The sequence below is a fragment of the Thermodesulfobacteriota bacterium genome (assembly GCA_034189135.1).
Classification (GTDB): domain Bacteria; phylum Desulfobacterota; class Desulfobacteria; order Desulfobacterales; family JAUWMJ01; genus JAUWMJ01.
In genome coordinates this window covers 1-48,686 of the sequence record JAXHVO010000080.1, presented here as the reverse complement: position 1 = coordinate 48,686, position 48,686 = coordinate 1, and the positions used below count along the sequence as shown (strand labels likewise).

At 42.0% G+C, this 48,686-nt stretch carries 49 protein-coding genes; 26 read left to right on the top strand and 23 right to left on the bottom strand.

The window, feature by feature from the left end; all coding sequences use genetic code 11:
• Nucleotides 1-178: 178 nt before the first annotated feature.
• The 8 genes from SWH54_11745 to pilQ all read left to right on the top strand — a co-directional run bounded on the left by SWH54_11745 (nucleotide 179) and on the right by pilQ (nucleotide 8,019).
• Nucleotides 179-520, top strand: a complete 342-nt coding sequence (locus SWH54_11745) for an MTH938/NDUFAF3 family protein (GenBank protein ID MDY6791928.1) — start codon at nucleotides 179-181, stop codon at nucleotides 518-520.
• Between the two features lie 61 nt (nucleotides 521-581).
• Nucleotides 582-1,196, top strand: a complete 615-nt coding sequence (locus SWH54_11740) for a hypothetical protein (GenBank protein MDY6791927.1) — start codon at nucleotides 582-584, stop codon at nucleotides 1,194-1,196.
• Between the two features lie 471 nt (nucleotides 1,197-1,667).
• On the top strand, nucleotides 1,668-1,865 hold the full coding sequence (locus SWH54_11735; protein MDY6791926.1) for a helix-turn-helix transcriptional regulator: 198 nt from the start codon (nucleotides 1,668-1,670) through the stop codon (nucleotides 1,863-1,865).
• A 9-nt stretch (nucleotides 1,866-1,874) separates the two neighbouring features.
• Complete coding sequence (pilM, locus tag SWH54_11730) at nucleotides 1,875-2,927, top strand: type IV pilus assembly protein PilM (protein ID MDY6791925.1); 1,053 nt, start codon at nucleotides 1,875-1,877, stop codon at nucleotides 2,925-2,927.
• Nucleotides 2,924-3,511 (top strand): PilN domain-containing protein, encoded by a 588-nt coding sequence (locus tag SWH54_11725; GenBank protein MDY6791924.1) that lies wholly within the window; start codon nucleotides 2,924-2,926, stop codon nucleotides 3,509-3,511. Before pilM ends, SWH54_11725 begins: the two co-directional genes overlap by 4 nt.
• The gene (locus tag SWH54_11720; protein MDY6791923.1) at nucleotides 3,508-4,176 is read left to right on the top strand and encodes a type 4a pilus biogenesis protein PilO; all 669 of its coding nucleotides are present in this window, start codon (nucleotides 3,508-3,510) and stop codon (nucleotides 4,174-4,176) included. The genes SWH54_11725 and SWH54_11720 overlap by 4 nt, the downstream gene beginning before the upstream one ends.
• Before the next feature lie 26 nt (nucleotides 4,177-4,202).
• Entirely contained in the window at nucleotides 4,203-5,087 is an 885-nt protein-coding gene (locus SWH54_11715) for a pilus assembly protein PilP (GenBank protein ID MDY6791922.1), read from the top strand.
• A gap of 4 nt (nucleotides 5,088-5,091) precedes the next feature.
• The gene (gene pilQ / locus SWH54_11710; protein MDY6791921.1) at nucleotides 5,092-8,019 is read left to right on the top strand and encodes a type IV pilus secretin PilQ; all 2,928 of its coding nucleotides are present in this window, start codon (nucleotides 5,092-5,094) and stop codon (nucleotides 8,017-8,019) included.
• A 68-nt stretch (nucleotides 8,020-8,087) separates the two neighbouring features.
• On the opposite strand, the gene SWH54_11705 is transcribed toward pilQ, so the two are convergent.
• Genes SWH54_11705 through serS form a run of 3 tightly spaced genes read right to left on the bottom strand, consistent with a single transcriptional unit; the run spans nucleotide 8,088 to nucleotide 11,729 of the window.
• Nucleotides 8,088-8,903 (bottom strand): tetratricopeptide repeat protein, encoded by an 816-nt coding sequence (locus SWH54_11705; protein ID MDY6791920.1) that lies wholly within the window; start codon nucleotides 8,901-8,903, stop codon nucleotides 8,088-8,090.
• Nucleotides 8,904-8,955: 52 nt separating this feature from the next.
• Complete coding sequence (thrC, locus tag SWH54_11700) at nucleotides 8,956-10,458, bottom strand: threonine synthase (GenBank protein MDY6791919.1); 1,503 nt, start codon at nucleotides 10,456-10,458, stop codon at nucleotides 8,956-8,958.
• On the bottom strand, nucleotides 10,455-11,729 hold the full coding sequence (gene serS, locus SWH54_11695) for a serine--tRNA ligase (GenBank protein MDY6791918.1): 1,275 nt from the start codon (nucleotides 11,727-11,729) through the stop codon (nucleotides 10,455-10,457). The genes thrC and serS overlap by 4 nt, the downstream gene beginning before the upstream one ends.
• Before the next feature lie 256 nt (nucleotides 11,730-11,985).
• Here serS and SWH54_11690 point away from each other — a divergent pair, with 256 nt between their 5' ends.
• Entirely contained in the window at nucleotides 11,986-12,573 is a 588-nt protein-coding gene (locus tag SWH54_11690) for a 5-formyltetrahydrofolate cyclo-ligase (protein MDY6791917.1), read from the top strand.
• A gap of 231 nt (nucleotides 12,574-12,804) precedes the next feature.
• Here SWH54_11690 and SWH54_11685 read toward each other — a convergent pair whose 3' ends face one another.
• Together SWH54_11685 and gltX are read right to left on the bottom strand one after the other, a co-directional pair.
• Nucleotides 12,805-13,803 carry an NAD-binding protein gene (locus SWH54_11685; protein ID MDY6791916.1) on the bottom strand — a complete coding sequence of 333 codons (999 nt, stop codon included), beginning with the start codon at nucleotides 13,801-13,803 and terminating at the stop codon, nucleotides 12,805-12,807.
• Between the two features lie 109 nt (nucleotides 13,804-13,912).
• On the bottom strand, nucleotides 13,913-15,319 hold the full coding sequence (gltX, locus tag SWH54_11680) for a glutamate--tRNA ligase (protein MDY6791915.1): 1,407 nt from the start codon (nucleotides 15,317-15,319) through the stop codon (nucleotides 13,913-13,915).
• A 470-nt stretch (nucleotides 15,320-15,789) separates the two neighbouring features.
• Between gltX and rpmF the strand changes: the two genes are divergently transcribed.
• From rpmF to SWH54_11600, 16 genes are all read left to right on the top strand, one after another.
• A complete protein-coding gene (gene rpmF / locus SWH54_11675) occupies nucleotides 15,790-15,969 on the top strand; it encodes a 50S ribosomal protein L32 (GenBank protein ID MDY6791914.1) in 180 nt (59 codons plus the stop codon).
• Between the two features lie 26 nt (nucleotides 15,970-15,995).
• The gene (locus tag SWH54_11670) at nucleotides 15,996-17,663 is read left to right on the top strand and encodes an acyl-CoA dehydrogenase family protein (GenBank protein ID MDY6791913.1); all 1,668 of its coding nucleotides are present in this window, start codon (nucleotides 15,996-15,998) and stop codon (nucleotides 17,661-17,663) included.
• A complete protein-coding gene (gene fabG / locus SWH54_11665) occupies nucleotides 17,663-18,427 on the top strand; it encodes a 3-oxoacyl-[acyl-carrier-protein] reductase (protein ID MDY6791912.1) in 765 nt (254 codons plus the stop codon). The genes SWH54_11670 and fabG overlap by 1 nt, the downstream gene beginning before the upstream one ends.
• Before the next feature lie 15 nt (nucleotides 18,428-18,442).
• Nucleotides 18,443-18,673, top strand: a complete 231-nt coding sequence (gene acpP, locus SWH54_11660) for an acyl carrier protein (GenBank protein ID MDY6791911.1) — start codon at nucleotides 18,443-18,445, stop codon at nucleotides 18,671-18,673.
• Nucleotides 18,674-18,877: 204 nt separating this feature from the next.
• Nucleotides 18,878-20,122 (top strand): beta-ketoacyl-ACP synthase II, encoded by a 1,245-nt coding sequence (gene fabF / locus SWH54_11655; protein MDY6791910.1) that lies wholly within the window; start codon nucleotides 18,878-18,880, stop codon nucleotides 20,120-20,122.
• Nucleotides 20,123-20,386: 264 nt separating this feature from the next.
• Nucleotides 20,387-20,839 (top strand): ribose 5-phosphate isomerase B, encoded by a 453-nt coding sequence (gene rpiB, locus SWH54_11650; GenBank protein MDY6791909.1) that lies wholly within the window; start codon nucleotides 20,387-20,389, stop codon nucleotides 20,837-20,839.
• Nucleotides 20,840-20,886: 47 nt separating this feature from the next.
• Complete coding sequence (glyA, locus tag SWH54_11645) at nucleotides 20,887-22,140, top strand: serine hydroxymethyltransferase (GenBank protein MDY6791908.1); 1,254 nt, start codon at nucleotides 20,887-20,889, stop codon at nucleotides 22,138-22,140.
• Nucleotides 22,141-22,184: 44 nt separating this feature from the next.
• Nucleotides 22,185-22,664 (top strand): cytidine/deoxycytidylate deaminase family protein, encoded by a 480-nt coding sequence (locus SWH54_11640; protein MDY6791907.1) that lies wholly within the window; start codon nucleotides 22,185-22,187, stop codon nucleotides 22,662-22,664.
• A complete protein-coding gene (nrdR, locus tag SWH54_11635) occupies nucleotides 22,661-23,116 on the top strand; it encodes a transcriptional regulator NrdR (GenBank protein ID MDY6791906.1) in 456 nt (151 codons plus the stop codon). Before SWH54_11640 ends, nrdR begins: the two co-directional genes overlap by 4 nt.
• Before the next feature lie 5 nt (nucleotides 23,117-23,121).
• The gene (ribD, locus tag SWH54_11630) at nucleotides 23,122-24,234 is read left to right on the top strand and encodes a bifunctional diaminohydroxyphosphoribosylaminopyrimidine deaminase/5-amino-6-(5-phosphoribosylamino)uracil reductase RibD (GenBank protein MDY6791905.1); all 1,113 of its coding nucleotides are present in this window, start codon (nucleotides 23,122-23,124) and stop codon (nucleotides 24,232-24,234) included.
• Nucleotides 24,216-24,881, top strand: coding sequence for a riboflavin synthase (locus tag SWH54_11625; protein ID MDY6791904.1), 666 nt, complete (start codon nucleotides 24,216-24,218; stop codon nucleotides 24,879-24,881). The genes ribD and SWH54_11625 overlap by 19 nt, the downstream gene beginning before the upstream one ends.
• Nucleotides 24,882-24,992: 111 nt before the next feature.
• Nucleotides 24,993-26,207, top strand: coding sequence for a bifunctional 3,4-dihydroxy-2-butanone-4-phosphate synthase/GTP cyclohydrolase II (locus SWH54_11620; protein MDY6791903.1), 1,215 nt, complete (start codon nucleotides 24,993-24,995; stop codon nucleotides 26,205-26,207).
• Between the two features lie 98 nt (nucleotides 26,208-26,305).
• Nucleotides 26,306-26,779, top strand: a complete 474-nt coding sequence (gene ribE, locus SWH54_11615; GenBank protein MDY6791902.1) for a 6,7-dimethyl-8-ribityllumazine synthase — start codon at nucleotides 26,306-26,308, stop codon at nucleotides 26,777-26,779.
• A gap of 2 nt (nucleotides 26,780-26,781) precedes the next feature.
• Entirely contained in the window at nucleotides 26,782-27,225 is a 444-nt protein-coding gene (gene nusB / locus SWH54_11610) for a transcription antitermination factor NusB (protein MDY6791901.1), read from the top strand.
• An 87-nt stretch (nucleotides 27,226-27,312) separates the two neighbouring features.
• Nucleotides 27,313-27,948, top strand: coding sequence for an MBL fold metallo-hydrolase (locus SWH54_11605; GenBank protein ID MDY6791900.1), 636 nt, complete (start codon nucleotides 27,313-27,315; stop codon nucleotides 27,946-27,948).
• Between the two features lie 102 nt (nucleotides 27,949-28,050).
• On the top strand, nucleotides 28,051-29,364 hold the full coding sequence (locus SWH54_11600; protein MDY6791899.1) for a YcaO-like family protein: 1,314 nt from the start codon (nucleotides 28,051-28,053) through the stop codon (nucleotides 29,362-29,364).
• 64 nt (nucleotides 29,365-29,428) lie between these two features.
• On the opposite strand, the gene SWH54_11595 is transcribed toward SWH54_11600, so the two are convergent.
• The 11 genes from SWH54_11595 to SWH54_11545 form a co-directional block, all read right to left on the bottom strand.
• Entirely contained in the window at nucleotides 29,429-30,361 is a 933-nt protein-coding gene (locus tag SWH54_11595) for a 4Fe-4S dicluster domain-containing protein (GenBank protein ID MDY6791898.1), read from the bottom strand.
• A gap of 134 nt (nucleotides 30,362-30,495) precedes the next feature.
• Nucleotides 30,496-31,338 (bottom strand): alpha/beta hydrolase, encoded by an 843-nt coding sequence (locus SWH54_11590; protein MDY6791897.1) that lies wholly within the window; start codon nucleotides 31,336-31,338, stop codon nucleotides 30,496-30,498.
• 117 nt (nucleotides 31,339-31,455) lie between these two features.
• The gene (locus SWH54_11585; protein ID MDY6791896.1) at nucleotides 31,456-32,283 is read right to left on the bottom strand and encodes an SPFH domain-containing protein; all 828 of its coding nucleotides are present in this window, start codon (nucleotides 32,281-32,283) and stop codon (nucleotides 31,456-31,458) included.
• Between the two features lie 160 nt (nucleotides 32,284-32,443).
• Nucleotides 32,444-32,758 carry a DUF6794 domain-containing protein gene (locus SWH54_11580; GenBank protein MDY6791895.1) on the bottom strand — a complete coding sequence of 105 codons (315 nt, stop codon included), beginning with the start codon at nucleotides 32,756-32,758 and terminating at the stop codon, nucleotides 32,444-32,446.
• Nucleotides 32,759-32,763: 5 nt separating this feature from the next.
• Nucleotides 32,764-34,071 carry a type II toxin-antitoxin system HipA family toxin gene (locus tag SWH54_11575; protein MDY6791894.1) on the bottom strand — a complete coding sequence of 436 codons (1,308 nt, stop codon included), beginning with the start codon at nucleotides 34,069-34,071 and terminating at the stop codon, nucleotides 32,764-32,766.
• Nucleotides 34,065-34,397, bottom strand: a complete 333-nt coding sequence (locus SWH54_11570) for a helix-turn-helix transcriptional regulator (GenBank protein MDY6791893.1) — start codon at nucleotides 34,395-34,397, stop codon at nucleotides 34,065-34,067. Before SWH54_11570 ends, SWH54_11575 begins: the two co-directional genes overlap by 7 nt.
• A 270-nt stretch (nucleotides 34,398-34,667) precedes the next feature.
• Nucleotides 34,668-34,880 (bottom strand): hypothetical protein, encoded by a 213-nt coding sequence (locus SWH54_11565; GenBank protein MDY6791892.1) that lies wholly within the window; start codon nucleotides 34,878-34,880, stop codon nucleotides 34,668-34,670.
• Between the two features lie 147 nt (nucleotides 34,881-35,027).
• Nucleotides 35,028-36,164 carry a response regulator gene (locus SWH54_11560; GenBank protein ID MDY6791891.1) on the bottom strand — a complete coding sequence of 379 codons (1,137 nt, stop codon included), beginning with the start codon at nucleotides 36,162-36,164 and terminating at the stop codon, nucleotides 35,028-35,030.
• Between the two features lie 20 nt (nucleotides 36,165-36,184).
• On the bottom strand, nucleotides 36,185-36,553 hold the full coding sequence (locus SWH54_11555; GenBank protein ID MDY6791890.1) for a response regulator: 369 nt from the start codon (nucleotides 36,551-36,553) through the stop codon (nucleotides 36,185-36,187).
• Nucleotides 36,553-38,598 carry an ATP-binding protein gene (locus SWH54_11550; protein MDY6791889.1) on the bottom strand — a complete coding sequence of 682 codons (2,046 nt, stop codon included), beginning with the start codon at nucleotides 38,596-38,598 and terminating at the stop codon, nucleotides 36,553-36,555. The genes SWH54_11555 and SWH54_11550 overlap by 1 nt, the downstream gene beginning before the upstream one ends.
• Nucleotides 38,599-38,676: 78 nt before the next feature.
• On the bottom strand, nucleotides 38,677-39,441 hold the full coding sequence (locus tag SWH54_11545) for a transporter substrate-binding domain-containing protein (protein ID MDY6791888.1): 765 nt from the start codon (nucleotides 39,439-39,441) through the stop codon (nucleotides 38,677-38,679).
• A gap of 572 nt (nucleotides 39,442-40,013) precedes the next feature.
• On the opposite strand from SWH54_11545, the gene SWH54_11540 reads away from it, so the two are divergent.
• A complete protein-coding gene (locus SWH54_11540; protein ID MDY6791887.1) occupies nucleotides 40,014-41,015 on the top strand; it encodes an alpha/beta fold hydrolase in 1,002 nt (333 codons plus the stop codon).
• A 135-nt stretch (nucleotides 41,016-41,150) separates the two neighbouring features.
• Here SWH54_11540 and SWH54_11535 read toward each other — a convergent pair whose 3' ends face one another.
• From SWH54_11535 to SWH54_11505, 7 genes are all read right to left on the bottom strand, one after another.
• Nucleotides 41,151-42,119: an SDR family oxidoreductase gene (locus tag SWH54_11535; GenBank protein ID MDY6791886.1), complete on the bottom strand. Its 969-nt coding sequence runs from the start codon at nucleotides 42,117-42,119 to the stop codon at nucleotides 41,151-41,153.
• Nucleotides 42,106-44,040: a hypothetical protein gene (locus SWH54_11530; GenBank protein ID MDY6791885.1), complete on the bottom strand. Its 1,935-nt coding sequence runs from the start codon at nucleotides 44,038-44,040 to the stop codon at nucleotides 42,106-42,108. Before SWH54_11530 ends, SWH54_11535 begins: the two co-directional genes overlap by 14 nt.
• Before the next feature lie 133 nt (nucleotides 44,041-44,173).
• Nucleotides 44,174-44,536: a hypothetical protein gene (locus tag SWH54_11525; GenBank protein MDY6791884.1), complete on the bottom strand. Its 363-nt coding sequence runs from the start codon at nucleotides 44,534-44,536 to the stop codon at nucleotides 44,174-44,176.
• Between the two features lie 105 nt (nucleotides 44,537-44,641).
• Nucleotides 44,642-44,998: a TfoX/Sxy family protein gene (locus SWH54_11520; GenBank protein MDY6791883.1), complete on the bottom strand. Its 357-nt coding sequence runs from the start codon at nucleotides 44,996-44,998 to the stop codon at nucleotides 44,642-44,644.
• Between the two features lie 149 nt (nucleotides 44,999-45,147).
• On the bottom strand, nucleotides 45,148-45,462 hold the full coding sequence (locus tag SWH54_11515; GenBank protein MDY6791882.1) for a PilZ domain-containing protein: 315 nt from the start codon (nucleotides 45,460-45,462) through the stop codon (nucleotides 45,148-45,150).
• A 502-nt stretch (nucleotides 45,463-45,964) separates the two neighbouring features.
• A complete protein-coding gene (locus SWH54_11510) occupies nucleotides 45,965-46,618 on the bottom strand; it encodes a hypothetical protein (GenBank protein ID MDY6791881.1) in 654 nt (217 codons plus the stop codon).
• Between the two features lie 111 nt (nucleotides 46,619-46,729).
• Complete coding sequence (locus SWH54_11505; protein ID MDY6791880.1) at nucleotides 46,730-47,968, bottom strand: hypothetical protein; 1,239 nt, start codon at nucleotides 47,966-47,968, stop codon at nucleotides 46,730-46,732.
• Nucleotides 47,969-48,686 lie beyond the last annotated feature (718 nt).

Genomic DNA, 48,686 nt, shown 5'->3' with positions numbered 1-48,686 from the left:
AGGTAGCCAAGATTTGATTTACTACTGGCTGCCATCATTTTGAACGGTAGTAATTTAATGAACGAACATAACCAACCGGCTGGCTCGTAAAACCATGACTTTTCGTTCAGGCACTAATTAACGCAAAAATTGAGTCAGCGCAAGCGGTCATTAAAAAATTTGTTAGAGGAAGACTGCAGTGATAGAATCTTTTGCATTTGGTTTTATGGTTATTAGCGGAACAAAATATAGTTCCGACCTTGTCATCTATCCTGACGGCCATGTGGAGGATTTATGGCGGCGCAAACAAGGCCACATGCTGTCATCCGATGATATAGATCGGCTGATTAAGTCTGAGCCGGAAATTATTGTGGCCGGCACCGGTGTCAGTGGATTGATGAAGCCTGAAAAGCGGCTCGAAAAACTGCTTAACCAAAAAGGCATAAAATTCATTTCACAACCTAACCAGAAAGCAATTCAAGTTTACAACAACCTTTGCTTAAACAACAGGGTGGGGGCATGTTTCCATCTTACATGCTGATTGCGATATCTGAAATGTTGAATAAAAAAGTCTGGTTAGTGAGTTGTCCAGGAGGAATATTATGGATTTTTTTTGGGAAATAGCTTTACAAACTATTGGTATTTTAGCATTGATTATTGGAATCCTTGGAACAGCTTTTTCGCTTCTACTGTTGATTTCTCCAAGTACCACTAAAAAAGTAAGCCATGTTTTTAACCGCTATATAGACGTGGATAAAAAAATCAGCTATCTTGACAAAGACATCCAGACCGAAAGCATCATTTATAAACATCATGTCGTTGCAGGAAGTTGCTTAATTATTGGAAGCGGGTTTATCCTCATTTTTTTAATGTTTAAGCTTGATGTCACCAATTTTGTTAATATTTTTTTTAACTCCCCCAAATATGCTACAATCAACGAAATTATTTCAAGTTCCATGGCTATGGTTGGAAAGATTGTGGGTGTTGCCGGGATTATTTTCGGATTTATTCTTTTATTGTTACCAGGAAAAATGAAAAAAATAGAAAGAAAAGTCAATACCTGGCTTTCCACCCAGCACATGATTAGCAAAATCAATGAAACCCACCACGACATTGACACATTTATTTACCAGCATGCACTGCTCTTCGGCTTAACAGGTTTAATAATTTCAATTTTTTTAACCGTTTTGGCTACTTTTAATATGCTTCATAACTAGCAGCGTCTAGACCAAAATCAATAAGAAAGTGTAAGCGTCCAAGGCACGTTGTTATTTTTAAAAAATCCTTATTTTATAGGGAATAAACTTTTTCCCATCCAGTGGGGTATACCGGTCATACATTCTTTCCCAATTGCTACTTTCTCATTTCAAGGTTCGCCCTGTAAACGGCTAAATATTGGGGTACCTAAACTTGGATTGTTTAAAGTTAAAACTAATTGGAGATAACTATTATAATTCGCTTATACAAGATGTAGTAATTTTATTTAAAAGCATCACAATATAGAGTAAATAAATATAATTATATATAAATAATACACAATTAACTTGACTTACTGATAAATATTTGGGATGATCACTATCACACTTGCAACGCGTTAAGTTGGAAAATTCTGAACATCGATTATTTTGTATCCTTAGTTTTAAAGATTAATCTGATTTTAATTAATTTTATTGCAGAAGATATTGCACATGGAGAAAAATCTGCTAAAAAAAACCAGAGAATCTCTCATGATGAGTAAGGCCGAACTTGCCAGAGAAGCCAAAGTTTCTCCGATTACTATAGCACGCATAGAAAATGGTTTGCCTTGCCGCATGGAAACAAAACGAAAGATCATTTTGGCTTTAGGGTTCGATCTTTCGGAAAAAAATAAAATATTTAACGATTAAGAGTCTCTCATGGCATTTGGGAAAAAAACATCACTGGTTGGCCTTGACATAGGTTCAAGGACAATCAAGGCCGCTGAAATTATTGAAACAAAAAGGGGACAGGTCCTTAAAAAATTTGGATTGACCGATATTGCCCCTGGATTAATTGAAGAAGGAACGATAAACGACCCTGAAGATGTGGCAGAATCTATCCGCCAGCTTTTCAAATCTTACAGCATCAAAAAACGCAATGTTGCCTTATCAATCGGAGGATATTCGGTCATTGTTAAAAAGATTAACGTGCAGACCATGGCTGAAGAACAGTTGCAGGAAAGCATTCAATTTGAAGCAGAACAGTATATACCTTTTGACATCAGTGATGTTAACCTTGATTTTCAGATACTGGGACCTAACGAAAATAACCCGAACCAAATGAATGTTTTTCTTGTTGCAGCAAAAAAAGAAATGGTAAACGATTATGTCAACCTGGTCAACCTGGCCGGTCTCAACCCCTGCATTGTAGATGTAGAAGCCTTTGCACTGCAGAATATTTTTGAAATTAATTATACCACAGAAGATGAAAACATCGCTTTAATTGATATCGGTGCAAGTAAGACATCGTTAAACATTCTTAAAGGATCTTCATCGGTATTTATGAGAGACGTTTCTCTGGGTTGCGGTCAAATCAACCAGAAGATCATTTCACTTATCAACTGTTCTTTTGAGGAAGCTGATGAGATTAAGCTCGGGGAGCAACCTGATAAAATTTCCGAGGAAGACATGAAAGAAATTACTTCAACCATCGTTTCCGACTGGTGCACAGAGATACGACGTGCCCTTGATTTTTTTTACTCGACTTACCCTGACGATCAGATCAAAAGAATTGTCCTCAGCGGAGGAGGAGGCAACATTGCAGAGTTTCGTGAACTTCTGGCTACAGAGGCGTCTGCTGCAGTTGAAACCATTAATCCTTTTGGAAAATTTTCAGTGGATGATAGCCTGGATCCGTTATTTATAAAAGAAATTGCACCTCAGGCAGCCATCTGCATGGGGCTTGCAATAAGAAAAGTTGATGACAAATGATACGAATTAATCTGCTGCCCTTTCGAGCAGCACGAAAAAAAGAGAACATACGTCGGCAGGTCTCTATTTTTTTTCTTTCCTTTTTTCTTGTCGCAATTGTTCTTGTTTATTATCATATTAATTTAGGCAGTAAAATTTCAAACCTCAAAGCAAAAATACAAACGACAAAAAAGGAAGTCGCTAAATATGATAAGATAAATAAGGAAATCGCGTTACTAAAAAATAAGCTTGAAATCCTGAAGAAAAAAACGAGTGTGATTGAAAGCCTTGAAAAAAACCGGTTTGAACCTGTTCGTCTTCTTGATACGATGAGCCTGAAGGTAATTGCCAAAAGGATGTGGTTCAAGAGATTTAAATCAAGAGATAAAACTATTGAAATTGATGGACTTGCTCTGGACAACAAAACGGTTGCTGATTTTATGACACGCCTTCAGGGCTCCGGACTTTTTAGTGCAGTGAAGTTGAAAACCATAAAAAAGACAAAAGTAAAAGATTCTGACCTGAAAAACTTTCAAATTTCCTGTACAAGGAAAGACTTGACCAAACAAAATAAAAAAGACACTAAGAAATCCAAAAAGAAATGAAAAAGCCTAATATTGATTTAAAAAAATCTTCCGAGCCTTTGTTTGAAAAGATCGAAAAATTGTCCAAGGTTCAAAGAATACTTATATGCAGCGGAATTTTTCTGGTCATTATAGGATCATTCGTCTATTTTTCCTATCTTCCAAAAATAAAAACCCAAAAAAACTTAAATAAACAAATTCGAAGACTTGAAAAAAAACTTACTATAGCCAGAAAAAATGCAAGGGATCTTAAAAAATATCAAAAAAAAATAAAAGAGGCAGAAAGTAAATTTAAAGAGGTTATGCTGTCTCTTCCGGAAAAAGAGGAAATCCCCTCTCTCATATCGGCAGTGTCTGCATCTGGTAAGGAATCAGGACTCGAATTTTTACTTTTTCAACCCAAAGGTGAAAACAGAAAAGATTTTTATGCTGAAATTCCCGTATCCATCCAGGTAGCGGGAAATTTCCACAATATTGTACATTTCTTTAACAAGGTTGCAAGGCTTTCCAGAATCGTAAACATAAGAGACATAGAAATAACTGTACCAAATGAAGCGGGCAAAGATAAATCGAAAAACCCAGCCACCAGCAAACTGAGTACTTCATGTACGGCTGTGACATACAAATTTGTTGAACCTGTTGCTAAAAAGAAAAAACCGGTGAAAAGAGGAAGAAGAAAAAAATAGATTATCCGCAGGAAAATTAATATATCATGTATAAACATTTTATGATAAGCAGTGTTGTCTTTTTAATCGGTCTATCGGTTCTTGTTGCAGGTCTTTTTTCAGGATGTGACGGCCGGTCAGAGCGACCTGCGAAACCTGAAATTGTTTACAAAAAAATAATTGCCAAATCAAAAGATGCTGCAAAAGCTGAAAAAACTGTACCCGTAAAAAGCACACCAAAGGTTTTAACAAAACACGATCTGGCAAAAAACCCTAAAGCGGATATTTCGCCGGCAAGAGATGTAAAGATAAGCAAAAGACCGGCAGTGCAGCCACAAAAACCGAAGATGACTTTAGAACCTAAATCGGACATTTCAAAGATAAAAATCACAAAAAAAGAGAAAAGACCTGTCCCATCATCTACCGGCAGTAATAAATTACCAATAAAAAAAGATGTTTTAAAGCCTAAGCCAGATACTGCAAAAGTAGTAGCTAAAGTATCAGATAAAACAGCAGTTGCAGCAACAAAGGGGTCGGATAAAATAATATCATCTTCCATAACCGATTCCGCTCCCAGTGCTTACATTGCCCGTGGGAAGATTGACCCTTTTGAGCCCTTGTTTAAAGAGACACCTGTTTTCAGGAAAAAAAAGAAAAAGCGTGTCCCTCGTACACCACTTGAAAAGCTCTCTTTAGGCCAGTTGAAACTTGTGGCAATAATTCGTGCACCAAGCGGTAATAAAGCACTTGTAGAAGAAATCTCGGGCAAAGGTTATGTTATAAAAAAAGGAACATACATCGGACTCAACTCGGGTAAAATAATAAAAATAGAAAAAGACAATATTATTATTGAAGAAGAGATTCAAAATATTCAAGGCAATATAGAAGTCCGCCAAAAAAAAATGAAACTTCAAAAGCCTTCCGGAGAATAACAGCATGATTCATTTAATCAAACGATTTTTAAGAAAAAAAGCTTTAATTGCCTCACTTTTATCAGCAGCATTGATATTTTCAGGATGTGCTTCCAACAAGGCTGATGTCGAAAAAGTAGATGACGCTGAAGTTTCCGTTGCCCCCACTCTTATCACCAACCTAATTACGGCAGAAGATTCGGAATTGGCTACTGTTACGGTCAGAGGCAATCGCTTTTTAACCTATACTTCAATTAAGCAGGATATTCCTCTGGGAATTCTCTTTTATTTTCACGAAACCGGTCTTGATGAAACAATTCAAAGCACTTATACACCGGAAAGTGACCTTATTTCATCAATCGAAACTTCGGAATTGGCTGACCAGGAAGGTACAACCAGAATTCTGATCTCTTTGAAAAAGGACACCCCCTATGATGTAACTCCTGATGATACCGGTATCAAAATATCTTTTTCAAAGACATCCGAAGCCCAGGCTTCTTCTGATTCGGCAGCAGCCAGTGAGACAGCTGAATTAGTTCAGGCAACAAAACCTGTCGATGCTATCGTTCCGGCTGCAAGCATTCTGAAATCGGTTTATGTATTAAAATATGAAGAAAAGATAAAAATTAACGTTAATGCAGATGGTGTGATTAAAAATTACAAATCTTTTACGATAAAGAGCCCTGCACGGATCGTTTTTGATATTTACAACATCAAAAGCCCCTTTAAAAAACAAAAGACCGTCCCGGCGAACAGCAAGTGGGTAAGCCGGGTTCGCCATTTTGGATATCCAGACAAAGTACGGGTTGTGCTAGATACAAAAAAGAAGTTTCTTTCCAGTTTCTCAGCATATCCGGTGGAAACCGGTCTTGAGATTCATGTAGGAAAAGATGAAATAGCCCCGGTCTTGGCAAGTTCTAAAAAGGTTATTACATCCGAAAAAGCTATTACTCCTGAAAAGAAAGCTCCTGTGCCGGAAGAAAAACCAATTGTCGTTGCTGAAAAAATGAAACCGGCCTATGCATATACCAAACCCGCGTGGGTCAATCGTATAGATTTTCTTGGCAAAGAAACCGGAAAATCGACTGTAATAATTGGAACCACCCATCCAGTGAACCACGAGCTTGTTGAAGTAACGGACAGATTACTTCGTATCAACCTGTTTAATACAAAACTACCAAAATATCGAAAACGTCCGCTTATCACCACACGGTTTGAAAGTGCGGTAGATCGAATAACTCCGTTCTTCAAGACTACCGTAAAAAACACCTCTATGGTTGCCATAGAACTGAGAGAAAGGGTTCCTTACACTCTTGAACAAAAAGAGGACCTTCTTTTAATCCATTTTGAAGCCTCTTCAATTCCGCCTAAACCATTTGAACAGGCTGACCTGCCATCGTGGAAAAAAGTTTTTGCCCAGATGGATATTAAAGATTCAGTCGCCGAAAAAATGCCAATTGCAAAAACACCCGATATGTCCCAGGAGAAAGAGTATGAAAAAGTGGAACGTGATAAACCCGGCGTGGTTTTATTCGACAAGAGCGATCAAGACCTTTATGATCTGAAACGCCAGCGAAGAATTGAAGCTCATTCCGGAAAACCACGAATTGTTGAAGCCTACTATGGAGAAACAGCAAAAAAGTATACCGGAGAAAAAATAGCGCTTGATTTTTATGACACCGATATAAAAAATGTATTTCGAATTTTAAAAGAAATAAGCGGACAAAACTTCGCTATTGACAAAGATGTTACCGGAAAAATTACGCTTTCATTTGACAAACCAGTACCATGGGATCAGGTTCTCGACCTTGTTCTTAAGATGAATAAACTGGGCAGAATCTATGAAGGAGATATTATAAGAATTGCCACACTTGAGACATTAAAAGAAGAAGAAGTAGAAAGAAAAGAAAAACTGAAAGCAAAGCAGGAAGCCAAAAAGCAGGAAGATTTAATAACCGCATTTTTACCCATCAGCTATACCAGTGCAAGTGAATTGGCGATAGCTCACCTTATAAAAAAAGGCACTGAAAAAATAATATCAAAGGGCACTAAAAGTCGTTTTAGAGGGTTTGAGAATACTGCAGTCACAGGCATAAGCATATTTAATCCCGACCGTGGAGTTGTTTCGACTGATGCGCGCCTTAATATGGTTATACTTACAGATGTGCCTGATTCGGTAAAGCGGGCTAAAGAAATCATTCAGAAACTGGACAAGGTAACTCCCCAGGTGATGATCGAAGCAAAAGTCGTTGAAATAAATACTGATTTTACAAATGAAATCGGTATTGATTGGTCTGCAGACATAGGGCCCTGGAATTCACCAGAGAGGATCAGCGGAAATCTGTCAGGTGATGTTGCAATGAATCTGCCTGTCGCAAGTGCAGGAACCATAGGTCTTGCTTTTACCAAGGTTAACGGAACTCCGTTTGTGCTAAATGCACAATTAACGGCTATGGAAACCCGTGGAAAAGGAAAAATAATCTCTTCTCCCAAAGTATTAACACTTGACGGAAAGACAGCTATGATAAAACATGGGTTTCAGTACCCCTACTTTGAAATATCTGATGGTGATATATCGGTTAGATTTAAAGATATCGTTCTATCGCTTGAAGTGACACCGATGGTCACTCCGGATGAGCGTGTTTTATTGCAGATACATGTGACCAAAGACGACGTCGGTGATTTCGTTTCCGGCTCAGGTTTTGATGTACCCTCAATCATTAAAAATGAAGCTGAAACGGAACTTTTAGTCAACGATCAGGATACGATAGTAATCGGTGGTATTGTTAAAACAAATAAAACCTCTTCAACTTCCGGCTGGCCAGGGTTGCAAAATATCCCCCTGCTTGGCTGGCTCTTTAAAAAAGAAGGAAAATCAGAAATAAGTGAGGAACTTCTTATATTTATCACACCTAAAATTGTTCAGCTTGAACAGCGCCATATGGTGGACTAAAAGGGAGGTTTATGGCAAAATTAATTGGCTTTGCTTTGAGGCTTAGCGGATTTTTTTTATAGCTTCTTTTATCTTTTTAAACTCTTGATTTCTTTTTCAGCTTCAACTGCCAAAGATGTTTCAGGGACAAGGTTAATTACTTTGTTGTAGGCGCTATAGGCCTTTCTGTATTTATGTTGTAATCGATAGGCACCCCCCAAATCAAAATATACTTTTGCAAATTTATATTTAGCTGTCAATCGGTAGTTCATGCTTAAATTAACATTTTCATTTGCAAATTTAGGCGTTTGTTTTACTATACTTTCAAGAGCTGCCACAGCCTCCGAAATTCTTCCCATGGCAATATATGTTTGGCCCAGACCGTGGAGAGCGTCGAAATAATTTGGCCTTTTCTCTATGGCAGCAAGAAAAAATTTTTCTGATAGCTTGTACTCTTTTTTTTCGTAATAGGCTCTTCCAAGATTATAAAGAGGATAATGAGGCGTTCCATAAAGAAGATTTTCAGCCACTTCTTTGTAGCAAGCTATCGCGCTATCCCAATCCTTTTTATCGAAATAGGCTGCTCCTAGATTATTTCTTGCCGGAGCATAATCGTGTTTTAGTTTCAGCGCTTTCTTAAAATGATTTATGGCAAGATCCGGCTTTCCCTTTAGTCTGTATGCTATTCCAAGGTAATTTTGAAGAAGATGATCATCAGGATAAATCTCTTCAGCTTTTAAAAGCTCTCTTAATGCATATGTATAGTTTTTATCTTTAAGGTATGCTTCACCAATTTTTCTGGAGGCTTCCGCCTGCTCTTTTCGCAGCTGGGCACCGCTGCATGACACCATAAAAAAGATAATCAAAAGTAAATATCCGGGCCAGATAGGCTGCTTTTTTTTCATCTTTTTTCACCTTTTTGAACCTTCATATTTTTCGTTTTCTGTTTTTTCCACGCTAAATCTTTTTCAGTTCCAATAAAGTTGCAATTTCATCAGATACGCTGTTTACAAACTGTTTAAGGTCCTTTCCGGTAAGCGGCATTCCGGAAGAAGGAACCTTTTTACTGTGTTTGGGGCGGATAAGTGCCGGAGAATTTTTGAACTCAGGATCGGGTTTAATTTTAAACTCTGCTGGAAAGCTGTTTTCAAAATACATCTGCTGGAAATTGGCAAATTTCAATGCATGTGCGGTTGAATCGAGAATGGCACTGTCATCGTCTTTAACAATCCCTCTATTTATGGCTTCAACAAGGCCGGCCAAAGATTCACCCCCGTGGGTACAAGCAATATGTCCATTCCTGTTTGCCAGAAGTTCCCAGTCCATTATGGCCTGCTCAGCTACCTCAACAAAAAAGACATTCTGTTTCCCGGCTGCTTGGTTGTACATATCTACAAGGCTTATGACCCTTGGCATGGAAACAGGGTTTCCGATCATTGCCGCCTGAGCCACACTTGGTTTGACTGTTATTGGAACAAATTTCCTTTTTTGAATATCCGGCTCCAGATAATAGCGATACACAGGGTTGGCATGGACAGATTGTACACCCACAATTTTTGGCAGCGCATTGATGATACCGGTTTGGAAAAACTTCAAGAATCCACTCATCACTGCGGTAATATTGCCCGCATTCCCAATGGGCACAACCAGGGCTTTGTTTTTCAGCTCATATTCAAAATTCTGTGCAACTTCATATGAATAGGATTCCTGCCCCAGAATCCTCCAGGCATTTTTTGAATTCAGTAAAGCCACGTTGTATTTTTCAGACAGGGCTTCCACGACCTTCATACAGTCATCAAACACACCGGGAATTTCAAATACGCTTGCACCGCTACCTAAGGGCTGAGAGAGTTGCTGAGGGGTCACCTTTTTATGGGGCAACAACACTGCTGATTTGACCTTAGGATTCATGTATCCTGCATATAATGCTGCAGCTGCAGAAGTATCACCAGTGGAAGCACATATTGCAAGCACGTTTGAAATAAAACCGTGCTTTATTAGAAAATTAATGTAACTGAAAGCACTGGCCATGCCGCGGTCTTTAAAAGATGCGCTGGGATTCTGTCCATCGTTTTTAAAATAAAACTGGATTCCGACCCTTTGCTGCAGAAACGCATTGGCTTCAATAACAGGGGTATGGGCCTCTCCCAGATAAATTACATCATCAATGGGGATCACCGGACCGATGAATTCATGATAACGATAGATGCCTTTTAGCGCAGGGATCGTAAGCATCTTGCGGTAATCGAAAATTTTGCGCCAGGTTTTCCCACCGACCTCTTTTAAGAGATTAAAATTTTTATCATAAATTAATAGTACCTGGCCACAGTCAGGACAGGTATATAAAAGCTTTTTTATGTCAAACTCTTTATTGCAGTTCAAACAGCGGTAGATCATCTCTCCTTTAACTTGAGGGATGACATAAGGCCGGATCTCTTCTGGAAAATTATTAAGTTTCACAACTTTATTCTCTCCATATTTCCCATATACGGTCTGAGTGCCTCTGGTAAAATCACCGAACCGTCCGGTTGCTGAAAATTTTCAAGAATGGCCGCAACGGTGCGGCCCACAGCAAGCCCTGATCCATTTAGTGTGTGAACAAGCTGTGTGCCCTTTTTCCCCTTTGTCTTAAAACGGATATTTGCACGTCTGGCCTGGAAATTTTCAAAATTGCTGCATGATGAAATTTCTCTATAAACTCCCTGGGCAGGCATCCAGACTTCAATATCATAGGTCTTGGCTGCAGAAAAACCCAGATCTCCTGTACAGAGGTTTACCACCTGGTAAGGGAGTTCAAGGCGCTGTAAAATTGATTCAGCGTTACTTAAAAGCTTTTCAAGCTCCTCATAGGATGTTTCCGGCAGGGTAAATTTAACCAGTTCAACCTTATTAAACTGATGCTGCCGTATCAGCCCCCTGGTATCTTTGCCATAAGATCCGGCCTCTGATCGAAAGCATGGTGTATAAGCAGTATATAACACTGGCAACATATTCTCATCCAGAATCTCGTTATGGTGAATATTGGTGACCGGAACTTCCGCTGTGGGTATCAAAAAATAATCCCATCCTTCCAGCTTAAAAAGATCTTCTTCAAATTTAGGTAATTGACCGGTGTGGGTCATGGATTTTCGATTCACCATAAAAGGGGGGAGGACTTCCTTATAACCATGTTCCTGGGTATGGATATCAAGCATAAAATTAATTAAAGCCCTTTCCAGTCTTGCTCCTGCCCCAAAATAAAGGGGGAAGCGCGCACCAGCCATCCTGGCTGCTCGGTCAAAATCAAGTATTCCTAATTTTTGGCCCAGGTCCCAATGAGCCTGTGGATCGAACCCAAATTCAGGTGGCTCGCCGATCTTTTTCACAACCGGATTTTCCAGGCTGTCCTTCCCAACCGGAACCGATGAATGGGGTATGTTCGGCAATCCAAGGAGAATCTTGGTTAATTTTTCTTCATATTCCGACAAAGATATATCCAGCTCTTTGATTCTGGCAGAAACTCCACGCATCTCAACGACAAGGCTTTCAGCATCTTCCCCGGCTTTTTTCATGGCCGCAATCCGGTCAGTCACCACATTGCGGTTATGTCTGAGCTTTTCAATTTCAACGAGAATCTCTCTGCGGCGTGCATCGCAATCTTTAAAGCTATCAATTTCAACGGTTTCACCTCTTGCTGAAAGTGCTTTTTGAACATCTGAAAAATTTTGCCTCACGAACTTGATTTCAAGCATAACAATCCCTATATTTTAGAATAATTTATTTTATAGCCTTGTGTCTTTATGATGGAAACATAAACTCCTTACACCAATTGGCAGTAATGGGCCCCTCACGCCAGGGAAGGGAAAATCAGAGGTTACTGAACAATCGTTCAATAAAAGTATGAAAAATACCACCGCAAGGCTGATTAGTCAATGATTATTGCAAGTTGACATTTATTATCAATTCTGTATACTAAGGACTGTGTAATACTTGTTTAGGAGATAATACATGGAAGAAACACTAAAAACCAAATCAGAAATTCGCAGCGACATTGCAGACATATATAATGTTTTATCCGATAATGAAATAAAACAAAAAACCAAAGAAATAGAAAACCGTCTTTTTAATTTTGCGAACTTTCTTGAATCAAAAATCGCCCTGCTTTATATCAATAACAACTGCGAAGTCATTTCGCTGGATATAATAAAAAGATGCTTTGAATTGTATAAAATTGTTGTTCTTCCTGCCCCAAACACAAATCATTACGAAATGAAGTTAATGAAAATTGACAACATTGACAGGGATTTAAAGCCAGGTACCCAAGGCATTTTAGAACCTGATTCCGATCGTTGCAAAACAGTGCCCATTGAATCCATTGACATTGCAATCGTTCCCGGAATTGCTTTTGACGAAAAAGGGGGAAGGATAGGTGCTGGCGACGGCTACTATGACAGGCTTATTCCAAAACTTCCAATTACCACCAGAAAGGTCGCTCTTTCTTTTGAAAGTCAGATCATTCAGCAGGTGCCGGTGGAATCCCATGACAGGCATGTGGATATTATCATTACGGAAAAAAGAATCATTTATAAAATATAATCGTTTGGCAAAAAAACCATTTTTACCGCTGACTTTGCAAAGGGTACAGAGAATCTTGTTTTATTCATTATTGATTTCTGTGATCTTGGTATGCGCTGATGAGGTTGGCAGCTTGACCTTCATGCCATTATGCTGTTGATCAATGCATTCAATTCAACTGCTAACCTAATTTCAATTCACCCCAATTTCTACATTCCTTAAAATTTAACACTGTAACCTACCGCCTATTTTTTATGGATTCAAGATGTGCTCCAGCTTCTGGAGATTTTTCTCTTCCCCCACCGCAATAACCGTATCTCCCATCTCTATGGTGGCTTCGAAAGAAGGATTAAAATGCATACTGTTATCCGGTTTTTTAATGGCAATAATTATCAGGTTAAATTTTTGCCTGATCCCCGTATCTTTTAACATGACATTGATCAGGTCGGATGAAGCACTGACCGGTATTTCTTCCATCTGGATGTCTTTCCGTTTATGGGCAAATGCAAGGGCCAAAAAACTGGTTACTGTGGGGCGGATAATACGATGCGCCATACTTGCAGCACCCATATCATATGGAGATTCAACCGTATTGGCTCCTGCAGCCCGTAATTTTGACTTGGATTCTTCCTGGCTTGCCCGGGCCATTATTAAAAGATCAGGGTCCAGCTGTCTGGCGGTAAGTACAAGAAAAACATTGTCAGCATCAGAGGCAAGCACGGCGACCAATCCTTTTGCCCGCTTGATACCGGCCCGTATCAAATTTTCCTCATCCGCAGCATCTCCGGAAATATAAAGCACGCCATCGGCATCCATCACAGGAATCAGTTCCGGGTTTTTCTCGATCACCACCAGGTCAAGGGGCTTTCTTTTGAGGTTTCTGCATAATACCCTGCCGATACGTCCATATCCGCATACAATGTAATGGTTTTTCATCCGGTCAATTTTCTTTTCCAATCTTCTTCTCCCCAATATAATTCTGATTCTTCCTTCCACCATGAACTGCACGACAGCAGCAGCAATATACAGTGAGAAACCCACTCCGGAAAAAACAAGCACAATAGTAAATATTCGCCCCGCTTTGCTGACCTGGTGTACCTCACTGTACCCAACCGTGGAAATCGTAATAATGGTCATATACAACGCATCAAGAACCCCCCAGTCCTCTATGATTATATATCCTACAGTTCCGAAAATGACGATGCACAGCGCCATTATAATCCCGGTAATTAGGTGTTTTGTGTTCTCCATAATACAATTTTATCAGGATATTAGGCCATTAATCAATATCATTTGCTATCGCTTTGCTTATTAATTCTAAACTTATGGGGGTATCGTTTCAAATCTGTACCTGTTTTTTTCAACCCTTCCTGTTCTCAATGAACTGAATGGCATCTTTTATTCTGGATAAGACTCTGTCTTTGCCTATAATTTCAATAATTTCAAAAATGCCTGGGCTGGCTGTTCTTCCGGTCAGTGCAACACGCACGGGCTGGGCAATTTTGCCAAGCTTAAGACCTGTTTTTTCCATCACCGCCTTAAATGAATTCTCCACATCCACTTCCTTGAGGTCATCCAGCGCTTCAAGCTGATCCAACAACAACCGGAGAGGCTCAAGCGAAGCGAGCTTTAAAGATTTTTTGGCGGCTTTTTCATCATACGATACGGCATCGGTGAAATAGAAACCGGCGTCATCAGCCATATCTTTCAAAGTTTTACTCCGGGCATTTAGGGTTTTAATAACGCTTTCCATAAAAGGCCCTTTATGGAAACTATAGCCTTTTTTATTTAAAAAGGGGGCCAGATAATTAATCAGTTTATCCGGAGGAGTAGCCTTTATATGATCCGCATTTAGCGCAAGAAGCTTTTCAGGATTAAAAATCCCCGCACTGCGGCCAATGTTCTCAAGGGAAAATTTATCTATGAGTTCATCCCTTGAAAAAAACTCCTGGTCTCCATACGACCAGCCCAGCCGAACCAGATAGTTGATAAAAGCATCCGGCAAATATCCCATGTCTCTGTAAGCGGTAACGGACATAGCACCATGACGTTTGCTCAGTCGTGTCCGATCGCTGCCCAATACCATGGGAACGTGGCCAAAAGTGGGCAAGGGGCTATTTAAAGCTTTATAAAGAAGGATTTGCTTGGGTGTATTCATCACATGATCGTCGCCCCGGAGCACCATATTTATTCCCATGGTAATATCATCCACAACCACTACAAAATTGTATGTAGGGCTACCGTCACTTCTGGCAATTATAAAATCATCCAGTTCTTCATTTTGGAAAACGATATTGCCTTTAACGACATCTTCAAGAACGGTGGTTCCTGAACTCGGAGTTTTAAATCGAATGACGGCATTATCGGTTTTGCCGAGATCTTTTTCACGGCAGGTACCGTCATATTTTGGCTTACCACCGACCTCCATCGCTTTTTTTCTCATGTCTTCAAGCTTTTCAGATGAACATGTGCAATAGTAAGCTGATCGTGAATCAAGGAGTTTTTGAATGTATTCGGTGTAAATATCAAACCGCCGGGATTGAAAAAAGGGACCTTCATCCCAGTCTATCCCCAGCCATTCAAGAGATTCAAAGATAGCATCTACCGATTTCTGCGTGGAGCGTGCTGTATCCGTATCTTCAATTCTCAAAACAAATTTACCTTTCATATGACGTGCGTACAGCCAGTTAAACAGAGCGGTTCTTGCCCCACCGATATGTAGGTATCCGGTTGGACTGGGGGGGAATCGAGTTATAATTTTTTCCATTTCACCTCTTCTTTTTAAAAAATAGTATGCTTGCCTTTAGCATTAAATTCAAAGATCTTTTTAAAACGGTAGGTTTCCAAGATTTCATCCTGCCGGGTTAAAATGACTTATTTATTACTTATTTTTAACTACAATAAGTAAACCTGGGGAAATTGGTAAAACCGCTGATTGAGTCTTTTTTTTGTAAAACTAATGTAATGCCACTATCTCGGAAATGATAAAAACAAAATATATATAAAGGTCTTGCAAGCAACTATATCATATAATATAGAATGGTTACATCATATTTGCCTGCTTGTTGAAGCTGGTTATAGGTAGCATATAAGCAAAAAGAACACAAGTCGGCAATACAAAAATATAGGAAATTCCTTGACAAGCTTCTCTATTTCAATTACTAAAGCCACTACTTCGTTAAAAAGTAGTGATTTGTATAGTATTATAAATATTTTTATGTAGTTAGGAGATTACTTATGGCTGTACCAAAACGAAAAACATCCAAGTCAAAACGGGACAAACGGCGAACCCATCAAAAAGTTGCTGGCCCTAATGTGGTGGAATGTCCTCAGTGCGGGGAGGCCACTCTTCCCCATCATGTATGCCCAAGTTGCGGCACATACAAAGGGCGCAGTGTGATCGAAACCGAAGAATAGCAATGGCCTAAAAAGGAAAGCTACAGATGTCTTCTTCCAATAACACCCAAACAGCTCTTATGGGTCTTGATCTTGAATCAAGGCAAATGGTCCTAGATACTGTCGGGCAGCTTAGAAAGCGGTTACTTACCAAAGAAAAAATTCTCGAGTTTGATAAAAAGGAAATATTTCCTGAAGAGGTAATCCGGGAGATGCTCGGTCCGGAAATCGGGTTGCAGCTTTTGATGATTCCGGAAGCTTATGGAGGAATGGGAGGCGGCACACGGGATTGTGTCGCAGTTACCCGTGAAATGTCCAAAATATGCTTGGGAATTACCACTGCTTTTTTTGCTATTCAACTGGGGGCTGACCCCTTACTGGTCGGTGGGACTGAAGAACAGAAGAAAAAGTGGCTTGGCGCCATTTCCCAGGGAAATTCGCTGGTCGCTTATGCGGTAACGGAGCCTGCCGCCGGAAGCGACGTGGCCGGGATAAAGACCAAGGCTGATCCTGTATTTAACGATTCCGGTGAAACCATCGGGTACAAAATAAACGGAACGAAGCAGTTTATCTCCACTGGAGGAGCTGCTGATTTCATTACACTTCTTGCAAGAACCCCGGAGGGACTTACCTTTTTTGTCATTGAGAAGGGTACCAAAGGTTTTTCTTCAGGAAAGAGTGAAGAAAAACATGGAATAAGGTCATCACAGACCTCCCCGCTTACTTTCGAGGATGTCTTTGTCCCCATTGAAAATCTTATCGGCGGTGTGCCGGGTAAAGGATTAAAACAGGCAAACAAGGTTTTTGGCTATACACGGCTTATGGTGGCTGCAATGGGCTTAGGTCCCGGAGAGGCAGCGCTGGACATTGTGATCCCCTATGCAAAGCAAAGGGTTGTCTCCGGTTCTGCATTATCGGAAAAGCAGGGTTATACCCATAAACTGATCGTGCCCAATGCGGTAAGGCTTGAAGCAGCGGCATCCTATGTTGAAGAAATTGCAACCAGGCTGGACACAGGAGAAAATGATCTGGATGTCGAAGGTTCCATTGCAAAATATTATGCGACTGAAGTTTCCAATAAAACCGCAGACGATGCCATGCAGGCACTGGGCGGATACGGGTATATTAACGAATTTGAGGTAGAAAAAATCAAAAGAGATGTAAAAATAGCCTGTATTTATGAAGGAACCAGTGAAATTCAGCAGAGTATTATCAGCATCTTCCGCTGGAGAAAGACCATAAAATCAAAGGGAGAGTTTTACAAACAAATCAGCCTGGAAATGGAAAAGCTGAACCAAGCTTCAAAAGATCTGGGATGCGGTTTTTATTCAACAGCTGCCGATGCCTTAAATGATACAATCAAGCTGGTGCATGAAAACAAAATGACCCGGAAACAATATATTATGTTTTGCCTGGCTGATATGATGACACATGTCGAGATCGGAGCAAGCCTGGCTCGTAGAGCGGGTATGGCGGAAAAAGCGGGCACGCGTGATACTGAAAAACTCAAAGCCATGTCAAGGATATTCGCCAATGAGGTTTCGCAACTGGTTGCACAAAATATTATTAAGATTGTTAGCGGATCAGGAATGTTTGAGGCCAACGCTGTTTCCGCCTTTTTGGAAAAAGTGTCTTATAAACAGCTGATTTCTAGCTATCAGGGAGTTATTGCAGACATGGATAAAGTGGCAGATATTTTATTTGAGAGGGAATGATGCAAAATTCTGACAAACGTACAGTGGTGGTGACAGGAGGATCTAGGGGTATTGGAAGAGCGATTTGCCTGTCACTTGCAGGAACGAATACACGTATTTATTTTAACTATTTTTCACCGGTTGATCCTGATGCTGAAAAAGCCGCGGCCGATGAAACCGAAAAGCTTGTTGCTGATGCAGGCGGATCGGCCATAGGCAAAAGCGTAAATGTGGCTTCAAAAGAAGAGGTGGTCGATTTTTTTAAAACCATCGTTGATGAAACAGGCCGGATCGATGTGCTGGTGAACAATGCGGGCATCACCAAAGACGGATTTCTGGTGCGCATGAAGGAAAGCGACTGGGATGCCGTTTTGGATATAAATCTAAAGGGTGCATTTCGCTGCATCAAGATTGCTGCAAAAGTCATGATGAAACAGCGCAGTGGACGCATTATTAACCTGGCCTCCATTGTCGGCGTGATTGGCAACCCGGGACAGGCCAATTATGTGGCTTCAAAAGCGGGAATCATCGGGCTTACTAAAACAGCCGCCAAAGAACTGGCATCCAGGGGTGTTACGGTCAATGCAATTGCACCGGGATTTATCGAAACGGATATGACCGCATCTCTTCCTGAGGATGTAAAAAAAGCAATGCTTGGTCAGATTCCGCTTGGGCGGGCCGGAAAACCTGAGGATATCTCATCCGTTATCGCTTTTTTAGCCTCGGAAAAAGCGTCCTATATTACAGGACAGATCATTCATGTCAGTGGTGGCATGTATATATGAAAGGAGGAAAGTTAGATGTCTGTTGAAGATAAAATGAAAAAAATTATTGCGGAAAAATTGAGTGTGGCTATTGAAGAAATTGTACCGGAAGCATCCTTTGTAGATGACCTGGGTGCAGATTCACTTGATCTTGTAGAACTGATTATGTCAATGGAAGAAGAATTCGATACGGATATTTCTGATGAAGATGCAGAAAAAATTGTAACCGTCAAAGATGCCATTGATTACATCAACGCACAGTCATAATAAAACCGATTTTATTGATCAATAGCGTTTGAACTGAAAGCTATGTTCAGACAACATCCTGATTTCCAATGACAAAATAACTAACCGGCTTGGAAGCGCTGGGAATACAGACTTTTTGTCATTAAAATAGGGGACCTCTTTTTTGTGGTTTGAAGTTAAAACTTCTGACGAAAACAGGAGGTCTCACCCCAATAAGGAGGTTTCTTGGGCAGGCGGGTTGTAATTACAGGAGTCGGACTTGTAACACCCCTGGGTATAGGGGTAGATGAAACGTGGGAGAATCTTTGCTCCGGCAAATCGGGAATTGGTGAGATCACCCGGTTTGATGCCACCAATTTTAAAACCAGAATAGCCGGCGAGGTAAAGGGCTTTAATCCTGAAGAATTTCTTCCCACCAAAGAGGCAAAACGTACCGAGCTCTTTATTTCCTATGCCATTGCGGCAACGCGTATGGCTATGGAAGATTCCGGGCTGAAGATTGACCATTCCAATTCAGACAGAGTGGGTGTGATTACCGGATGCGGCCTCGGGGGCCTTGGAATTATGGAACGGACCATTGTATCTGTTGATAAGAGAGGACCTAAAAGAGTCTCTCCCTTCTTTATACCCATGATGATAGGAAATATGGCTCCGGGAATGATATCCATCCATTTTGGGGCCAAAGGTCCCAATTCTTCCATTGCGACCGCATGTGCCGCAGGAGCTCACGCGGTCGGCGATTCATTCAAGATAATCCAAAGAGGTGCTGCAGATGCCATGATTACCGGTGGCGTTGAAGCGGTGGTGACTTCCACATGTATTGCCGGGTTTAATGCCATGAAAGCGCTGTCCACCCGCAATGATGAACCGGAAAAAGCATCGCGACCCTTTGATCGAGACCGTGACGGCTTTATTGTGGGCGAAGGAAGCGGTATCCTTATTCTTGAAGATCTGGGAAAAGCACTTGAGAGAGGGGCGCATATCTATGCGGAAATAATAGGATTCGGCATGACCGGGGATGGTTATCATATGACCTCGCCTTCTCCGGATGGTGATGGCATGATAAGGTGCATGCAAGCGGCCATTGATGACGCCAATATTTCGCCCGACGAGGTGGATTATATAAATGCACATGGCACTTCAACTCAACTTAACGACCTATATGAAACCAGGGCGGTCAAATCTGTTTTTAATGAAAAAGCCTATTCAATTCCCATAAGTTCTACCAAATCGATGACCGGTCACCTGCTTGGTGGTGCTGGTGGAATTGAAACGGTATTTACCGCTCTGACGGTTCATGAAGGGATGATCCCCCCGACTATCAACCATGACAATCCAGCCGAAGAATGCGATCTTGATTATGTACCAAATGTTGCCCGTAAAAAGAATGTTAAAATTGCCATGACAAATTCTTTCGGTTTTGGCGGGACAAACGCATCACTCATAGTTAAGGCGTACGATAATAAGTAGTTTTTTTTAGGAACCTTTTATTTTCCTTAAATCCCCTGAGATATTTTATAGCCATTTCTTTATACCTCGATCCACGATTATTAAATATCCGGCCAATTCGTTTCTGTTTATAAAAGAGTTTTTTACTTGCGGTTTTATAATTTATTCATATAATGTTGATGGCGTCGGCGGCGCTTCTTAGTATGAGTGTGTTTTGCCACACTTTTTGACTTATTTAAGACTGCTGTATTGCAATATAAACCCAAGCTGGAGATAAAATAAACAATGAATGATACCCATACACCGATCATTATAGGATGTGACCACGCTGCATATCCGTTAAAAGAAAGGGTCAAAGACTATCTTGTCGGCAAAGGAATAGACGTTGAAGATGTTGGCACTGACAGTGAAAAGTCGGTGGATTATCCTGATTTTGGCAAAAAAGTGGCTTCCATGGTTTCCCAGGGAAATTTCAACCGAGGCATACTCATGTGCGGAACAGGGATCGGTATGTCAATGGTTGCCAACAAATTTTCTCATGTCAGAGCGGCGTTGTGTACCGAGCCTTTTTCTGCCGAAATGAGCCGGCGTCATAATGATTCTAATATACTGGTCATGGGTGGACGCATGATTGGTGAGACGCTTGCTCTTGAAATCGTAAGGGTTTGGCTTGACACTCCATTTGATGGTGGAAGGCACCTGGCCAGAATAAATCAATTTGACACAATCGATTCCTGACTAATGATTTTGGGACCATTGATAATGCAACAACAAGAGGACTAGTTTTGCGGCTGAAATACGTTAAAACAATTGATCCAGATATTGCCGATTGTATTACCAAAGAATTTGAAAGACAAAAAGATACCCTGGAGCTCATTGCGGCTGAAAATATCACAAGCCCGGCAGTCATGGAAATCCAAGGAAGTATACTGACCAATAAGTATGCTGAAGGATACCCGGACAAACGTTACTACGGCGGGTGTGAATGGGTGGATGTTGCAGAAAAACTGGCCATCAACCGTGCCAAAAGGCTTTTTGGTGCAGAGTATGCAAATGTGCAGCCCCATTCAGGCTCACAGGCGAATATGGCCATCTATTTTTCATTTTTAAAACCAGGTGATACAGTACTGGGGATGAACCTGTCTCATGGGGGACATCTCACCCATGGAAGCCCGGTGAGCTTTTCAGGCAGATTGTTTCATTTCATTCCTTACGGGATAAAAAAAGAAACCGGGATTATTGATTATGAGGAAGTGGCCCGACTGGCCAAAAAGCATCAGCCGAAGATGATTGTGGCCGGCGCCAGTGCTTATCCGCGTATCATAGATTTTGAAAGATTTTCTCAAATTGCCGAGCAGGCAGGCGCATATTTAATGGTTGATATGGCACACATTGCCGGTTTGGTGGCTGCAGGCGTTCATCCTTCTCCAATACCTTTTGCCGATGTGATTTCCTCAACCACACACAAAACTTTAAGAGGGCCCAGGGGAGGGTTAATTTTAGCCCGGTCGGATTACAGTAAACGTATTAACAGCGAAATATTTCCCGGAATGCAGGGCGGACCGTTCATGCACGTGATTGCAGCTAAAGCGCTGACATTCAAGGAAGCTTCCAGCGAATCCTTTGTACTATATCAGAATGCTGTAGTAAACAATGCTAAGGCCCTGGCAGAATATCTGATGGAAAATGGCATCAACCTCGTTTCGGGTGGTACCGACAACCATATGATACTTATAGATTTGCGAAATCTGGGGATTACCGGCAAAGATGCTGCATCGGTGCTGGAGAAAGCAGGCATCACGGTTAATAAAAACTCAATCCCGTTTGAAAAATTAAGCCCGCATATTACCAGCGGTATTCGCATCGGCACCCCTGCCGTCACCACCAGGGGTATGAAAAAACTGGAAATGGAAATGATAGCCAGGCTGATCGTTGATATTCTAAAAAAACCCGATGACGATGGGTTGGTTAAAAAGGCCAGGGCAACAGTCAGTGAGCTTTGCAGGGGTTTTCCGCTTTATGAAGAGAATGATTTCTGAATGCCGTATTTTAATCTGTTTTTGCAGGAGGTTTTAACATCTAAATGCCCGGAAATGGTCATCGCCCCTCGTGGGAAGCATATTTTATGGATATTACAGCGCTTGTGGCAAAACGGTCCACATGCCTAAGACGAGCTGTCGGCGCCATTATCGTAAAAGATAAAAGGATTCTGTCCACCGGCTATAACGGAGCACCTAGTGGCATAAAACACTGCATTGACACAGGGTGCTTGCGGGAGCAGATGAACGTGGCCTCCGGGGAAAGGCATGAGTTGTGCCGGGGTATTCATGCAGAACAGAATGCCATTATTCAGGCCGCATTTCATGGTGTTTCCATAAAAGGTTCAACTCTTTTTTGTACAAACCTTCCGTGTTCAATCTGTGCTAAAATGATTATTAATGCCGGATTAAAAAAAATTTATTACAGTTCCGGGTATGCAGATTCCATGTCCGAAGAAATGCTGAAAGAAGCAGGCATTGAAGTGATTAAGCTTAACACCAGCAAGCAGGGGGAAAACACATGAAATGTCCGTTCTGTGGAGAAATTGACAACAAGGTTATAGATTCCCGGTTGAGCAAGGACAGCAATGTCATTCGCAGGCGCAGGGAATGCCTCGAATGCAGCAGAAGGTTTACTACTTATGAACATATAGAAGAAATCCCCATTATGATTATCAAGAAGGATGGTCGTCGAGAAGTTTTTTCTCGCGAAAAGATTCGTTCCGGCATTAAAAAAGCCTGTGAAAAAAGAAACATCAGCATGAATGTCATCGAAGATTTTATAGATGACCTGGAGCGTGACCTCAGGGAAACCGGGGAAAAAGAGATCCCTTCCACAAACCTTGGTGAAAAAATTATGATAAAACTGCATGAGATGGACGATGTGGCCTATGTCAGGTTTGCCTCTGTTTACCGGGAATTTAAGGATGTAAACGATTTTGTTTCAGAGCTTAAGGGCCTTTTAAGCAAGCAGTAATTGTAATGGATGATAACGCATTCATGAAAATGGCCTTAGACCTTGCGGTAAAGGGCAGGGGTTTTACTTCACCGAACCCCATGGTCGGTGCTGTGGTGGTTAATGACGGCATTGTGGTTGGATCGGGATATCATGAAGCTGTGGGGAAGGCCCATGCAGAAGTGAATGCCATAAATGCTGCGGGAAATCTGGCAAAAGGAGCCACTCTGTATGTCACCCTTGAACCCTGTAATCATCATGGTCGGACACCCCCCTGCACTGAAAAAATCAAAGCGGCTGGTATCAGCAGAGTCGTGGTGGCCATGAAAGATCCCAACCCCGATGTAGAAGGGGGCGGTATCGATTATTTAAAAAAACAAGGCATTGATATTTCTTCAGGCCTATATGAAGACAGGGCCAAAAGGCTGAACGAAGCTTTTATAAAATACGTCCAAACGAAACGTCCGTTCGTTATTATAAAATGTGCCGCCACATTGGATGGAAGAATTGCAACAAAAACAGGGGATTCGAAATGGGTATCCGGTGAGGAATCCAGAAGGTTTGTTCATAGACTCAGGCATGCTGCCGATGCAATTATGGTGGGAATCAATACCGTTAATAAAGATAATCCAAGATTAACCACCCGTTTGGAAGGCATGAAGGACTCAGACCCGATAAGGATCATCCTTGATACCCATCTTTCAATTTCCCAAGATGCCAAAATATTGCACCTTGATTCCGATTCTGATACGATCATGGTTACCGGAGCCTCTGCTTCAGAGGGTGGAAAGGCGGCCATAAAAAACAAAGGCGTTCGAATTCTTGAAGCTTCGGTGAAAAACGGGCTTATTGATCTTGATATTCTGATGGGGACCCTTGGGGAGTTAGGTATCACCAATCTTCTTATTGAAGGCGGAAGCCGGGTCATCGCTTCGTCTCTGGCAGCCCGGATTGTTGACAAAGTTATTTTTTTTTATGCTCCCAGAATTCTCGGTGGCGACGATGGTATCCCCATATGCAGTGGCACCGGTCCGAAGTTAATGAGCGAGTCAATTTCGCTAAAAGATATCAATGTCCGGCGATTCGGCGATGATGTCATGATCGAAGGGTATATTGATTCATGTTCACAGGTATTATAGAAGGTTCTGGAACCATTTCTGGAATAAAGCGGTCGGGTCAGACCAGACGTATGGCCATCAATGCCGATAAAGAGCTTGAAAGTACAAAAATTGGCGACAGCATTGCGGTAAATGGTGCATGCCTGACCGTAGTGTCTTTCAGCGGAACACGGTTTGAGGTGGATCTTTCTCCTGAAACGGTGGCAAAGACCACTCTGGGCCAAGCAAAAATCGGCGACAGGGTAAACCTTGAAAGAGCCCTGCGCATTTCCGACAGAATAGACGGACATCTTGTTTCAGGACATATCGATGCTATCGGAACAATAAAAAGCAGTAAGACCCAAGAAAATGCAATTGTGATTACCTTTAATGTCCCGGAGTCTGTTTCGTATTATATCATAAAAAAAGGGTCTGTGGCCGTAGACGGTATTAGTCTGACCGTAAATGAATGCGATCATGAAAGCTTTCAGGTGAGCATTATTCCGCATACGGCAAAGCTGACCACTCTTGCCTTTAAAAAAATATCGGATTCGGTTAATGTTGAAACAGACATGATCGGAAAATATGTTGAACGCTTTGTAACCCAAAGCAAGGTAAGCGGCAATGACCCAGACACTGAAAAATCATCCATTGACATGCAGCTTCTTGGCAAGACAGGGTTTATTTAAAATTTGGTAGTATGTTTAAAATCTCCCTTTTGCTTAACCTGCCGAAGCTGACAGAGGGGAAAAGGTTTTTTTTAGATTCATCAATATCAAACTATTCAGGAGATAAATAAAATGTCCATTATTGCAATAGAAGACGCCATTAAAGATATTCGAGCCGGTCGCATGGTCATTCTGGTGGATGATGAAGACCGTGAAAACGAAGGGGACTTTACCATGGCTGCTGAAGCGGTTACGCCTGAATCCATAAATTTCATGGCCAAATACGGACGCGGGCTGATCTGCCTTTCCATGACAGGAGAAAAGCTTGATTCCCTCGATCTTCCGCTAATGGTTGATAACAACACCTCCCAGTTTCAGACAGGGTTCACCATTTCCATTGAGGCCAGATGCGGTGTAACCACCGGAATATCCGCTGCAGATCGTGCCACCACCATCCACACCGCAATCAGAGATAACGCCAAACCCATTGACCTTGTCAGACCCGGGCATGTATTTCCACTGCGGGCAAGGGAAGGCGGAGTGATGGTACGATCCGGTCAGACGGAAGGTTCTGTTGATCTTGCAAGACTTGCCGGTTTAAAGCCTGCAGCTGTTATTTGTGAAATCATGAACGATGATGGGACCATGGCCCGGATGCCCTCTTTGGAAAAGGTCAGTAAAGAGCATGGTATCGGCATATGTACCATTGCAGATCTCATTGAATACCGCATGAGAACTGAATCTTTTGTTCACCGGGTTGTGGAAACAGTTGTTCCTACCAGCCATGCCGGCAAATTCAATGTGATTGTGTATGAAAATGATATGGAGGATATACAAAACATTGCCCTGGTCAAGGGTGAAATCGACCCTGAAAAACCGATCCTGGTGAGGGTTCACTCAGAATGCCTGACCGGAGATATTTTCGGATCTCTCAGATGCGACTGTGGGGATCAGCTGCACAAGGCCATGGAGATGATGGACAAGGAAGGTTCAGGAGTCCTCCTGTATATCCGGCAGGAAGGCAGAGGTATCGGCCTGGTTAACAAATTAAAAGCTTATGTATTGCAAGATCATGGGCTGGACACTGTTGAGGCAAACGAAGAACTCGGCTTTAAACCGGATTTAAGAAATTACGGTATCGGCGCACAGGTACTGGTTGATCTCGGAGTCAGAAAGATGAGACTCATAACCAACAACCCGAAAAAAATGATCGGCCTTCAGGGGTATGGACTCAGTATTGTCGAGCAGGTTCCGATAGAAATAAAGCCAAATAAATACAACAAAGGTTACCTTGAGTGCAAAAAACTTAAGATGGGGCACCTGCTTAATTTTGATGCAACGCCATAAGGCCTTTGGAAAAAGCCGGCGGGTGTTCGATTAACAATTAATCAACCAAAAGGTACAAATTGTTATTACTCATAAAATAATTGATAGGAGGAGATCAAATGCCAAATATTATGGAAGGCCAGCTTTTAGGGGAAGGCAGAAAATTCGCCCTTATTGTAAGCCGGTTTAACGATTTTATTTCAGACAAACTTATGGGTGGTGCTGTAGATGCCTTGCTTCGAAGCGGTGTCAATGACAAAGATATAGATATCGTAAAAGTACCAGGCTCCTTTGAAATACCTCTGGTGGCAAAAAAGATGGCAAAAAAGAAAAAGTATGATGCAGTCATATGCCTGGGTGCTGTCATTCGCGGCGCGACACCGCATTTTGAATATGTGAGCGCCGAAGTGTCAAAGGGGATCGCTGCAGTCAGCATGGAATCCGAAGTTCCGGTCATTTTTGGAATCATAACCACGGATACCATTGAACAGGCGATCGAACGTGCAGGAACAAAAGCAGGGAATAAAGGCTGGAGTTCAGCGATCTCTGCCCTGGAAATGGCAAACCTGGTTGAAGTTGTAGCAAAAGCATAATCATGGGAAATCGGCGACGTTCAAGAGAACTTGCCATGCAAGCTCTCTTTTTTATGGATGTAAACCGCAATACCTCCAATGAAATGATGGAACGTTTTTGTGATTGTTTCAACCCACCGGATAAAGCGCGATCCTTTTTTTTAGAACTGGTTAAAGGGGTTATAAGCACCCGTGATAAAATCGACTCGATTATTGAGCGGTTCTCTGAAAATTGGAGAATAAGCCGTATGTCTCCGGTAGACAGGAACATCATAAGGATTGCAGCCTATGAAATTATCTGCTGTGGAGATATCCCTTCAAAGGTATCTATAAACGAGGCGGTGGACATAGGGAAAAAATTCGGCACCGAAGAATCCGGTGCTTTTATTAATGGAATTATTGACAGCATTCGTATCGCACATGAAAAAGAGGCTTTTCAAATCGAAATAGATGAAGACATAAAATAGATTGAGCGTGTTAAATAAATGAGCGGGCAAACGTGACCTGCTTCCAAAGGAAAGGGAAAATACTAAAACATAACGTGGGAGGATAATTTGATAATCAAATCACTGACGCTGGGACCGATTCAGGCAAATTGTTTTATTTTGGGATGTGAAGAAACTTTACAGGCTGCTGTTATAGATCCTGGAGACGAAGTGGATCGAATTCTTATGTCTCTGGCGGAATCAAGCCTGAAATTAAAATATATAATTAATACGCATGGCCATTTTGATCATGTCGGCGGCAACAAGAGGCTGAAAGATGCAACTGGGGCTCAAATTCTGATACACCCCCTGGATGCACACATGCTTGACGAAATTTCAGCTCATGGATCTGCCTGGGGAATTCCGGTGGAAAATTCACCAAAGCCGGACAGAACTCTTGAAGATGGCGATACCGTTTCCTTCGGCAAAATTACATTGAAAGTGATTCATACGCCCGGTCATTCGCAGGGAGGGATATCTTTATATACCGACGGGCATGTTTTTGTCGGCGATACTCTTTTTGCCGGCTCAGTGGGTCGTACCGACCTGCCGGGCGGAAATTTTGAAACACTTAAATCCAATATACAAAACAAACTTTTTGTACTTGGAGATGATGTTAAGGTTTATCCCGGTCATATGGGAAATACGACCATAGGCCAGGAAAAGAAGTACAATCCGTTTGTCGGAGAAAAAAGCATATATTAATCCCTCATCTATAACCCCTGCTTGCAAAGGCGGGATCCTCAACAGGGAGAAGATATCTCCAGGAAACCAATGCATACCCTCACAAGAATTAAAGCAGCTTAAATGAAATTTACCAATTATGTCAGAAACAGTTACGGCAAGTGTGATATTCCGGCCAATACCATCCGTAAAATCAAAGACGGGTTTCGCAAACTGGATCTCGATGTTCAATACTCAGCCTTTCGAGTCTCGGACAGTATTTTTTGGGGGCAAATCTGGATTGATTCAATCCGCATTGTCTGTAATGGGAAAGGCATTACCCCACAGCTTGCTGAGGCCAGTGCCTATGCGGAACTGGCGGAACGCTTTAGTTCCGGATTGTTCTATCCGATTTTTGAAGAACGGGTGAGATTTAACATCCCGGCCCTTTACGATCAGGAAACCAGCAGTTTTCTTAACTTTGAATGGATGGAGGGGTATGTAAATGCCCACCAGGATGATCTTCAGCAAAAACATCTAAGAATAGAAGACCTATTGGCCAACGAAACCCATCTATCCGAGAAGGATATTGAGAATATCAAAAACAGCCAAATGGCAGGGCATTGGGTGGATGGCTTTTCAATCATTCGTGAAGAAACCATAAAAGTTCCCGTCAATTTTGTTACCTATATTCACGCATCCAACGGTATAGCTGCTGGCAACACCATAGAAGAAGCCATCATTCAGGCTTCGTGTGAAATATTTGAGCGCCATGCCCAAATACAAACCATTAAATATGAAAAAACAGCTCCCACCATTGGTCTGGATTCTATAAATAATGATGTCATAAGAGATATGATTGGATTCTATCAGCAAGAGAATGTTGAAATAATGATCAAGGATCTTTCTCTTGACGGACTGTTGCCCTGCATCGGAGTACTGTTTATCAACCACAACCTGTCCCCCGGCCGTCTGGAACATAAAATACTGATACCCGGCGTATCTTTCAACATGGATGAAGGGCTCACGCGCTGTTTTACTGAAAGCATGCAGGGCCGGGAAACTCTGTCGATTCCGCGGCCTCAACTGGATAAACCACTTGTCCACAAATCCCGGGTCAATAATTTTTACCTGCTGATGAAATGCTCAATTTCTCCAAAAGATATCTCGTTTCTTGAGCAGGGTGAAGTAAACGCCTACAAAAACACTAAAATCAAGGATGTTTTAGGCGAAATTGAGGAAATTAAGAAAATATGTAAACGGTTCAATACCGATTGCATCATTTTGAATTACACCCATCCGATATTGAAATTTCCGGCAGTCAGAGTCATTATCCCGCGGGTTTCCGACTTTTTACCCTTCCTAAATCAAGACATTCTCGTAGCTGAAGAAACAAAACCGGATTCCACCTGGCGTGGTACAAGATATAGAAACATAATGCAGAGTTTTTTCGTCTAATGATTGTGTGCTTTTATGTGGTTTCTGTATAAGGGTTCTGGTGCCACCGCCTTGATAGTCGGTTTCATCTTCTTCGTATATATTCTTTACCGCCAAAATCTATTTTAAAAGTATCATCGAGTATACCTTCCGGACATACCGTTGTGCATGTCAAACAGAAAATACATTCGGTGGAAAGGACCCTTTCACCGTTATTTACGTATGTCATGATATTGATATCCATCGGACACGCCTTGCTGCACGCGCCACACTGTGTGCATTTCTCTTTGTCTCCCTTGATTTTAATGAAGGCAAATCTGGATGTAATTTTGAGTATGGCGGTAATTGGGCAAAGGTATTTACAAAAAGCCCTATTATCTTTAAGCGTTAAGGCCAGAACGATTGCAGCTGTAAAATAAAATGCATTGCCGCCAACAAGCCACACCAGCTCTGCTTGACCCATTGGGATGGAGCGGTATTGAAAAACAAACCACAACACCGCAACCAATACAAAACTCAAAGCAAAATGGACATACCTCAATACCTCCCATTTTGCTGCAATTCGACCCGCCTTGTTCCTCTTATAAGGAAGAAAATCGAGAACCATGGCAGTCCAACACGCCCAACCGCAGAAGCCTCTTCCAAATAAAACCGGCCCCAGGATCTTAGCGACCAGATAATGAATCACCGAGCCTGCAAAAAATCCGGATAGCAAATAAAAGAAGAAACCCTCCAATTGCATGTTCTCCATTTTGATTATCCCCAGAAAACCGAGCATATAGATACCGATAAGCAACTGGGCCAAGCGTCTGCCTGAAGGTTTCTTTTTTTTGGGAAGTACTACATATAGGCCAATTCCAATACCAACCGCAGTTCCAATATAACCGAAATTGAACAGATAAAATATGTTTCCCTTGGTTTGCCATAAAATAATGGCGATGGCCCAAAATGAGAGAAGAAGGATGATTGGGGCTCTGAGATTTTTTAACTCATACACATTTTGTTTCGTCGTTTTCATAATATAACCACAGGTTAGTATAGTGCTGCGTGGAGAGAGCATAAGCGGTGGATGGTCGGAAAGCAAAACCAACTTCGGGTTGAGAAACTCAAATTTTTCACCCGCACGTCCGCTTGCTTCATGGATAGTGCGCTTCAGGTTGCATCAACATGAGCGTCTATCCAATCTTTGACAGCATTCAACACGTGCTCATGTTCCGGTTCATTGAATACTTCATGGTAAAAACCATCATAAATTTTTATGGCTTTATCCCTTGAACTTATTGAATCATAAAGCAATCGGGCACCACTCGGATCAACCAATTTGTCATCCCCACCCTGCACAATCATCATCGGCAGTCTTATCTTGGTGGCTTGCTCCGTTAGACGCTGCATGGTTCTGAGCAGTTCTGCGCCAAGCCGTGCGGTGGCTTTTCCGGTATACACCAACGGGTCATCGACATAGGCAGCCACCACTGCCGGATCCCGGCTGACACCTTCTGCCTCCAATTGAATCAGTCCAGCCTTGGGCGTGAGAGTCGAAAGCATCTTTCCGACAAAAATAACCACTGCCGAAATATTGTCAGGCACTTTGATGCTCGGCCCTGAAAGAACAGCTCCCGATAATTCATCCTGATACTCCAGTAAGTATGCGGCACTAATCAACCCACCCATACTATGCCCGATTAAAAATATCGGTTTTTCCGGCTGCCATTCCCGAATCATGTCAAAATAGCTCTTAAGCGTTTTGGTGTAGTCCCGGAACCGTTTCACGTAAGCTCTCTTGCCGTCTGATTTTCCATGCCCAATGTGATCCATCGTATATACCGCATAACCCGATGGAACCATATGGTTAACCACATTCATATATCGCCCACTGTGCTCTGCCAATCCATGAACAACTATAAGTATGGCTTTGGGTTCACCTTCAGGCAGCCAATATTGATAATAAATATTGGTATCCCGAACACCTTTGAATTTTCCATCCTGATGTTTCATTTACATCTCCTCATGTTCTATAGAAAAACTATGTTCATTAGTCAGTGCTTTGGCCCTGTTTTGTTCACATCCCCCAAATGAAACCGCTCGACTCCATCGTCGGGATCGCTCTGTGTCTTATTTTGCAGTGTAAACAATAGGAATTCCGTTCGATCCGACAGGGATATAAACCGTTGTGTGATTGGGAGAACCCGCCATTTTTTCTTGCGCCATGATGGCCTCATGTTGCAGGTAGTTGGTGGTTAGGGTCGCATTAATAATTTTTTGGGCTTCTGCGATCCCTTTGGCCTCCTCAATTTTTATTTCAGCATCCTTTTGGGCGATCTGTTTTTGGACCGCTTTCTCTTCTAGTAACTGTTGTGCCGCCAATTTTTTCTCCACCGCCTGAGCCACCACACCTGGATAATCTACATTGCCGACCACCAGGCTTACCAATTCAAATGGTGTATTTTTGACATGCTGTAAAAGTTGTTCTCTTACTTCGTTGGATATGATATCGCGTTTCGTCTTAATGTCACGGCTGGTATAATGCTGAACAGAATCACGGATGAATGTTCTGAAGGGTTCCTGAATAAATCGTATGTACCACTTTTCGGCTCCATATTTCTGAACCACTTCCTTTACTGAATTTTCCTTTATTGACAATACGGCATGGAAATGAAAAGTGACATTTAAGTCATCCTTGGCCAGAATCTTAAGATCTTCGTTATAAGTAAAGGGCCTCATATCAATATTCAGAACCCTGTTCCGCCATAACGATACACCATAGTTTCCAGGGCCCTTTATTACCCCCCGAAAGCCACCCTTGCCAAATATCCGCGGGTCTTCAAAAACGAATCCCTCATTTCCTGCGGGTGTGTGCGGATTGGTGCATGCCGCCAGCATAGAGATAATAAAAAGCAATGAAACGACGATGATTGATACTAACATTGTTTTTTTTAGCATTGCATTTCTCCTTATCATTTATGAAACAATATTAACCTACCCTATTTTTGCAGCGATCATTCGGCCGCATAATAACTTCTCCCTATTTGGTAATTTAACTTTACCGGTCACATGGTTCGTCTCCATACGGTATATGCGTATCCGCTATTCTTATTTCCCCTCATTTGACGATCTTTAATCGATGGGTCATTTTCAAATGCTTCCATAATTTTCGAATAATCACTGCCGGGGCTTGATCCCAGTGCAAGTGTTTATCCATAGCCTCTTGCCGGCACGATTCCAGAAGCTTATCATTTCTGGGATAAAGCAAGCGATTCCTGATATACAGTCCAAATGAAAAATAGAGCTTATCCAGATCGCTTTCCTGCATTTTGGCAAGCGCTGCTTTGTCTTTAAGGCTCAATTTTTGAATCAAAAAATTCACCGCTTCATCAACCGTTTGGGGTGGGTCTATGCTTTCAGGTGGACTGCTCATTTTATTCATCGTAACAGCCGGTGGGCTCTGCCTATTGATTTAATTTGTGAAGGCTCAACCCCTGCATTGTTAGCAAAGTCTGACCAGTTTGCCACCACCTCTACAATTTCATCAATCATATGAAGCCTGGATTTAATATTTATTTCTTTGCCAATCTGCAGGAGATCGTCTTTGATAAAGTCGTCTCTTTTTCCATTTATCGACATTTGATGCCTGCCGGTCCAGTCACCGGTCGGGTTATAGGCGCAAATGACATCAAAAGCCGGCGATAGATGCCACTGGCCGCTTTGGTCCATTAAAAAGGCAATATTTTTGGTGTGGTCATCCTGGTTGCGGGCCACCACGTTAAAAATCATCCGCCTAAACTGCTGTTCGGCATCTCGATAAGGAAGCCTTAATTCACGCATGACTTGAAACGCCTGTTCATATGAATAGGCTCCGGGTTCATGAAAGCCGAAATGGGCAATTGCGCAAAGCGATTGCAGGTGCAATTTGCCCCTGTTTCCCAAGCGGTCGAATCGCTTGGTCATAAAGTGAGCGCGTCCATTTTCTTCAAAGAGACGACATTCGGTCATCTCAATGCCTGCGGCTGTCGCCATTTGAAAATACGCATATTCGATGCGCCCGTACCCGGCAGGATCGCCCAGTGCATTGTCCTTTATACCGTCAAATTTTAATACCCAATAGCTGAAACCATCCGGTGCATCAACCTGGCCGGAGCGAACCTCTTTTGTTTCGTCGTTAAAGGCAATCACTGCCTTGGGTCGACTTCCTCCTGCAGAGGTTCCGACGCGGATAATATCCAAAATGGCATCAGCAGGGTCATGCCCAAATTTTGTTTTTAGTCGAGAACGTTCATCGGTAATTGTTTGAACGATTTTTACCAGCTCGCTGACTTCAACAGGGACTGACTGCTCAGTCGATTTACTGATTATCGGCGCAAACTCTAATGCGCCCATGGCCCGTTTACCCGTATAACAAAGGCGTTCAACCGGGCTGAAACTGTCAGGGGTTCGTCCCTGACGTGCAAACCATGCATCGATAATACTGTTGCCGAAGCTGTCCGGCAACGCATCCGCAAGCATTCCGGGAAGTCCCCTGAAGGAGTTTTTGGGAAGTGCAGGGAAGGTAAATTTTACCGTTTGCCTTAGAGCCTCATTGATTGGCATTTTTAAAGGGGATATGTCCAGGCCTTTTTCAACAAATTTTCTGTCATACTCAAAAGTGGCAAATTCCTTTTCGGGATCCCACGAAACTGCCCCCACCAACATTCCCCACAGTTTTACGTACACAGTCTGAACTTTGTCTACCAAACAGATTTTCCTTTCTTGTTTTCCATAACTTGCCGCGACGCCCGACGGCGTTCCTTTCCTCTCATTTTCGCCAACTGCAGGGGGCTGATACCCGGGTCGGGAAGAAATGAATTCAACTCATCCAGTTCATCCAAAGCCCGCAGAATTCCCACAAGTGTCAGAATTCCGCATGGAGACCCTTGTTCTATATCGCTCACGGTGGTGCGATTTATGCCGGCCATATCCGCCAGTTTTTGTTGGGACAAGTTTTTTTCAAGCCGCCTGCGTTTTAGACGACGACCGATTTCCTTCAAAATTGCTCTATCACTCATGCCATATATACTCATATTGTTGTCTCCAGCCATCATTAATATAAATAATATCTTTTTATGATGGTTATTATCATCATTATACACTTAACTTTTATAATGTCAAATTAAATGTTATAACGTCGGTTATTTCCATCATTAATGCTTTTTTTGCTATTAATGATGACTTTAGCCATCATATTAAATATATAATAAGAACATTGGAGAGTTGTAGAAAATCAACCAGATTTTTTCAGGTCACCTCAAAAAAATCGTACCGCAGTAATCACTTCTTTGCCAGTTGATTGGTCAGATAGTGACTGGTGACCCTTGAACGTCCTGGCTCACTCTTTTTTCAAGTTCGATGATTCTTTTTCTTATTTCATGCGGAATAAATGCCTTTTTATTGTTTTGATCATCGAATGTGAGCAACTCTCCTTCTCCTACTGCAGCTATTTTTTTGAGCTTGTGACTGATGACCACGTACTTCATTATAAAACGATCTTTTTCTATGGCATCCACTTTCGCCCGGCGGTGACAAGATCCGGATAGGTGAACGGAATTTTATACCTGCATTGAGTGAAAGCCAGTATGGGGCCAATACCGATTTTATTTATGATTTAATGAATATAGGCGGGATATGTGCAGCGACTAGCAGACGACTTTAGATCAGTCTTTTAGCTTTAAAACATTGAAAGCTACCGTTGGCCAGCCGAATCCCTTCAACTGAAGATCTCCAATAGACTCGACATCGACTACATCCTCTATCTTGCTGAGTGTTTTCTGGTCTGTCAAGATCTGGCCTCCCTTGGCTTCCGAGGAAAGACGAGAGGCGAGGATAGTCACATTGCCCACTGCTGCATAGTCCATCCGCCCCTCAAAACCGATGGTGCCCAGGGTCGCATATCCGCTAGCCATACCTACCCCCAAATCAAGGTCATAGCCTTTTTTAAGCCATCCGTTGCGCAGGTCTCTCACTCTGGCTTGAATATCCATAGCCATACGCACCGCTTTTTCAGTATGGTCTTTGCGAGGAATCGGGTCATTGAAAAAGACCATGATTCCGTCTCCGGCAAAGTGCTCTAATGTTCCTTCAAACTGAAAGATCAACCTGCCCATTTCAGCATGATAGCTCCTCAGGAAGCCAATAACCTCCTCCGGCTCGGCATAGTCGGAGAAGGCCGTGAATCCGCGTAAATCCAAAAATACGACAGTTACCTCACGCCGGTGACTCTCAAGGAGTTCCTCGCCTCCAGAGGAAGTGATAACCTCCACAAGCTGGGGGGAAAGAAAACGCTTTAACCGCCCGACACGTTCCACTTCGGCGAGTTGCTCTACAACTCGATGTTCCAGCGTTTGGTTCCATTTTGCAAGTTGGGTCGATTGTTCTTCCAATCGAGTCGTTTGCTCCCGAACCGTATCGTGAAGATCCTTAATACGCAACATAGACCTGACCCTGGCAACCAGCGCAGTATGATCTACGGGCTTGGATAGATATTCATTTGCACCTGCCTCGAGACCGGCGACCACATCTTTCGAATCTACTTTTGCAGTAACCATGATGATCGGTATGAAGGGCAAATCGATGTCTGCTTTTATGTGTCGGCAGACTTCAATACCGTCCATCTTGGGCATCATAATATCAAGCAGGATAAGGTCAGGTTGTGTTTCTCTGGCTAAGGTCAGCCCAGCTTCGCCATCGGTAGCTGTGATGACTTTGTAGTCGTTGGCTGTAAGGCGAGTCTGAAGAATGTCCAAGCTTGCGGGATTATCCTCTACTATTAGAATCAGTGGTGGTTTTCTCACTGCTTCTCCTCCATAAATTGTCATAGCAGATATTCGCGGATTTTTACCAGGAGCTTACGTGGACTGAACGGCTTCGAAACATAATCATCGCAGCCAGCCTCAAAAGCCTTTACATCATCTCCGCTCAATGCATAGGAGGTAACCATGATGATCGGGACTTTTTGGAGACTCGGGTTGGCCTTAATCCTTCCCGTGGCCTCGTAGCCGTCCATACCTGGTAATTGCACGTCCATCAGGATCAGGTCAGGGCAATAGGTCTCAGCCGCGGTTACCCCCTCTTCACCAGTAAGCGCCTCGATTACCTCATAGCCGCCGCTCGTGAGGAGGTCACGCATGATACGCCGGTTATCTTCGTTGTCTTCGATCACCAAAATCGTCTTTTTCATCATTAATCCCTTTGCTTTTCAACCCGAACCGGCAGAGTGAATCGGAAAGTCGAGCCCTTTCCTAGAGTGGATTCCACCCAGATTCGTCCCCCGTGCATTTCGATAATTCTCTTTGCAATCGAAAGCCCGAGTCCTGTCCCACCCTTTTTGCGGGTACTGGAACTATCAGCCTGTTGAAACTCTTCAAAGATTCTCTTCTGTTCGGCTTCTGAAAGCCCTGGACCTGTATCGGAAACTGAAACCAAAATTTTTTCGTCTGAAACAGTCATCTCCACACTCACTTTACCCTGTTCGGTGAATTTGATTGCGTTCCCGAGTAAGTTCAAAAGCACCTGGGCAAGACGTTGTTCATCTCCCTTGCCAGTGGTCAAGTCCTTGGGGACAATCATTTTCAGCTCCAGTTTCTTTTCCGCCGCCAACGCTTCAATCGAAGTAAAGACCGTTTGAACCACCTCCGCCATCGAATATTCACTGAGGGAAAGGCTGAGCCGTCCCGCTTCTATCTTGGAAAGATCAAGGACATCATTGATCAGGTTGAGGAGATGACTTCCGTTTTTTTCCAAGCGCCCAAGGACCTCCTGAATCTTCTCAGGCACTTCACCATAAATCTTGTCAAGAATCAATTCCGTATATCCCAGAATGGCGTTCAGGGGGGTTCTGAGTTCATGGCTCATATTAGCGAGAAATTCGGATTTGTGTTTGTTGACGATCTCAAGCTCACGCCCTTTTTCCTCAAGCTCACGGAAAAGGCGCGCATTCTGTATTGCCAGCGCAGACTGGGTAGCGAAAGTCTGGAGAAGGTCCACAACCTGCTGGGGAAACTCGCCAGCCATCTTGCGCCGGACGATCAGTCCGCCGATAAGCCGATCTTCGCGCAGGATTGGCACTGCGAGCAATGCCCGGAATCCTTCACGTACGATGATGTCGCGAAGTGGGTAGGCTGCCTCTTGCAAAATGTCCGGGACTTGCACGGCTTCACGCTTTATCCCCGCTCGCCCCACTGCAGTTTCGCCCAGTTTGCCCCCAGCCCCCCGGAGCGCATGGATCAGTTCCTCACTCATCCGATGTGTTGCACGGAGTTGAAACTGCTCGGTTTTCTCATCGAATTCATAGATCGCTCCAGATTCCGTCCCTGAAAGCTCGACAGCGTGGACGACTATGGTAAAGAGAACTTTTTGGAGATCAAGAGTTGAGCTGACCGCCTGGCTGACTTTCCCCAAGGCTTTTAGTTCCTCCACTGACCTGGCCAGCTCCTTAGTGCGTACTTCAACCTTTTGCTCCAAGGTTCGGCTGTACTCCTCCAGTTTCTCTTTGCTTTTACGGTCCTCTGCAAACAGCTGTTTTATCGATTCCCGCGTGACTTCCAAATGTTTTGCCAGCATTCCAATCTCGTCACTGCTGGTTTTATCAATAAAGGTGTCTAAATCACCATTCGCGATCAAAGAAGCCGATTCTTGCAATTTTACTAAAGGGCGAGAAATATATTTTTTTGTTATGACAATGGATGTGAGCCAAATGGCCGCAATAATGAGAATTAACAGGGCAGTAGTACCCCAAACCTGAAAAAGCACTAGTTTTTTCAAGTTGCTGCGCGACATCACGATTAGAATGGTGCTGATCATTTTTTCTTTGAAGTAAATATCAGATGTTTTGGATATAAATTCAGAGCTGTTTAACCATGTCGGGGGTTTCCCCGGTTCAAGTTTTTTAAGCTGTAAACCCGGGCGAAGTTTCTCAGTGATTACCTGATCTTCCCACCATATTTTTGTATACACAATTGATTCATCCAAAAATAAAGCCTCAACAAAATCATTGACAACAGTGTAGTCCAGATTCCATAGAGGCGTTGATAGGCTGTTCTCCGCAAACATGATGGCGTTGTCTAAACGCGTTTCCATTTCGCTTTCGATCCTGTTAATATCAAAAAAGATGACGACCGCGGCAAAAGCAATCAACAGCAAAGCAATAACGCTGATCAGGGCATAGCTGAAACGACGGCTGATGCTACTGACCTTAGAGGAGGTTTTAGTTGAGGGGGCTTTCTGCATGGTCACAATCCTTTATGGCGTATTGCCTTAGCCACTTATTGACGAGTTCCTGGTTCAGGTAAAAGCTGTGTTTTAAAGTTAGTCTTTAATCTCCGGGAATGGGTTATCTTCTAATTTTCTATTCCATTTTTTACGAATCTGCATGATTGTTCCATCAGCCAGCATTTCGTTAAAAGCATTTCTCCAGTTTTGTACAATTGAATCGGACGTTTTCTTTGAAAAAGCAATCATAAGATCTATTTTTCTAAGATGATAGACTTCCTCTATTTCATTATAATCAACCCCGGCCAACTCACAAACAGTTTTTAATCCCGGTTTTTTATATGTCCATAAGTCTATACGCCCAAGGACAAGCTTTTTAGCATTTTGCTGTTCATCAGAAACAGGTTCAAGATTTGTAAAGCCCAGGCTTTTGAGTAGCCGACCTCTGGTATCATCTCGAAGCGTGCCAATGCGTTTTACTTTTTTGGCATCTTCCAGGCTGCTAATTTTTAAGCCTGAACCCTTTTTAGCGACAAGAATATCTCTTTTCGTCGCTAACGGACCAACCCATTTGAATTTATCATAACGTGCTTTAGAATAAGTCATACCAAACAATACCACATTTTCTTCTTCCAGAGCCATTTTATAAGCCCTTACCCATGGATAAACCTTGATCTGCTCATGAGACCCTACCCTTCCTTGGATTTCTTTTACTATTTCAACAGAAGGTCCAACCAGTACCCCATCCTTTAAATAGTTCAAGGGCGGGAGGTTTTCTGTTAAAATTGTAAGTTCTGCTGACAGCAAAGGTTGGACTGAAATTAGAAACACTGATGCTACTATTACCAAAAGCTTTTTCATAATAGACCTCTTTTAACGTAAGAATAGCAATTTGCCTTTTGCCATCGAAGTATCACTTTCCATCTTTTCGCGAATCAGGTAAAAAATTTTAGAGAATAAAGGAATTTCTTGGCTCTTGACAGAGTATCTATACCCTGTCAGGAGCAAGGCTCGCACATTTTGAGGGGTTTCTCCATATTAATCTTAACCTAAACTGATAGAGTAAATTTGAAAATAACTGATGTTTTTTTAAGGAGAAAGAACATTTAGAAGTTGAACATCGATTCAATGAGAGGTAGAACTATCCAAAAATAGTTAATGAAAGTCAATTGTGAGCTTTTGATTGAAATTCAACTAAGCGCAATATTAGAATTTTAATATGATGGGACTCTTTATAATGTCAAGAAAATTTAGATTGTTGATTTACAGCAGATAAATGACAAAAAATTTCTTTCTTAGGGCGGAGAAACCAGAAAAACCAGATTGCGTGTGGTAAAATTTTTTTAGCATGTATTATCTTCCGTTTTCCGCTTCCCCTGTATGTCAAAATAGTGATGTGAAAGACACCGATATTGATTGAAAGGACTCATTCCGTGAGCATTTCGAATTCTTTTAAACCCATGTTACCATTAAGGCCCACCGGTATCCAAACCATGCTGGGCAGCAGCAAATTGCGCACGTGGGGCGCCAACCGCATGAGCGCAATTGCACGGGACATCATTTTTGAAACCCCCGATGGGGTCAAACTTCTGGGATCCTATTCTCAACATGAGGGACACTCCGCCAAGGGACTGGTGATCCTTCTTCACGGTTGGGAAGGCAGTGCGGACTCCACCTATATTTTGTGTACCGGAAGAACTCTTTTTAATAATGGCTATAATATCCTCAGATTAAACTTCAGAGACCATGGCGAAAGCCACCATTTAAACGAGGGTATTTTTTATGCCGTACTGCTGGAAGAAGTGTTTCAGGCCCTCAAGCAGGCGGCGGGGCTGGCAGGCGAACTGCCTGTTTTTCTGGTAGGCTTTTCACTGGGTGGAAATTTTGTTTTACGGATCTTGCAACGATGTATTGCCGATCCCATCATGAACCTGCATCATGTCGTGGCGATCAGCCCCGTGCTGGATCCGGAAAAAGCGACTCTCAAAATAGATCGAACTTTTTTAATACGACGCTATTTTTTAAAAAAGTGGTTTCGTTCTCTGAAAAAAAAGCAGCAGCTGTTCCCTAAACTATATGACTTTAACAAGGTATTTTCATTAAACACCATATTAGCCGTAACCGACGCCATGCTGCATGATTACAGTGATTATGGAACTTCAAAAGATTATTTCAGACAATATTCCGTTGTAAAACAGGCCATTAAAGACATCACCGTTCCCACCACCATCATAATTGCCGCAGATGATCCCATTATTCCCGTGGATGACTTCCACCTGCTTGAAACCAATGATCTCACCACCATGATCATTCAGCCGTATGGCGGACATAATGGATTCATAGATGGATTTTACCTGCAAGGCTGGTATGAACAGCGAATGGTCATGCTTTTTGATGAAGCCGCCCGGAACAGCGGCATTTCGGAAGTTGGGTAAGAATATTTCCCCGTTGATTTAAAAAAGCATCCCGATCGACAACATCTTTATATATCTGTGGGCTCGATGCCTCTGGAAGTAATATGATAAAGCTTATCTGGGGCATCTATTCTTGTTTGGTGTGGTCATGCAAAACTACATTCTATTGCCACCCCCTACATATAAAACCTGTCCGGTTATCCAATCCGCCTGTTCTGAAGCAAAAAATATAACTGCTTTGGCGATATCTTCCGGCTTGCCTATTCTTCTTAATGGATAACTTTCAGCCAGGCTTATTTCCAGCTCCTTCGGCATCCAACCGGTCTGAACCGCACCCGGCGAAATCACATTAACCGTAATCCCATAAGGTCCCAATTCGATGGCTGCTGATCGGGTATAACTTTCAATTGCATATTTGCTCGCTCCATATGACACATTGGATGCATGACAGCGCGCACCATCTGTGGTGATATTAATAATACGACCCCACCTGCAATTTTGATCTATATGTCTTTTCGCATATTCCGCCATCATTAAAGCCACTGCACGGCTGTTTACCGCAAAATGGTCATCATGAGATGTTAAGGTGATTGAATGGAGCGAATACTCATCCACAAATAACGGATTTTTTTCTATTTCCTTTTGTGGAATAAAACTATCGGGATTGTCAAAAGCCGCATTATTTACTATTATACTGACGGTACCAAATTTTTCCTGTGCCAGATCGAACATTTTTGGAATATTCTCCGGTTGAGACAAATCCGCTTCCCAGGTGTAGCAATCTCCATTTATTTCTTTTATTTTAGCTGCAACCGCTGCTGCTGATTGAGAAATCATTTTGCAGTAATATGCACGACCGGGTGTGGTTGCCCGATCGGCATTCTCTTTTGTCTCTCCGTACAATTCAGGTGATTGACGCAAATAGTTTATCAATACTTTCGCGCCTTCTTCCGCAAAGGCAATTGCCGTTGCTGCCCCAATTCCATGATTGGCACCTGTTACTATAACCACCTTACCTTTTAGACCTGTATTAATCACACCCAGATATTCTCCATTTATTATTGAACTGTTTTTTAATGCATAAATAAAGTCCTGCTTGATCTTTTCATATCTAAGGACATTCAATCAATTCGCATTCACGAGGACTATTGGGAGCACACTGGTCGCTGTTTTCTATGAGACAATCTGCCAGTGCATTGTCATTCGGTTCATTGATAAACCATTGTTGGTAACAATTGCCAAGAAGACCACCCAAAGCACTGTTCAGTAAGTTTTTTAATATATCTTCCGTTTTGGCATCCTTATTATTGCAGTAAGCCACAATGGTATTGTTTTCGTAAACATAATAATCTTTATGGGTCTGGAAATGATAAGATGGGTCATAGAACTTTCCCTGATAGGCATTAAAAGCGTGTTCGGTAAAACCCCTGTCAGGGCTAGGATTGCCTTGAGCTGGGCGCTGCCCCACAATAAAAACGTTATATGGCGGTTTTGGATGAATGGTAATTTTTTCCAATTTAATACCCTGACATGCAGCCATGTCATAGAAAAAATTGCTCCAGGCACCGCAGGCACCCCTTCCTGATTTCAACAGACTAACGGTATCATAATTTTTCTCGGCATGAGAATAGGCAAGAATGGTTGAATTGTTCGGACCTGGAATATTCCAAAAGTTTGACCAAATTTTATTTAATGTTTGCTTTCCGCCAGTTGTTCCTGTCGCCCATTCACAGCCTTTGCGAACGATATAAACATATTTGTTGAATTTTTCAGGCAGAATTTTACCTCCCGGACCCCCACCGACAATATAGATGGTATGTTCGCTTTCTCCCAAATCTGATACCACCTCTTCTTTACCCGGGGTCTTGTCCCGACCTTTCCACTTCCAGCACACTTTGTTTTTGCCAATCGTTTTTTGTGGGCTTTTAATCTTGAATTCCCCGTTGAATTCTCCACTTTTTACATCGATGGTTTTTTCTTTGATCCCGCCGAATCCGCCTGTTCCTTCCAGAACTTCTTCCTCTGCCCAAATCTCCAGCTTTTTTGTTTCTTGATCGCCTTGGAAGGTTGCTTTGACCATAAAGCTCTGCCCCGCTACAAATGCGGCCGGTTCTTTTTTTTCATCTTTTATCCACTCAGGTGCTTTAATCTCTGAATTTGTATCAAGCTTTTTCAAATGTAAAACAATCCTTCTATCGTTGTTATCCCCTTTATAATTAAATGAAGCGTTTTTTATTTCGATGTCAGGAGGCTGTTGCTTACCGATATTCCAGGACAACATGTATTGAACATTCCCCTGGCTGCTTTTTTCCGGTATGTACGGTTTTTCATTCATTTTAGGAGGCAAATCATATGTTTTGACGTTAAAAGAAGGTGGGCCTGTATCAAATCTAGCACTCCAAGGTTTGTGGCCGGACATTTTGCCATCTTTATCTATCTTGAAACCAAATTGAATCGACACGTGTTCTTTTTTTTCATGATCTTCATATTCACAGTCATTATTGAGTTTCTTGCCTTTTACCTTAATTTCATGACCGGCGGTATGGAACCGGTAAAAATCGACCATGGTATCGGCTCCTTCAAAATTACTGATACCGGCCTCCTTCAGGTTTTTCATCATATCACCGAGGTATTGGATAATCAGATCTCCGAACTGGGGAACCGGCTTGAATTGAATGGGGCCTGATCCTGAATATTCCGCTATTAATCCAGGGCAATCTTTGGGGGGATCCTTGTCAATCTGGGTCTCTTGGTATGAGTAGCTGGCTGTGACCTGACTGAATCTATATGGGATCAAGACAGCCGGTAAATTTTGCTGGGCCGAACTGAAGGTCTTATTCACATCCAGCTTCCCGCTAATGCGAAATTGCAGGGAGCCCTTGTACTCCAAATCATTATTATTAATTTCCCAGTTTGTATTCAGGGTAATATTGACCGGCAAACTCTCTTTAATGCTACCAAATACCGGGCAGGCAAAAAAGATCATAAGGAAAAAAGCCAACATGATTGCAATACGATCTGTCTTTTTAAAATATATCATCTCCATTTGGTTTTCTCCAATCAAGGATCAGTCTCAAACGATCAATTTATTCAGATGCATTTAATGGGGACAACAAATATAAGCAAAATCAGTGAGGTAATTTTTCGACCCCGTAACAGCTTCATCCTATTTAGTGATTTCATTCTACCTGACGCATGGCGGTTTGTACCGTATCGATGAACTGGTGATATTTTTTCATATAGAGCAATATTTTTTGTTTTTCTCCGCTTCCTGTTACAAAATACAATTCGACTTTGCCATAGCCGAACCATTTCCCAATCTGTGTGACTGATTTAATATTATTGATGGGTATTTGGTGATAGAGATCCAGGCAAAGCAGGTTTATCAATAACTTGGCGAACCAGTGGGGCTTTATTATCAGTGTTTCTCGAGACAAAACAACCATGATGCAACCATAGGTGCTGGCCATTCGAGTCCAGACATTCTTCAATGACTGCGCGGCCGCATAGGGTTCAAAAAACAACACATCATTCCTATCCATATGATTCCCGCTATTGTTGAAAAAGTTGTAAATCATCAACAGGCAAAACGGAGTGAAACGACGCTTTTGACTGTCAGCGCAAATTTTTCCTGTTAGGTGTTTCTTTTATTTCTTTGATTTCTTCGATGCTGCTTTTAATGCCGTTTTGTAGGCTTTATTTGCCCAAACGTTCATTTCTTCAGCGTCTTCCAATGCCTCCTCAGGAGCTTGGTAGTAAGACATTTTGAACTCTTTCCCTTTTTTATTGTATGTAAATGCTTCGAGCCCTCTGGCTTTGAATTCATTCTCGGTCTGTTTATCTGCCTTTAAGTAAAGAACGCTGTCTGCAATTAACCCGAACATGAGCCCCTGGAGAAATATTCCATGCCCACCGAACATGCTTCTTGCATGAACAGGCCCAATCGATTGCATAAGATCGACTACGTAAGCCACAAACTCTTTTTCTTCGCTTGATACCGGCATGATGCTCCAGAATAATATTTGCTCACAGTTTCATCTACACACAAAGGAACATCTCGCAATTGTTGAAACTTAAAAGTTTACATAATTTAAAAGCGAAAATCGCCCTTGAAAATTTTAAAATTCAATGCGTGTATCTTGGACCACCACACTCAAATATTAAGACGATCTAAAAATTGCACTGCGTATCCTCCTGGTTCCTTTCGGGCTATCATTCCTTTTAATTTTTTTCCTTCTTTTTCACCTGGAGATGAAATTGCTACAGTAATAACCTCTCCAATAGCAAGGTGCTCACTGGTCGCAATAAAGATACCTTTGACACCTTCTTTGTCGCGGTCTCTAATAATACCTTCATACACCCCGCTCTTTATGGAATAAAAAGTAGGTTCATGGCAAACAAGCCTAGGGTAGGCTCTTTTCTCTTTTATTTTCTTGCCCTCTGCATCCTGTTTGTTGTGTGTTGACATGCTATTTAGCCCCGTTGGTTGAAGAATGTACGATTATACTGCATTTTCCATTCTGTTTGAAACCCGCAGACGCGGATCGAACTTGGCTATTCCACTAAAATTTAATCCATATCGTCTAAAAATAAATATTCTAAATCCTTAAATGATTGTTTTTAATATCAAAATGATGGTCAACTTACACAAAATCAAGGTATTTTTAGCGTAACGCACACCAGGAGCATCTATACGGGCGTTGCATGGCGTGTCGGGCCCATATCATATATCAGAAATTAGAAACTTATAATTTTATGGGTGTCCCGCAATTCGCAATTCTTATTCTCTTTTGGCAAAGTTAAGATGCCGCTGAAATTTTTGGGTGTAGCTTCAAGGGTCTTGAATCATAAAGTTTCATGTTTTAACAGAGAGGCAAACCCGGAGAGGGTCGCAAAAGCAAGTATCGACAATGTTACCCGAACCAATGCTCTCAAAAAAACCTCCTCTTTTTATAGTATACCATTTTGGTTTAATATTGCCATTTCATGATACCCAGGCCAAATATATTTGCTATGACTGCGATGGTATAGAGGCTTCCCACTGTTAAAAGTTTTGATTTAATGGTTTTCATATTGATGATCAGGATAGCTGCCACATAAAAATGGAAGTACCCAAACAGAAAGATTAGCCAGACACCTGCAAATGAACGGTTCCAGAACGGGTATTCCCAGACCAGGTGACCGCCTTTGTTTAAAAACCACTCCACAAATACGCAGAAGATGGAATAGCCTATGGCCCAGAACCATTGGTTGGGAATACCGAGTATCTTTTGGGTTTTGTCTTCTGAAACGGTATTGTAGTAAATGATCCCGGATATGGCAAACATGAACATGATTTCGATATTCCAGCCCACCATTGTGCGAAGGGCGGTATCTCCCGGGGCTGTCCAGAAGGCAGATCGTCCGGTAAAATGAAGGACCCAGCCGTTCCAAGTTTCATTTATAAAGTCCATTCCAAATACTGTCAGCCCTGCAAAAACAGCATTCCAGTTTCCACTTGTCTTTGCTTTTTTCATTTCTGATGTATAAATATAAAATACAATCGCAAGCAGCGGAATTACATACCATTCCAGCATGCTAAGATCTCTTATACCTTTAAGGGCACTTACGCTTGCTTCAGTCATAATATGCAGCACCTCCTGTTTATATTTTTATTGATAACGTCGCCAGCAAGGGCAGCCGAAAAGCGCAGCTTTTTGGTTGTCCTTCTGGCTGGCCTTGTTAGCATTTTTTAGCTAGCCTTGGTGTTCTGATAAAAACACAAATGCTTCGACAACAGGCGATAGAACATTATTTTCAAGTAAGATTTTTGATCGGTCCATGTTTGAAACCGGTTCACCAAGTTTTGGCGCTCCCTCTGCATCTCGTTTTATCTCCCAATGAATTTCCCCAGCCCGTATATTTTTGTTAACTACAGTTACGCTTAATCTTTCTCCAACTATTTCTCTATCCTTGAAGTGCAATTTTGGGTCTTTGTTTCTGTATTCCCTTATCCAACTTTCTAATGACCATACAACGACTGTCGGACTTAGTGATCTAATTTGCTCCCCTAACATACGCCAGTACATATGCTTAGAGGCTTGGTCAGCTAATTCCGTGCCGCCATTATAAATGCACTTTCCATTTTCGTCGTACATAAATATTGATGGAAAATATACGCCTTGCAATTCGAACATGGATTGAGTGAATGCGGCATGGAAACTCAATGCTCCTTCAACCGTACCGTTGTCCTTTCGAGCTTCTGATAGATCTCTGAGTAACTCTCCATCATCAACCTTAAAATCAGGATCACGCATGATTCGCACGTGCTGAAGCCTGTGAACGGTACCATCTTTCAGAGAGATATACGCTATTTGTCTACTCTTCCTAGCTTCTATGTCTATCTCGCTTGGATCTGGAATACCTTCTTCCATTTTAAGTTCCAAATTTCCTTGTAGCGAATCGCAGACTCTATACTGTTGAGTATATATGTACGAAAACACATGAAGTAGCTCCCAGTCTGGCAGACTATTCGCTACCCATTTTCTTTCCACACGCACAACAGAGTTTTCGAACGCTTCTTCGGTCATTCTCGGTCTAACAAACTTTATCAGTCTGTTTACGTTAAGCCAAAGCGAGTCTCTGTCTTCCTTCGCAATTACAGAAATGTCTTCTCTATGGAAGTATGAAACTATAAGTGTAGCTACAAGGGTACTGAAGTAATTTATATCTCCTTGTTTATCTATTTTGTTCCTGGAATCCTTAGCCCAAGTCATTACTGCATCAGTTGACCAAGCATTTACCACAGCGTTTGAATACCAAGAATCAAAAGATGGAATGCGATCTTTATTCTTTTGGATTAGAAAAGTGACAGTTCTCGACGTTTGCAAGAACTGGTTTGCGTTCATCCTGAACAGCTCTGGCTCAAAATATGTCTTTTCACAGTTGTTTAACAACAAGGATAAATCTTTGAGTCGTCTATTCCATGGCTTCATGGCAAATCTCTAGTAATGCTAACAAGTTCTTATGTAGTTTCTTGATAATCTTCCCAATAGATTATCTTTTGATAGTAAAAAACCGCCTATTTTCTGATTTTTCTAACTTGATAACATTACATTTTGGATGATATTCAGAAAACTGCTATTTTCTGAGATCTTCTTTTTAAACGCACAGGTTATTACTTTCTGCCATTACTGATGTCGAATAAAATTCAAAAATGGTTAATGTTTCCGCAGTCCAAATATTCTCGACTTTTTAAAACCTTACCTTAATAGCAGTAATGTAAAGCCAGACCGGGCGCGATATGAGCGAAATCCCCAACCAAGAAGGCAAGCAAAGCCGCGAAGCGATTTCCTTTCCATTGAGCCAGTATATTTTTAATTTAAAGTGAGGAATCTTTTCACATTTTGCACAACCAGTTAGGATTAATGCATGAATCAATTGATTGTGTATACTGCGTTTAATGTCTTATATGAAATTAGATAAATTTGTAGGCTCAAGAAGAGGGGGCTATATCAGGAGCAATTTATATTTGTAAGTTGGTATCAAATTCAGGCTTCAGAACCGAATACCACCCTCCAGTTTGAAATCTACTACCCCAATTGAGCGAAAACTTATGCTGCTTTTTTAAATTCATTTTCGTTTAGAGTAGTACAAATGTTACGATAAAGTAATTCAGTTTCATTGTTCTTTGTCAATTCGATGACTTTTACA

Bases quoted from the DNA above. Each gene is read 5' to 3' on its own strand.
- SWH54_11740 (MDY6791927.1), top strand. From the start codon at position 582: ATGGATTTTTTTTGGGAAATAGCTTTACAAACTATTGGTATTTTAGCA.
- SWH54_11735 (MDY6791926.1), top strand. From the start codon at position 1,668: ATGGAGAAAAATCTGCTAAAAAAAACCAGAGAATCTCTCATGATGAGT.
- pilM (MDY6791925.1), top strand. From the start codon at position 1,875: ATGGCATTTGGGAAAAAAACATCACTGGTTGGCCTTGACATAGGTTCA.
- SWH54_11725 (MDY6791924.1), top strand. From the start codon at position 2,924: ATGATACGAATTAATCTGCTGCCCTTTCGAGCAGCACGAAAAAAAGAG.
- SWH54_11720 (MDY6791923.1), top strand. From the start codon at position 3,508: ATGAAAAAGCCTAATATTGATTTAAAAAAATCTTCCGAGCCTTTGTTT.
- SWH54_11715 (MDY6791922.1), top strand. From the start codon at position 4,203: ATGTATAAACATTTTATGATAAGCAGTGTTGTCTTTTTAATCGGTCTA.
- pilQ (MDY6791921.1), top strand. From the start codon at position 5,092: ATGATTCATTTAATCAAACGATTTTTAAGAAAAAAAGCTTTAATTGCC.
- SWH54_11705 (MDY6791920.1), bottom strand. From the start codon at position 8,903: ATGAAAAAAAAGCAGCCTATCTGGCCCGGATATTTACTTTTGATTATC.
- serS (MDY6791918.1), bottom strand. From the start codon at position 11,729: ATGCTTGAAATCAAGTTCGTGAGGCAAAATTTTTCAGATGTTCAAAAA.
- SWH54_11690 (MDY6791917.1), top strand. From the start codon at position 11,986: ATGGAAGAAACACTAAAAACCAAATCAGAAATTCGCAGCGACATTGCA.
- SWH54_11685 (MDY6791916.1), bottom strand. From the start codon at position 13,803: ATGGAGAACACAAAACACCTAATTACCGGGATTATAATGGCGCTGTGC.
- gltX (MDY6791915.1), bottom strand. From the start codon at position 15,319: ATGGAAAAAATTATAACTCGATTCCCCCCCAGTCCAACCGGATACCTA.
- rpmF (MDY6791914.1), top strand. From the start codon at position 15,790: ATGGCTGTACCAAAACGAAAAACATCCAAGTCAAAACGGGACAAACGG.
- SWH54_11670 (MDY6791913.1), top strand. From the start codon at position 15,996: ATGTCTTCTTCCAATAACACCCAAACAGCTCTTATGGGTCTTGATCTT.
- fabG (MDY6791912.1), top strand. From the start codon at position 17,663: ATGCAAAATTCTGACAAACGTACAGTGGTGGTGACAGGAGGATCTAGG.
- acpP (MDY6791911.1), top strand. From the start codon at position 18,443: ATGTCTGTTGAAGATAAAATGAAAAAAATTATTGCGGAAAAATTGAGT.
- rpiB (MDY6791909.1), top strand. From the start codon at position 20,387: ATGAATGATACCCATACACCGATCATTATAGGATGTGACCACGCTGCA.
- SWH54_11640 (MDY6791907.1), top strand. From the start codon at position 22,185: ATGCCCGGAAATGGTCATCGCCCCTCGTGGGAAGCATATTTTATGGAT.
- nrdR (MDY6791906.1), top strand. From the start codon at position 22,661: ATGAAATGTCCGTTCTGTGGAGAAATTGACAACAAGGTTATAGATTCC.
- ribD (MDY6791905.1), top strand. From the start codon at position 23,122: ATGGATGATAACGCATTCATGAAAATGGCCTTAGACCTTGCGGTAAAG.
- SWH54_11625 (MDY6791904.1), top strand. From the start codon at position 24,216: ATGTTCACAGGTATTATAGAAGGTTCTGGAACCATTTCTGGAATAAAG.
- SWH54_11620 (MDY6791903.1), top strand. From the start codon at position 24,993: ATGTCCATTATTGCAATAGAAGACGCCATTAAAGATATTCGAGCCGGT.
- ribE (MDY6791902.1), top strand. From the start codon at position 26,306: ATGCCAAATATTATGGAAGGCCAGCTTTTAGGGGAAGGCAGAAAATTC.
- nusB (MDY6791901.1), top strand. From the start codon at position 26,782: ATGGGAAATCGGCGACGTTCAAGAGAACTTGCCATGCAAGCTCTCTTT.
- SWH54_11600 (MDY6791899.1), top strand. From the start codon at position 28,051: ATGAAATTTACCAATTATGTCAGAAACAGTTACGGCAAGTGTGATATT.
- SWH54_11595 (MDY6791898.1), bottom strand. From the start codon at position 30,361: ATGAAAACGACGAAACAAAATGTGTATGAGTTAAAAAATCTCAGAGCC.
- SWH54_11590 (MDY6791897.1), bottom strand. From the start codon at position 31,338: ATGAAACATCAGGATGGAAAATTCAAAGGTGTTCGGGATACCAATATT.
- SWH54_11585 (MDY6791896.1), bottom strand. From the start codon at position 32,283: ATGCTAAAAAAAACAATGTTAGTATCAATCATCGTCGTTTCATTGCTT.
- SWH54_11580 (MDY6791895.1), bottom strand. From the start codon at position 32,758: ATGAGCAGTCCACCTGAAAGCATAGACCCACCCCAAACGGTTGATGAA.
- SWH54_11570 (MDY6791893.1), bottom strand. From the start codon at position 34,397: ATGAGTATATATGGCATGAGTGATAGAGCAATTTTGAAGGAAATCGGT.
- SWH54_11555 (MDY6791890.1), bottom strand. From the start codon at position 36,553: ATGATGAAAAAGACGATTTTGGTGATCGAAGACAACGAAGATAACCGG.
- SWH54_11550 (MDY6791889.1), bottom strand. From the start codon at position 38,598: ATGCAGAAAGCCCCCTCAACTAAAACCTCCTCTAAGGTCAGTAGCATC.
- SWH54_11545 (MDY6791888.1), bottom strand. From the start codon at position 39,441: ATGAAAAAGCTTTTGGTAATAGTAGCATCAGTGTTTCTAATTTCAGTC.
- SWH54_11530 (MDY6791885.1), bottom strand. From the start codon at position 44,040: ATGGAGATGATATATTTTAAAAAGACAGATCGTATTGCAATCATGTTG.
- SWH54_11525 (MDY6791884.1), bottom strand. From the start codon at position 44,536: ATGGATAGGAATGATGTGTTGTTTTTTGAACCCTATGCGGCCGCGCAG.
- SWH54_11520 (MDY6791883.1), bottom strand. From the start codon at position 44,998: ATGCCGGTATCAAGCGAAGAAAAAGAGTTTGTGGCTTACGTAGTCGAT.
- SWH54_11515 (MDY6791882.1), bottom strand. From the start codon at position 45,462: ATGTCAACACACAACAAACAGGATGCAGAGGGCAAGAAAATAAAAGAG.
- SWH54_11510 (MDY6791881.1), bottom strand. From the start codon at position 46,618: ATGACTGAAGCAAGCGTAAGTGCCCTTAAAGGTATAAGAGATCTTAGC.
- SWH54_11505 (MDY6791880.1), bottom strand. From the start codon at position 47,968: ATGAAGCCATGGAATAGACGACTCAAAGATTTATCCTTGTTGTTAAAC.